This window comes from Mycolicibacterium phocaicum, assembly GCF_010731115.1.
Classification (GTDB): Bacteria; Actinomycetota; Actinomycetes; order Mycobacteriales; family Mycobacteriaceae; genus Mycobacterium; species Mycobacterium phocaicum.
Map to the genome: position 1 here is coordinate 5640956 of NZ_AP022616.1, position 56329 is coordinate 5697284.

The 56329-nt window shown below is 67.9% G+C and carries 55 protein-coding genes and 1 tRNA gene (2 of these 56 cut by a window edge); 30 read left to right on the plus strand and 26 right to left on the minus strand.

Annotated elements, in window-relative coordinates:
• Window positions 1-133, plus strand: partial view of a hypothetical protein gene (locus G6N46_RS27160; RefSeq protein ID WP_162563280.1) — the 3' portion only. The gene continues 74 nt to the left of window position 1, outside the view; the window shows 133 of its 207 coding nt (coding positions 75-207); its start codon lies beyond the left edge, outside the window; its stop codon occupies window positions 131-133.
• On the opposite strand, the gene G6N46_RS27165 is transcribed toward G6N46_RS27160, so the two are convergent.
• On the minus strand, window positions 130-978 hold the full coding sequence (locus G6N46_RS27165) for an SDR family oxidoreductase (protein WP_064858404.1): 849 nt from the start codon (window positions 976-978) through the stop codon (window positions 130-132). The two genes, G6N46_RS27160 and G6N46_RS27165, sit on opposite strands and share 4 nt — an antisense overlap.
• A 23-nt stretch (window positions 979-1001) precedes the next feature.
• Window positions 1002-1493 carry an aminoacyl-tRNA deacylase gene (locus tag G6N46_RS27170; protein ID WP_138250048.1) on the minus strand — a complete coding sequence of 164 codons (492 nt, stop codon included), beginning with the start codon at window positions 1491-1493 and terminating at the stop codon, window positions 1002-1004.
• A 210-nt stretch (window positions 1494-1703) separates the two neighbouring features.
• Between G6N46_RS27170 and G6N46_RS27175 the strand changes: the two genes are divergently transcribed.
• Window positions 1704-2330, plus strand: coding sequence for a sigma-70 family RNA polymerase sigma factor (locus G6N46_RS27175; protein ID WP_174814157.1), 627 nt, complete (start codon window positions 1704-1706; stop codon window positions 2328-2330).
• Window positions 2330-2641 (plus strand): mycothiol system anti-sigma-R factor, encoded by a 312-nt coding sequence (gene rsrA, locus G6N46_RS27180; RefSeq protein WP_060999089.1) that lies wholly within the window; start codon window positions 2330-2332, stop codon window positions 2639-2641. Before G6N46_RS27175 ends, rsrA begins: the two co-directional genes overlap by 1 nt.
• 54 nt (window positions 2642-2695) lie before the next feature.
• Here rsrA and G6N46_RS29155 read toward each other — a convergent pair whose 3' ends face one another.
• The gene (locus G6N46_RS29155; RefSeq protein ID WP_085976028.1) at window positions 2696-2770 is read right to left on the minus strand and encodes a 50S ribosomal protein bL37; all 75 of its coding nucleotides are present in this window, start codon (window positions 2768-2770) and stop codon (window positions 2696-2698) included.
• A 137-nt stretch (window positions 2771-2907) separates the two neighbouring features.
• On the opposite strand from G6N46_RS29155, the gene G6N46_RS27185 reads away from it, so the two are divergent.
• Together G6N46_RS27185 and G6N46_RS27190 are read left to right on the plus strand one after the other, a co-directional pair.
• Window positions 2908-3123, plus strand: a complete 216-nt coding sequence (locus G6N46_RS27185; protein WP_036421130.1) for a biotin/lipoyl-binding carrier protein — start codon at window positions 2908-2910, stop codon at window positions 3121-3123.
• A gap of 26 nt (window positions 3124-3149) precedes the next feature.
• A complete protein-coding gene (locus G6N46_RS27190) occupies window positions 3150-4643 on the plus strand; it encodes a two-component system sensor histidine kinase PdtaS (protein ID WP_060999092.1) in 1494 nt (497 codons plus the stop codon).
• Between the two features lie 216 nt (window positions 4644-4859).
• Here the strand turns inward: G6N46_RS27190 and whiB1 are convergent, their stop codons facing one another.
• The 3 genes from whiB1 to G6N46_RS27205 form a co-directional block, all read right to left on the minus strand.
• A complete protein-coding gene (gene whiB1 / locus G6N46_RS27195; protein WP_133426888.1) occupies window positions 4860-5114 on the minus strand; it encodes a transcriptional regulator WhiB1 in 255 nt (84 codons plus the stop codon).
• Between the two features lie 251 nt (window positions 5115-5365).
• The gene (locus G6N46_RS27200) at window positions 5366-6325 is read right to left on the minus strand and encodes a diacylglycerol/lipid kinase family protein (protein WP_138250047.1); all 960 of its coding nucleotides are present in this window, start codon (window positions 6323-6325) and stop codon (window positions 5366-5368) included.
• Window positions 6326-6377: 52 nt separating this feature from the next.
• A complete protein-coding gene (locus tag G6N46_RS27205) occupies window positions 6378-6734 on the minus strand; it encodes a YchJ family protein (RefSeq protein WP_138250130.1) in 357 nt (118 codons plus the stop codon).
• A 78-nt stretch (window positions 6735-6812) separates the two neighbouring features.
• Between G6N46_RS27205 and aroQ the strand changes: the two genes are divergently transcribed.
• Both aroQ and G6N46_RS27215 read left to right on the plus strand, forming a co-directional pair.
• Complete coding sequence (gene aroQ / locus G6N46_RS27210; RefSeq protein WP_043392452.1) at window positions 6813-7256, plus strand: type II 3-dehydroquinate dehydratase; 444 nt, start codon at window positions 6813-6815, stop codon at window positions 7254-7256.
• Window positions 7253-7642: a hypothetical protein gene (locus tag G6N46_RS27215; protein ID WP_138250046.1), complete on the plus strand. Its 390-nt coding sequence runs from the start codon at window positions 7253-7255 to the stop codon at window positions 7640-7642. The genes aroQ and G6N46_RS27215 overlap by 4 nt, the downstream gene beginning before the upstream one ends.
• A gap of 5 nt (window positions 7643-7647) precedes the next feature.
• Here the strand turns inward: G6N46_RS27215 and G6N46_RS27220 are convergent, their stop codons facing one another.
• The 5 genes from G6N46_RS27220 to G6N46_RS27240 form a co-directional block, all read right to left on the minus strand.
• A complete protein-coding gene (locus tag G6N46_RS27220) occupies window positions 7648-9045 on the minus strand; it encodes a mechanosensitive ion channel family protein (RefSeq protein WP_406783846.1) in 1398 nt (465 codons plus the stop codon).
• Window positions 9045-11171, minus strand: a complete 2127-nt coding sequence (locus G6N46_RS27225) for an adenylate/guanylate cyclase domain-containing protein (protein ID WP_138250044.1) — start codon at window positions 11169-11171, stop codon at window positions 9045-9047. Before G6N46_RS27225 ends, G6N46_RS27220 begins: the two co-directional genes overlap by 1 nt.
• A gap of 126 nt (window positions 11172-11297) precedes the next feature.
• Window positions 11298-11789, minus strand: coding sequence for a GNAT family N-acetyltransferase (locus tag G6N46_RS27230; protein ID WP_138250043.1), 492 nt, complete (start codon window positions 11787-11789; stop codon window positions 11298-11300).
• Window positions 11786-12832: an isochorismate synthase gene (locus tag G6N46_RS27235; protein WP_138250129.1), complete on the minus strand. Its 1047-nt coding sequence runs from the start codon at window positions 12830-12832 to the stop codon at window positions 11786-11788. The genes G6N46_RS27230 and G6N46_RS27235 overlap by 4 nt, the downstream gene beginning before the upstream one ends.
• 35 nt (window positions 12833-12867) lie before the next feature.
• Window positions 12868-13503 (minus strand): acid phosphatase, encoded by a 636-nt coding sequence (locus G6N46_RS27240; protein ID WP_174814096.1) that lies wholly within the window; start codon window positions 13501-13503, stop codon window positions 12868-12870.
• A 50-nt stretch (window positions 13504-13553) separates the two neighbouring features.
• Between G6N46_RS27240 and G6N46_RS27245 the strand changes: the two genes are divergently transcribed.
• Window positions 13554-14357, plus strand: coding sequence for a ParA family protein (locus tag G6N46_RS27245; RefSeq protein WP_064860829.1), 804 nt, complete (start codon window positions 13554-13556; stop codon window positions 14355-14357).
• Window positions 14358-14366: 9 nt separating this feature from the next.
• Here the strand turns inward: G6N46_RS27245 and G6N46_RS27250 are convergent, their stop codons facing one another.
• Together G6N46_RS27250 and G6N46_RS27255 are read right to left on the minus strand one after the other, a co-directional pair.
• Window positions 14367-15581 carry an Rv3212 family protein gene (locus tag G6N46_RS27250; RefSeq protein WP_138250042.1) on the minus strand — a complete coding sequence of 405 codons (1215 nt, stop codon included), beginning with the start codon at window positions 15579-15581 and terminating at the stop codon, window positions 14367-14369.
• 20 nt (window positions 15582-15601) lie between these two features.
• Window positions 15602-17155 carry a DEAD/DEAH box helicase gene (locus G6N46_RS27255; RefSeq protein WP_138250041.1) on the minus strand — a complete coding sequence of 518 codons (1554 nt, stop codon included), beginning with the start codon at window positions 17153-17155 and terminating at the stop codon, window positions 15602-15604.
• Window positions 17156-17491: 336 nt separating this feature from the next.
• On the opposite strand from G6N46_RS27255, the gene G6N46_RS27260 reads away from it, so the two are divergent.
• Window positions 17492-18193: a ferritin-like fold-containing protein gene (locus tag G6N46_RS27260; protein ID WP_133426878.1), complete on the plus strand. Its 702-nt coding sequence runs from the start codon at window positions 17492-17494 to the stop codon at window positions 18191-18193.
• Between the two features lie 33 nt (window positions 18194-18226).
• Here the strand turns inward: G6N46_RS27260 and G6N46_RS27265 are convergent, their stop codons facing one another.
• Window positions 18227-19165 (minus strand): hypothetical protein, encoded by a 939-nt coding sequence (locus G6N46_RS27265; RefSeq protein WP_138250040.1) that lies wholly within the window; start codon window positions 19163-19165, stop codon window positions 18227-18229.
• 348 nt (window positions 19166-19513) lie between these two features.
• On the opposite strand from G6N46_RS27265, the gene G6N46_RS27270 reads away from it, so the two are divergent.
• Window positions 19514-19750 carry a DUF3107 domain-containing protein gene (locus G6N46_RS27270; protein WP_135355331.1) on the plus strand — a complete coding sequence of 79 codons (237 nt, stop codon included), beginning with the start codon at window positions 19514-19516 and terminating at the stop codon, window positions 19748-19750.
• A gap of 67 nt (window positions 19751-19817) precedes the next feature.
• Here G6N46_RS27270 and G6N46_RS27275 read toward each other — a convergent pair whose 3' ends face one another.
• Entirely contained in the window at window positions 19818-20495 is a 678-nt protein-coding gene (locus tag G6N46_RS27275) for an HTH-type transcriptional activator FasR (RefSeq protein ID WP_064860825.1), read from the minus strand.
• Between the two features lie 257 nt (window positions 20496-20752).
• Between G6N46_RS27275 and G6N46_RS27280 the strand changes: the two genes are divergently transcribed.
• The 6 genes from G6N46_RS27280 (at window position 20753) to G6N46_RS27305 (ending at window position 26867) form a co-directional block, all read left to right on the plus strand.
• Window positions 20753-21799, plus strand: a complete 1047-nt coding sequence (locus G6N46_RS27280; RefSeq protein ID WP_138250039.1) for a DUF3152 domain-containing protein — start codon at window positions 20753-20755, stop codon at window positions 21797-21799.
• A 126-nt stretch (window positions 21800-21925) separates the two neighbouring features.
• Window positions 21926-23131, plus strand: a complete 1206-nt coding sequence (gene moeZ / locus G6N46_RS27285) for an adenylyltransferase/sulfurtransferase MoeZ (RefSeq protein WP_138250038.1) — start codon at window positions 21926-21928, stop codon at window positions 23129-23131.
• 36 nt (window positions 23132-23167) lie between these two features.
• A complete protein-coding gene (locus G6N46_RS27290) occupies window positions 23168-24022 on the plus strand; it encodes a TIGR02569 family protein (protein WP_138250037.1) in 855 nt (284 codons plus the stop codon).
• Window positions 24023-24079: 57 nt separating this feature from the next.
• On the plus strand, window positions 24080-25474 hold the full coding sequence (locus G6N46_RS27295; protein ID WP_138250036.1) for a purine-cytosine permease family protein: 1395 nt from the start codon (window positions 24080-24082) through the stop codon (window positions 25472-25474).
• Window positions 25471-25911, plus strand: a complete 441-nt coding sequence (locus G6N46_RS27300) for a nucleoside deaminase (protein ID WP_138250035.1) — start codon at window positions 25471-25473, stop codon at window positions 25909-25911. The genes G6N46_RS27295 and G6N46_RS27300 overlap by 4 nt, the downstream gene beginning before the upstream one ends.
• On the plus strand, window positions 25908-26867 hold the full coding sequence (locus G6N46_RS27305) for an isopenicillin N synthase family dioxygenase (protein ID WP_138250034.1): 960 nt from the start codon (window positions 25908-25910) through the stop codon (window positions 26865-26867). The genes G6N46_RS27300 and G6N46_RS27305 overlap by 4 nt, the downstream gene beginning before the upstream one ends.
• Before the next feature lie 8 nt (window positions 26868-26875).
• On the opposite strand, the gene G6N46_RS27310 is transcribed toward G6N46_RS27305, so the two are convergent.
• A complete protein-coding gene (locus G6N46_RS27310; RefSeq protein WP_138250033.1) occupies window positions 26876-27172 on the minus strand; it encodes an MGMT family protein in 297 nt (98 codons plus the stop codon).
• Window positions 27173-27188: 16 nt separating this feature from the next.
• Window positions 27189-27974 (minus strand): alpha/beta fold hydrolase, encoded by a 786-nt coding sequence (locus tag G6N46_RS27315; protein ID WP_138250032.1) that lies wholly within the window; start codon window positions 27972-27974, stop codon window positions 27189-27191.
• Window positions 27975-28064: 90 nt separating this feature from the next.
• Here G6N46_RS27315 and G6N46_RS27320 point away from each other — a divergent pair, with 90 nt between their 5' ends.
• The gene (locus G6N46_RS27320) at window positions 28065-31202 is read left to right on the plus strand and encodes an ATP-dependent helicase (protein WP_138250031.1); all 3138 of its coding nucleotides are present in this window, start codon (window positions 28065-28067) and stop codon (window positions 31200-31202) included.
• On the plus strand, window positions 31193-34450 hold the full coding sequence (locus G6N46_RS27325; protein ID WP_138250030.1) for an ATP-dependent helicase: 3258 nt from the start codon (window positions 31193-31195) through the stop codon (window positions 34448-34450). The genes G6N46_RS27320 and G6N46_RS27325 overlap by 10 nt, the downstream gene beginning before the upstream one ends.
• On the opposite strand, the gene G6N46_RS27330 is transcribed toward G6N46_RS27325, so the two are convergent.
• Complete coding sequence (locus G6N46_RS27330; protein WP_138250029.1) at window positions 34433-34840, minus strand: DoxX family protein; 408 nt, start codon at window positions 34838-34840, stop codon at window positions 34433-34435. The two genes, G6N46_RS27325 and G6N46_RS27330, sit on opposite strands and share 18 nt — an antisense overlap.
• A 60-nt stretch (window positions 34841-34900) precedes the next feature.
• Between G6N46_RS27330 and G6N46_RS27335 the strand changes: the two genes are divergently transcribed.
• Complete coding sequence (locus G6N46_RS27335) at window positions 34901-35980, plus strand: potassium channel family protein (RefSeq protein WP_138250028.1); 1080 nt, start codon at window positions 34901-34903, stop codon at window positions 35978-35980.
• Between the two features lie 8 nt (window positions 35981-35988).
• Window positions 35989-36915: an NAD(+) diphosphatase gene (gene nudC, locus G6N46_RS27340; RefSeq protein ID WP_138250027.1), complete on the plus strand. Its 927-nt coding sequence runs from the start codon at window positions 35989-35991 to the stop codon at window positions 36913-36915.
• A 48-nt stretch (window positions 36916-36963) separates the two neighbouring features.
• On the opposite strand, the gene mrx1 is transcribed toward nudC, so the two are convergent.
• A complete protein-coding gene (mrx1, locus tag G6N46_RS27345; RefSeq protein WP_138250026.1) occupies window positions 36964-37200 on the minus strand; it encodes a mycoredoxin Mrx1 in 237 nt (78 codons plus the stop codon).
• A gap of 122 nt (window positions 37201-37322) precedes the next feature.
• Between mrx1 and G6N46_RS27350 the strand changes: the two genes are divergently transcribed.
• From G6N46_RS27350 to G6N46_RS27360, 3 genes are all read left to right on the plus strand, one after another.
• On the plus strand, window positions 37323-39443 hold the full coding sequence (locus G6N46_RS27350; RefSeq protein ID WP_163693054.1) for an ATP-dependent DNA helicase UvrD2: 2121 nt from the start codon (window positions 37323-37325) through the stop codon (window positions 39441-39443).
• Between the two features lie 201 nt (window positions 39444-39644).
• Window positions 39645-39866: a hypothetical protein gene (locus G6N46_RS27355; RefSeq protein WP_138250024.1), complete on the plus strand. Its 222-nt coding sequence runs from the start codon at window positions 39645-39647 to the stop codon at window positions 39864-39866.
• 149 nt (window positions 39867-40015) lie between these two features.
• Window positions 40016-40279, plus strand: a complete 264-nt coding sequence (locus G6N46_RS27360; RefSeq protein ID WP_138250023.1) for a WhiB family transcriptional regulator — start codon at window positions 40016-40018, stop codon at window positions 40277-40279.
• A gap of 125 nt (window positions 40280-40404) precedes the next feature.
• On the opposite strand, the gene G6N46_RS27365 is transcribed toward G6N46_RS27360, so the two are convergent.
• The 3 genes from G6N46_RS27365 to G6N46_RS27375 are packed head-to-tail and all read right to left on the minus strand — an operon-like array spanning window position 40405 to window position 44069.
• Window positions 40405-41730, minus strand: coding sequence for a macrolide-binding ATPase MABP-1 (locus G6N46_RS27365; protein WP_163693057.1), 1326 nt, complete (start codon window positions 41728-41730; stop codon window positions 40405-40407).
• A gap of 42 nt (window positions 41731-41772) precedes the next feature.
• Window positions 41773-42630, minus strand: coding sequence for a TOMM precursor leader peptide-binding protein (locus tag G6N46_RS27370; protein WP_135355315.1), 858 nt, complete (start codon window positions 42628-42630; stop codon window positions 41773-41775).
• Window positions 42631-42686: 56 nt separating this feature from the next.
• On the minus strand, window positions 42687-44069 hold the full coding sequence (locus G6N46_RS27375; RefSeq protein ID WP_138250021.1) for a zinc-dependent metalloprotease: 1383 nt from the start codon (window positions 44067-44069) through the stop codon (window positions 42687-42689).
• Between the two features lie 89 nt (window positions 44070-44158).
• Here G6N46_RS27375 and G6N46_RS27380 point away from each other — a divergent pair, with 89 nt between their 5' ends.
• The 3 genes from G6N46_RS27380 (at window position 44159) to G6N46_RS27390 (ending at window position 48453) form a co-directional block, all read left to right on the plus strand.
• Window positions 44159-45184 carry a YlbL family protein gene (locus G6N46_RS27380; RefSeq protein ID WP_163693059.1) on the plus strand — a complete coding sequence of 342 codons (1026 nt, stop codon included), beginning with the start codon at window positions 44159-44161 and terminating at the stop codon, window positions 45182-45184.
• A 67-nt stretch (window positions 45185-45251) separates the two neighbouring features.
• Window positions 45252-48239 carry a UPF0182 family protein gene (locus tag G6N46_RS27385; RefSeq protein ID WP_138250019.1) on the plus strand — a complete coding sequence of 996 codons (2988 nt, stop codon included), beginning with the start codon at window positions 45252-45254 and terminating at the stop codon, window positions 48237-48239.
• Between the two features lie 140 nt (window positions 48240-48379).
• Window positions 48380-48453: transfer RNA gene (locus G6N46_RS27390), tRNA-Met, on the plus strand.
• Window positions 48454-48593: 140 nt separating this feature from the next.
• On the opposite strand, the gene G6N46_RS27395 is transcribed toward G6N46_RS27390, so the two are convergent.
• Genes G6N46_RS27395 through G6N46_RS27410 form a run of 4 tightly spaced genes read right to left on the minus strand, consistent with a single transcriptional unit; the run spans window position 48594 to window position 53780 of the window.
• Window positions 48594-50282: a dipeptide ABC transporter ATP-binding protein gene (locus G6N46_RS27395; protein WP_138250018.1), complete on the minus strand. Its 1689-nt coding sequence runs from the start codon at window positions 50280-50282 to the stop codon at window positions 48594-48596.
• Window positions 50282-51238 (minus strand): ABC transporter permease, encoded by a 957-nt coding sequence (locus tag G6N46_RS27400; protein WP_138250017.1) that lies wholly within the window; start codon window positions 51236-51238, stop codon window positions 50282-50284. Before G6N46_RS27400 ends, G6N46_RS27395 begins: the two co-directional genes overlap by 1 nt.
• Complete coding sequence (locus tag G6N46_RS27405) at window positions 51231-52157, minus strand: ABC transporter permease (protein ID WP_138250016.1); 927 nt, start codon at window positions 52155-52157, stop codon at window positions 51231-51233. The genes G6N46_RS27400 and G6N46_RS27405 overlap by 8 nt, the downstream gene beginning before the upstream one ends.
• 3 nt (window positions 52158-52160) lie before the next feature.
• The gene (locus G6N46_RS27410; protein ID WP_167526443.1) at window positions 52161-53780 is read right to left on the minus strand and encodes a peptide ABC transporter substrate-binding protein; all 1620 of its coding nucleotides are present in this window, start codon (window positions 53778-53780) and stop codon (window positions 52161-52163) included.
• 325 nt (window positions 53781-54105) lie between these two features.
• Between G6N46_RS27410 and G6N46_RS27415 the strand changes: the two genes are divergently transcribed.
• The 4 genes from G6N46_RS27415 to G6N46_RS27430 all read left to right on the plus strand — a co-directional run.
• Window positions 54106-54873 (plus strand): hypothetical protein, encoded by a 768-nt coding sequence (locus G6N46_RS27415; protein WP_138250015.1) that lies wholly within the window; start codon window positions 54106-54108, stop codon window positions 54871-54873.
• Between the two features lie 12 nt (window positions 54874-54885).
• Window positions 54886-55257, plus strand: a complete 372-nt coding sequence (locus G6N46_RS27420; RefSeq protein WP_234880731.1) for a GGDEF domain-containing protein — start codon at window positions 54886-54888, stop codon at window positions 55255-55257.
• Window positions 55258-55341: 84 nt separating this feature from the next.
• Window positions 55342-56310 (plus strand): DUF4129 domain-containing protein, encoded by a 969-nt coding sequence (locus tag G6N46_RS27425; protein WP_138250013.1) that lies wholly within the window; start codon window positions 55342-55344, stop codon window positions 56308-56310.
• A protein-coding gene (locus G6N46_RS27430; RefSeq protein ID WP_138250012.1) for a hypothetical protein crosses the window boundary here: on the plus strand, window positions 56307-56329 show its 5' portion. Its footprint extends 460 nt past the window's final position; the window shows 23 of its 483 coding nt (coding positions 1-23); its start codon is at window positions 56307-56309; its stop codon lies beyond the right edge, outside the window. The genes G6N46_RS27425 and G6N46_RS27430 overlap by 4 nt, the downstream gene beginning before the upstream one ends.

Sequence of the window (56329 nt, forward strand, 5' to 3'; positions counted from 1 at the left end):
TGCGGTGCAGCAGGTACAGAAACAGTGGGACCGGGCATTTCCCGCGGTCGCGCCGCTGGCCGCACTCGTCGAGGTGACGGTGGCGTGGCCGCCGATGGTCACGGGTGTCGAGATCTGCCCGGCCACTGATTAGGGGCCGGTGTATCCGGGCGGGTTGGGGGTGTCCACCCACAGGTCGACGCCGAGCTCGGCGTTCGGGGTGCAGTTGTACACCGACAGGTCGGTGACGCCGGAGTCGAGCAGCACGTCCTCGCACAGCAGGCTCTGCCCGGTGTATTCGCGGGCCGGCTTGTTGAAGATGGCGTATGCGGCGTCGGAGTACACCTCGGGCTTGCGGGCCTTGGCCATCGCCTCGTCACCACCGAGCAGGTTCTGCACCGCGGCGGTGGCGACGAGGGTGCGTGGCCACAGCGTGTTCGAGGCGATGCCGGCCTCGCGCATCTCTTCGGCGATACCCAACGCGCACAACGTCATTCCATACTTCGCCATCATGTAGGCGGTCGGCTTCAGCCACTCCGATTCCATCCGGATCGGCGGCGACAGCGTCAGGATGTGCGGGTTCTCGCGGCCCTTCATGTGGGGGATACAGGCCTGTGAGACGGCGTACGTGCCGCGGATCTGGATGCCGTTCATCAGGTCGAAGCGCTTCATCGGCACTTCTTCGATGGAGCCGAGGTTGATGGCGGAAGCGTTGTTGACGCAGACGTCGATGGCGCCGAACTGCTCGACCGCCTGGGCCACCGCGGCGGTGACGGAGTCGGGGTCGCGGACGTCGCCGACGATCGGCAGCGCCTGGCCACCGACCTCTTCGATCTCCTTTGCCGCGGTGTAGACGGTGCCGTCGAGCTTGGGATGGGGCTCGGCGGTCTTGGCGAGCAGCGCGACATTCGCGCCGTCGGCCGCGAACTTCTTGGCGATGGCCAAGCCGATGCCACGGCTGGCACCGGAGATGAACATGGTCTTCCCGGACAGTGTCATGCGCACACCCTATGCCGCGGGAGTTACCGCGGAGTACATATCTCGGCAGTCACCGCCGAGGTGGCGGCGACCAGGTCCGCGGGGGCCAGCACGATGTCCAGTCCGCGCTTGCCCGCGCTGCACAGCACCCGGTCCCAACCGAGTGCCGACTTGTCCACGACGGTCGGCAACGCCTTGCGTTGCCCCAGCGGCGAGATGCCGCCGACGACGTAGCCCGTGGCGCGCTGCGCGGCGGCCTGCTCGGCCATCTCGGCCTTGGGCACGCCGAGCGCCGCCGCCGCGGCCTTGAACGACAGCTTGTCGGGCACGGGCAGCACCGCGACGGCCAGTCCGCCGGGGATCGTGAGTACCAGCGTCTTGAAGATCTGCGCCGCGACGAACCCTTCCGCGGCGAGTTCGGTGACGGCCTCGTCGCCGAACGACGTGGCCCGCGGATCGTGCCGGAACTGCCGAATCTCGTAGCCGATTCCCGCGGCCTGCAGGGCCTTGATCGCCGGGGTAGCCGCACTCGCCATGGCTGGCAAGCGTAGAGGCCGGGAACAACTGCGTGGTCCGGCGCTGTTACTCCCGTCAGCATGGTCAATTAATGGCTCGCGAAGTTGTCGGTCGCAGCCTCTAGGATCGGACGGAAGGGGACACAGGTGCCAACGGCATGTCTGGAACGTCCGGTCGAGTTGCCGGACCTGTTGCGTGGTGCCGCGACAGAAGGGACGGTCACGATCACGATGACCGACATCGACGGGCTGGGTTCCGCGGTCGAGAGCGACGCGGAGCTGACGGCGCGGTTCGAGCGCGACGCTATTCCGCTGCTCGATCAGCTCTACGGCGGTGCGCTGCGCATGACGCGCAACCCGGCAGACGCCGAGGACCTGGTGCAGGAAACCATGGTGAAGGCCTATTCGGCCTTCCATTCGTTCCGTGAGGGCACCAACCTCAAGGCGTGGCTGTACCGCATCATGACCAACACGTACATCAACAGCTACCGCAAGAAGCAGCGGCAGCCTGCCGAATACCCGACTGACGAGATCACCGACTGGCAGCTGGCGTCCAACGCCGAGCACTCGTCGACCGGTCTGCGGTCAGCTGAGGTTGAGGCGCTGGAGGCGCTGCCGGACACTGAAATCAAGGCGGCGCTGCAAGCGTTGCCGGAAGAGTTCCGGATGGCGGTGTACTACGCCGACGTCGAGGGCTTCCCGTATAAGGAGATCGCCGAAATCATGGATACCCCGATCGGGACGGTGATGTCCCGTCTGCACCGTGGCCGCAAGCAGCTGCGCGAACTGTTGTCGGGCGTCGCGCGGGACCGGGGCTTCCTCCGCGGCGAGAGCCTCGACACCCAGGAGGTGTCCTGATGGGCGACGAGTACACCCGGCCCGAGGGGCACGACTTCCAGCCGCCGATCGGCCCCGTCGACCCGGAGCATCCCGAATGCGCCGCGGTGATCGCCGAGGTATGGACGCTGCTGGACGGGGAGTGCACCACGGAGACCCGCGACAAGCTGCGGTTCCACCTGGAGGAATGCCCCACCTGCCTGCGGCAGTACGGCATCGAGGAGCGGGTGAAGGCGCTCATCGCCACCAAGTGCAGCGGCGAGAAGGCTCCTGAGGGCCTGCGTGCGCGCCTGAAGCTCGAGATCAGCCGCACCACCATCGTCCGAGGCTGAAAACGAAAACCGCCCGGTTCCGTGAGGAGCCGGGCGGTTTTTTGAAGGCGTAGGTCAGGCGTTGGGACGCCGGCCGTGGTTGGCCTTCGAGTGCTTGCGGTCACGCTTCTTGCGGCCACGCTTGGCCATGATGGTCCTCCAAAGGTTCGGTTGCTCGCCCTACAGTGTCGCACGGCCACGCCACCCAATTGCAAACCGTGGTGCTGTGGTGCAATAGAGGCCGCAGGCACCGCCTGCGTACAAACGCATAGACGAGTGGGGTGAAGATGGCCGAGGACGTTCGCGCTGAAATCGTGGCCAGTGTGCTCGAGGTCGTGGTTCGCGAGGGCGACCAGATCGGCGAGGGCGACACGGTGGTGCTCCTCGAGTCGATGAAGATGGAGATTCCGGTGCTGGCCGAGGTCGCCGGCACGGTGACGTCCGTCAACGTGGCTGTCGGCGACGTGATCCAGGCCGGCGACCTGATCGCCGTCATCGGCTAGGCAACCCCAGAACGGGATAACGCGACGTGTCCACCCTCGGTGATCTGCTCGCCGAGCACACTGTCCTGCCCGGCAATGCGGTCGACCACCTGCATGCCGTGGTCGGTGAATGGCAGCTGCTTGCCGACCTGTCGTTCGCCGATTACCTCATGTGGGTCCGGCGCGACGACGGTGCGCTGGTGTGCGTGGCCCAGATTCGGCCCAACACCGCGCTGACGGTGCTGTTCGCCGATGCGGTCGGGACCATCAACTCTGCTGCGGACATGCCCGCCGTCACGGCGGCCTTCGAGACCGGGCTCATCGGCCGGGGAGCGGAAAGCTCTGCGGTGCAAGGTGATTCGCGCCTCAATCTGGAGGCCGTCCCGGTCCGGTACGGCAATGATGTGGTAGCGGTGCTCACTCACCAGACCGCGCTCGCCGACCGACGCAAGGTGGCGCCGCTCGAGCGCGCCTACCTGGACTGCGCGCGCGATCTGCTGCGCATGCTGGCCGAGGGGACGTTCCCGAACGTCGGCGACGTGCCGATGTCGCGATCGAGCCCCCGCGTCGGTGACGGCCTGATCCGGCTGGACGTCGACGGGGTCGTGGTCTTCGCCAGCCCCAACGCCATCTCGGCCTATCACCGCATGGGGCTGGCCACCGAGCTGGACGGTCAGAACCTGATCAGCGTCACCCGCCCCCTGATCTCCGACCCCTTCGACGCGCAGGAGCTCGCGAACCACGTCCGGGATCTCCTGGCGGGCGGCTCCAGCATGCGCATGGAGATCGACGCCGGCGGCGCCGCGGTGCTGCTGCGCACCATCCCGTTGTCCGTGGGCGGACAGGCCGTCGGCGCGGCGGTTCTGGTCCGCGACGTCACGGAGATCAAGCGGCGTGACCGCGCGCTGTTGTCCAAGGACGCCACGATCCGTGAGATTCACCACCGGGTGAAGAACAACCTGCAGACGGTGGCCGCGCTGCTGCGGCTGCAGTCCCGCCGCATGAACAACGCCGAGGCGCGCGAGGCGCTGCTGGATTCGGTGCGCCGGGTGTCGTCGATCGCGCTGGTGCACGACGCCCTGTCGCTGTCGGTGGACGAGGAAGTCAACCTCGATGAGGTCATCGACCGCATCCTGCCGATGATGAACGACCTGGCCTCGCTGGGCGCGCCCATCCGGGTGCGGCGGGAGGGTGATCTGGGCGTCCTCGATGCCGACCGCGCGCACGCGCTGATCATGGTCATCACCGAGCTGGTGCAGAACGCCATCGAGCACGCTTTTGATCCGACGACCGAGCAGGGCAGCGTGACCATCAGGTCGGACCGGTCGGCGCGCTGGCTCGACGTCGTGATCCACGATGACGGGCACGGGTTGCCCGACGGCTTCACCCTCGAGAACTCGGACCGGCTGGGGCTGCAGATCGTGCAGACCCAGGTGTCGTCGGTTCTCGACGGCACGCTCAGCATGGATGCGGCGCCGGGAGGCGGCACGGATGTGGTGCTGCGCGTCCCGATCGGTCGCCGCGGCCGAGCCGCGCAGTAGGCACCGCGGCCGAGCCGCGCAGTAGGTACGGCGCAATAACCCAGGCGCGCAAGTTCTTTCGCGTCTACGCCGCGCAGTGTGAGCGTGCACACAGATCGTGGAAATCGCGGTTTCGACGATCTGACGGCACACTCGCGGTCCTGCGCCCGCCATCTACCCGACCCACAAAAATGACCCCGGCGGATTCGCCGGGGTCATTTTCGGATGCCGTGGTGGCTAGACGCCGGTGCGAGCCTTGTTGCGGGCGTTGCGGCGCTTCAGCGCGCGACGCTCGTCTTCGCTCATGCCGCCCCATACGCCCGCGTCCTGGCCGGACTCGAGTGCCCAGCTCAGGCACTCGGTGGTCACCGGGCAGCGGTTGCACACGAGCTTCGCGTCAGCGATCTGAGCGATGGCCGGGCCGCTGTTTCCCACGGGGAAGAACAGTTCCGGATCCTCGTCGCGACAGACCGCCTTGTGGCGCCAATCCATGGTCAACACTCCTCACTGGGCGCGCAGCAAAGCGCGCAATGTTTTTTTCACTTCGGCTGTTAACGGGTGCACACGAAATGTTTCTGCACTGTTGCATCTGATGTTTTCACAGGCTGGACAGATGTCAATAGCGGCGCGTTAACTCGTGGGCAATGTCACTGCGGACCCGCGTTGGCAGGCCCCTGAACCAGTTGTACTACACTTGGCCCACCTGCGCCCTAAATATTGCAAAGTGTTATCAAGATCGCTGGTCACTGTGGTTTTGCTGGGGGCGCGACCACATTGAGGGCCGCCGGAACCGACGTGAACGTCATGCTTTCGCGCAGGCCAACGAAATCTCCGTCGATCTGACACGCGATAGGTGTGTCACTTGTCACGCGCAGCCACGGCAGGTCGTCGTCGCGGATGAGGTGCGGGCCCTCGATCTGTGGTGTACGCGACAGCATCCGTCGCAGCAATCGCAGGTTGGCCCAGATGCCCATGCTCGTGGTTGCGAACACGCCCAGCCCCGTTTCGAACGTCGTCGTCGGGTTGGTCCAGACCGGTCGGCTGTTGGCGTAGGTCCACGGACTCGCGTTCGACACGAACGCGAAGTGCACGCCGGGGACCGGCTCCCGGTTCGGCAGGTGCAGCGTCAGGCGCGGGGGCTTGCGGGCGCTGCCGACGGCCTCGCGGATCGCCACCCGGATGTAGCGCGACGCGGTCACCTTGCGGCCTTTGGCCCGCTGGGCCTCGACGGCCTCGACGACCTCGCCGTCGACGCCCATGCCGGCGGTGAACACCGACCAGCGGTCGCCGCAGTCCATCAGCCCGATGCGCCGCCAGGGCACCCCACGTCGAAACTCGCTGAGCTGGTCGACGAGCTGGTTGGTTGCCTGCAGGGGATCGGGGCTGATACCGAGCGCCCGGGCGAAGACGTTCGCCGAACCGCCGGGCACGACGCCGACAGCGGTGTTGGACGCCCCTGGTACGCCGCCCGCGTGCCCCAGAATGCCGTTGACCACTTCGTTCACCGTGCCGTCGCCGCCGTGCACGATCACCACGTCGATGCCGTCAGCGGCGGCCTGATGGCCGATCTCGATGGCATGGCCGCGGTGGTCGGTGTGTGCGACGGTCAGGTCGACGCGGCTCTCCAGCGCGTGGGCCAGGAGGTCCCGGCCTGCCGGGGTCGTCGAGGTTGCGTTCGGATTCACGATCAGCACGGCACGCACGGGTGACGAGCCTATCCGCGCCGCGACCGTCGGCAACTCGGTCGCCCGGCCGCTAGTCCACGAAGTCGCCGTCGACGTACAGCCAGTGGCCGTCGCCGCCCCGGGTGAAGCGGCTGCGCTCGTGCAGGATGTGCCGGCTGCCGTCGCGCACGTACTGGGCGCGGAACTGCACGACGCCGGCCGGGTCGTCCGCGCCGCCGGCCTCGGTGTCGACGATCTGCAGCCGGCGCCACACCACGGCGTCATCGAGGTCGAGATCGGCCGGGCGGGTGTTCGGATGCCATGTCGCCAACAGGTAGTCGACATCGCCGAGGGCGAACGCTGTGAAGCGGGAACGCATCAGCGCCACCGCGGTGGCAGCGGGACGTTCGCCGCGGTGCAGCGGGCCGCAGCAGGCGTCGTACTCCATCCCGGTATCGCAGCGACACGGTGGATTGTTGGTCGGCACCGGCCAATTCTGCCTGTTCGCTGCCGGTACCGTGGATGGGTGACCGATCGCCGCCTGCTCCTCGTCAACGGGCCCAACTTGAACCTGTTGGGCACTCGCCAGCCCGAAATCTACGGCTCGACCACGCTGGCGCAGATCGAGCAGGCCGTCACCGATCTCGCGGCACAACTGGGCTTCTCCGTGCGTGCGGTACAGAGCAACCACGAAGGTGAACTGGTCGACGCGATCCAGGCGGCGCGCACCGACTGCGTCGGCATCGTGATCAACCCCGCGGCCTACAGCCACACGTCGGTGGCCATCGCCGATGCCCTCACCGCGGCCGAATTGCCGGTTGCCGAAGTGCATTTGAGCAACATCCACAAGCGCGAGGCCTTCCGGCACCACTCTTACGTGTCGGCCGTCGCGGAGACCGTGATCGCCGGCGCGGGGCCCATCGGCTACGAGCTGGCGGTGCGGTACCTGGCAGATCGGTTGTCGCGGTGAGTGATCCGACGATCCACCCACCGGCCGTGCGTCGGGCCGGATTCCTGGTGGCCGCCGAAGGTGCGCTCGGCCTGATCGGGGCCGCGGTGTACGTTGTGCGCGGCCTCGCCGGTGCCGACCAGCACATCGTGAACGGCTACGGCAATGCGATCTGGCTGGCGTGCGTCGGCGGCGCGGTGCTCGCGGGCGGCTGGGCCCTGATCACCGGCCGGCGCTGGGGCCGCGGCATCGGGGTGTTCGCCAACCTGTTGCTGCTCGGAGTCGCCTGGTACGTCTTCCAATCCGGCCAGTTGCAGTACGCCATCGTGGTCGCCTTGGTCGCCATCGTCACGCTGGGCTTGTTGTTCAGCCCGTCCACGGTGGAGTGGATCTCGAAGCGGGAGTGACGGTTTCAGTCGGCGCTCAGGAGTCGTCGGGCGTGGGCCCGGCGGTCCTCGATAACCCGGCCGAATTCCTGTAGCAGCACCGGATTTCGCTGTACCACCGTCTCGATGTGGTCGCGTTCGACGTGCACCACGGTGACTTCGTCGAGGGCATGTGCGTTGCCGATCACCGGTTGGCGCGTCAGTGTGCTCTGACCGAGATAGCTGCCGTCCTCGAGGATCCCGATCAGGGTTTCCACGCCGTCGTCGCTGCTGGCGGTCAACTGAACGCGTCCGGACAGGATGAACGTCATCCGCTCCGGTACCTCGCCGACCCGCTGGATCAATTCGCCGATTCCGTAGCGTTCCAGGTTCGCGGCACCCAGCAATTCGCTTTGTTGGTCGGAGTTCAGCCGTAGTGTCGGCGCGACGACGTCGGCGACGGCCTCGGCGAGCCGTTCGGTTGTCGCGAAATCGTCCTCGGCTTCGTCCAGGTGCAGGCCGGCCCGTCGCGATGCGTACCAGACCCATTGCAGGAAGAGCTTTTTGGTTTCGCCGTCGTCGGCGGGGGAGTGCAGTGGAATGGTGGTCTGATATTCGAGTCCGCCCGCGGGGGTTGCCGACACGGCGCCGTCCGGGCGTCGCATCGGCAGGTCTGCGGCCAGTCGCGTGAGCAGCGCGCACACCTGGTTCGGCGGATCGTCGAGCGAGAAGATGGTGGTCACGGTGAGCGAGTGCGCGTCGGCCGGCCGGCTCAGATTGGTGAACGACGCCCCGGCAAGGACCGAGTTCGGGGTGATCTGGGTTCCGGCGCCGGTCTCCAGATGCACTGCCCGCCAATTGACTTCGACCACGCGGCCGCGTGCGGCAGCCGTGTCCAGCCAGTCGCCGATCTGGAACGGCTGCTCGAACAACATGAGCAGGCCGGAGATGATCTGGCCCACTGAATTCTGCAGTGTCAGGCCGATGACGATCGAGGTGATGCCCAGCGCGGTGAACAGGCCGCGGACGTTCGCTCCCCAGATGTACGAGAAGATCACCGCCAGACCGACCGCGATGAGGACGAACCGGGCGACGTCGACGAAGATCGTCGGCACGCGCTTGCGCCACGTCCCCGCGGGCGCCCCCTGGAACAGGGTGGCGTTGACGCCGGACAGCAGCAGGATCAGCACGACGAACGCGAAAAGTGTTGCGACGGTGCGGACCGAGGTGGCTCCGGCCGGTACCTGCCGGGCCTCGGTCAACAACAGCAGCAGGGCACCGAGGGGCAGCAGGTAGTTGCGTAGTACGGTCACCGGCCGCACCAGGTAGCTCTCCCTGCGTCGCAGCGCGTGCTGCCATTCGGTGAGGACCACCATTCCGATCGGCAATCCGACCGCGATGGCCACGGCCCAGTAGAACCAGGCCGAGGTGAACACGTCGGCGATCATTGCGGCGCCACCAGCCGCCAGATCGGCTCATCCTGCCCGTCCACGGACATGGTGCCGGCAGAAGTGAAGGTCATGGTGGCCTGCAGCGCCTGATAAACGCGGTCCGTGACATCGATTCCGGGTTGTGGTGAGCCGCTCTTGACCTGGTAGGCGACGTTGACCGCGGCACCCCACATGTCGTAGACCACGGAGTACTCGCCGCCGAGACCACTGCTGACGGTGCCGGTGTCGATGCCGGCCCGCAGACCCAGGTGGTTACCGGTTTCATTGTTGAACCGGTCGATGATGCGCTGGCACTCCAAGGCGAAGTCGACGGTCCGCCGGACGTTGTCCAGTCGCGGGGTGTTGAGTCCGCAGCTGCCGAGGTAGCCGTTACGGATCGCGCGAACACGTTCGATACCGAGACTGTCTGCGGCCGCGTCGAATTGGCGCTCGAGCTCGGTGACGACAGCCAGCGACCCCTGCGACGTCAACTGCGCCTGGAGCCGGTCCAGCCCGATGACCTCGGTGAAGATCACCGTGACGTTCTGGTGCTCCTCGGGGACGATCTCCTCACCCTGCTGGTAGCGCTCGACGACTGGTTCGGGCATCAACAGCGCCAACAGCTTGGCGTTCTCCTTGCGCTGCTCGACGAGCAGCTCTTCCTTGACGGTCAGGCTCCGGCTCATCTCGTTGAAAGCCTCTGTCAGTTCACCGATCTCGTCGCGCGTCTCGACGGGCACGTTGATGTTGTAGTCGCCGGCGCTGATGCGTTGCGCACCCGCCTCCAGCCGCCGGATGGGCCGCACGAAGAGTTGGGCGAGGAACATCGCGGCGATGCACACGACGAAAATGATGCCGACGGTCGTCAGCACGATGGTCCGGGTGAATGCGGTCTCCCGCTCGAACGCCTCGGCGGTGTCGATCTTGCCGATGATGGTCCAGTGCAGTTCGGCGTCGGGAATCGTGATGGGGGCGTAGGCCAACAGCACCTCATGGCCGAGATAGTCGGTGGCCAGCCGGGTTCCGGACTCGCCCCGCAAGGCCTGCTTGTTGGTGGTCGGTGGCACCGGTTGCACCAGGGTGGTGCCGCCCAGCTGGATGGCCCGGTCGGCGACGTCGGCCGGCGTGCCGGCCGCGACGACGTCGGTCTTGTAGGTCTGCCGATCCTGCAGGAACATCCGCGAATCCGAGCGCATCAGGTCGTCGGGACCGACCAGGAAGACTTCGCCGGTGTTGCCGAGGCCCGATTCCTTCCAGCGCTGGTCGAACGTCATCAGGCGGTTGATCTTCGAGATCGGGAACTGGAGGGCGAGCACCCCCATCGCGCGTCCCGCGGTCACGATCGGGGTGACCATCCAGGCGGTGGGTTGGTTCTCCGCCGGTTGGTATATCTCGAAATCGGTGATGTCCACGTAGTCGACGGAGTTCGCGGACATCGCTTTCTCGTATGCGCCACGGAGTTTGGAGCCGCTGTAGGGACCGGTCAGGATGTTGGTGCCGAGGTCGACGTCTTTGTACGCGCTGTAGACCATGTTGCCGCGGTTGTCGAGCAGGATCGCGTCCTGGAATTCGAACCGGTTGACGATCTGGCGGAAGAAATCCTGATATCGCGCGTTCGCCGCCGACCAGCTGCTGCCGTCATGGGCGTCGTCGACCTTGACCGCCGTGTCGTCGTCCTTCCGTACGGCGGTGTAATTCGCCTGCAGGTAGCGCTGGGCGTTGTCCCTCGGGAGGAGCTGATCGACATTCAGTTTGGCGCCGCTGGACTGCTCGACCTCTTTGAGAAAGGTGTTGGTGTAGTAGTCCGTGATCGACTGCGACTGCGCCGGACTGATGGGTTTGTCCGCCAGCGCGTCGAATCCGGCGGTGAACTCCGCCAGCGCACCCTGGGTGTGCGCGCCGCGCGCATAGATGATCATCGAGTTCTTCAGATCCGACAGCTGGTCCTTCAGCTCGCGCGACTGCGATTGCCGAAGTTCGGTGAGCCGGTTCAGGACCGAGTCGCGCAGCGAGGCGCGACCGGCCCGGAACCCGATGACACCCACGACGGTCGCCGCGACGATGGTGCACAGCACCAGCATCACCACCAGCTTCGACTGGATACTCACCCTGGACAGCAGTTGGCGACGCTGGAATCGCATTGCCGTCCCTTCTCCGGCCCGGCCTCATCGGTCGGGCCGCGGATCACCACCGATGGTGGCAGCTGAGGCCCACGTGCAGAAGGGAATTCGGGAAGAAATTTGCGTGGAACGTCAACGGTGGCCGAATCAGCCCTCGGCCAGGGCCGTCAACTCCGGTCCGGACACCCGGTAGGTGGTCCACTCGGACTGCGGTTTGCCGCCGACCTCGTCGTACAGGGCGATGGCATTGACGTTCCAGTTCAGCACCGCCCACTGCAGCCGCGTGTAACCGCGCTCGACGCATTCCTGCGCCAGTGTCGACAGCAGCTTGCGGGCCAGGCCGCGGCGCCGGAAGTCGGGGCGCACGAACAGGTCTTCGAGGTAGATGCCGGAGACGCCGTCCCATGTCGAGAAGTTCAGGAACCACAGCGCGAACGCGGCCGGCCGGCCGTCGACCTCGACGAAATGACCCGAAACGGCGGCCTGGCCCGATTCGGCGCCGCCGAACAGCGCGGTCCGAATCTGGGCTTCGGTCACGGTGCACTGGTCGGCGGCCTTCTCGAATGCGGCCAGTTCGTGGATCATCGCGGTGATCTCGACTTCGTCGCCGGGCTGCACCGGGCGGATGGTCACGGTCATACGGCTACTCCCAACGCGGTCAGCATCGTCCTGAATTTTGTTGTGGTCTCGGTGACTTCGTCATCGGGGTCGGATTCGGCGACGATACCGCCGCCGGCGCGGGCGTCGACGGATCTCCGGTCGGCGGCCAGTTGTCCGCACCGGATCGACACCACCCACCGGCCGTCGCCGGCGCCGTCGCACCAGCCGACCGCACCGGCGTAGAACCCGCGGTCGCCTTCGAGTTCGTTGATCAGCTGCGCCGCCGCCTCTGTCGGGACCCCGCCGACGGCCGGCGTCGGATGCAGTGCGATGGCCAAATCGAGTGCGGTGGTGGATGTTTCGCGCAGTCGTCCGACGATCGGGGTGCTCAGATGCCAGACGGCCGTGGTGGCGCTCACCTGGGGCTCGGCGGCGATGTCGAGTTCACTGCACAGGGGTTCGAGTGCCTCACGCATGATGTCGACCACCAGCTGGTGCTCGTGCCGATTCTTGGCCGACGCCGCCAGCGCGGCGCCGTTGGCAGCGTCCGTCTCGGGGTCGGCGGACCGCGGCGCCGAGCCGGCGAACGGCTTGCACGTCACCACGTCGCCGCGACGGGCGACCAGCAGTTCGGGACTCGCGCCGAGCAGCGCGGTGCCGGAGTACGGCGCGCCCGCCGCGCTGAGATCGGTGAAAAACGCTGTGGCGCTGTGGTCGTCGGCGAGACGGCTCAGCACCGCGTACGGGTCCAGCGCGTCGTCGGCGACGAGCTCCAGCGCCCGGGCGAGAACCACCTTGTGCAGGCCGGCCGCCGGATCGCGCAGGGCCCGCACCGCCGCCGCCACCCGGGCCCGGTGTTCGTCGGGCGAGGGCAGGCTGGCCGCGATCCGGACCGCCGGCAGCCGGTCGGCGGTGAACGGCAGCGCGTCGGCGTAGGTGACCGAGTCCGGCGCCATCAGCGCGGCGGGAGAGTCGAGATCAAAAGGCAAGGCGCCCAACAGAATCGGCACCTCACCGGCGGCCAGCGCCCGACGCGCCTCGTCCAGGTCGGGGAACGGTCGGGCCGGGCCGTCTGCCAGCATCACCCCGTCGGGACCCGCCAGCACGAAAACTGGGGTCACTCGGGCAGGCACGGGTTGGGGTGGCCGGTGAGACCGAGCGCGACCAACTGGCGCACGCCGTGCTCGAAGCCGCACACCGAGATCGAGGCCGCCGCCATGGAGATGCGGATGCCGTCGGTCACCGGAAGTTCCATCCACCGCGTCATCACGGCGCGGGAGAAGTGGCCGTGCCCGACGAACACCACGTCGCGCGTCGCCATGTGCTCCAGGGCCAGCGCGACGGCGCGGTCGGCGCGGGCACTGACGTCGGCCAGGCTCTCGCCGCCGGGGCAGCCGTGCGTCCACACCAGCCAGTCGGGGACCTGCTCGCGAATCTGCGGCGTCGTCAGGCCCTCGTAGTCGCCGTAGTCCCACTCGGCCAGCAGTTCGGTGGTCTCGGCGACGTCCAGCCCGGCGAGTTCTGCTGTCACCACGGCCCGCCGCCGCGGGCTGCTGATCACCAAGGGGTCGTCGAGCTTCAGTTCGGCCAGCGCTGATGCGGCGCTGCGGGCCTGCTGCAGGCCTTCCTCGGTCAGTTCGAGGTCGGTGCGTCCGGTGTGCCGGCCGCAGCGCGACCATTCGGTCTGGCCGTGGCGAAGCAATAGCAGCCGGTGTGTCAGCAGTTCGCCTGCCGGGTCGACGCCAATACTCACGCCCGAGATTCTGCCCCACGGTGAGCGGTGCCACATGGCCGCGTGTCAGGATGGGCACCGTGACACGGGTACTTGCGGTCGCCAACCAAAAAGGTGGGGTCGCAAAAACGACGACAGTGGCGTCGCTGGGTGCAGCGCTGACCGAGGAAGGGCAGCGCGTTCTGCTCGTGGACCTCGATCCGCAGGGCTGCCTGACCTTCTCTCTCGGCCAGGATCCCGACAAGCTGCCGGTCTCGGTGCACGAGGTGCTGCTCGGCGACGTGGAACCCGACGTCGCGCTGGTCTCGACCGCCGAGGGCATGACCCTGCTGCCGGCCAACATCGACCTGGCCGGAGCCGAAGCGATGCTGTTGATGCGGGCCGGCCGCGAGTACGCGCTCAAGCGCGCGCTGGCGAAGGTCGCCGACCAGTTTGATGTGGTCATCATCGACTGCCCGCCGTCACTCGGCGTGCTGACGCTCAACGGCCTGACCGCCGCGGGCGACGTCGTCGTACCGCTGCAATGCGAGACGTTGGCCCACCGCGGTGTCGGCCAGTTCCTGCGGACCGTCAACGACGTGCAGCAGATCACCAACCCGGACCTGCGGCTGCTGGGCGCGCTGCCCACGCTGTACGACGCCCGCACCACCCACAGCCGTGACGTCCTGCTCGATGTGGCAGACCGCTACAGCCTCGTGGTGCTCGCCCCGCCGATCCCGCGCACGGTGCGGTTCGCCGAGGCCAGCGCCTCGGGTTCGTCGGTGCTCGCAGGCCGAAAGAACAAGGGCGCCATCGCTTATCGCGAACTGGCGCAGTCGCTGCTGAAGCACTGGAAGAAGAACAAGGCGCTGCCGGTCTTCACTCCTGAGGTGTGACCCCGCGGGTCACTGACCCAACGCCACCAACTGGCTGCCGCGCTGTTCCAGCAGCACGGAACCGGCCAGGGCCGGGATCACCGCGGTGTTGACCGGTTGCCTGGCCAGCGCGATGTGCGTCTGGCCGGCGCCGCTCTGGGCGTCGAACGTGTCGTAGCCGCTGGTCACCGGAACCAGCAGATGGCCGGCCAGCATGGTCGCCGGGCCGATCGGCGCCTGTCCGCCCTGTGCGCTGACGGTGTACTTGTAGCGCAGCCCGTTGGCGTCGAAAACCAGCACCGAGTCGCCGGTGTACCAGGTGACGACGTCACCGACGCGGGTCGTCGCGGTCACCGGTGTCGGCGCATGCGGCAGCAGCGTGCTGGCGATGGTGTTGCCGGTTTCGTCGACGATGTTCACGCACGGCTGCGGCGTCGGCACGTAGATGGCCGCCTTGGTCTCGGACACCGCGATCACCTGGGCGTCGGAGTCCACACTCACACCGGGCAACGCCACCCGCTTGACGTCCGGCTGGTCTTCTTCCTTGGCGGCCTTGAGCAGCGTCAACCGCAGGTCGTTCTGCTTGGGGCAGGCCTCCATGACGGCCACCGACGCCGGGCTAGCCGCGGCGGAGGTCAACCGGCACAGGGGAGAGGCCGGCACACCGGGTTTCACGATGGCGTCGAGGTAGCCGTAGCTGATCATGCGCACCAGGTCCGAGCGCCACTGCTCGAGGCGGCTGTCTCCGTACGACAGGATCGTCGTCCCGTCGGTGGACAGCTTCACTTCGGCGTCGGCCAGGCTGCTGCGGGCGGGTCCGCGTCGACCGGTGCTCGCGTCGACCGCGCTCGCCTGCCCACAGCCGCGGTCGTCGGGGTACACCGCCACCGCGTACTGGTACACGGTGGTGACGCCGCACAGTTCGCGGCCGCGGGAGTAGCTCCAGACGGTGCTGCCGGTGGCCGGGTCCCGGCCCAGCATCTCGTCGCCGTCGCCGGTCACCACGACGCCGCCGACGACCGCCGGCTGGGTGGTCTTGCCGCTGGCCGCGGTCCACAGTTCGCGCAGCGTCGTGGGCACTGTCTTCGCGGCGTGCAACGCCGGGACGGGACGCTCGGCGGGCCGGCTGACGGTGGCCCGCGCGTCGCTGTTCCACCAGATCAGCGCGGCGCCGACCGCGACCACCACAACGATGGCCGCGGCGGCGATCAGATCAGCTTTGGTACGTCGTTCCGGTTTGACCATAGGGCGCCGACGACCTGCGGCTATTCGGCTGCAGGTGCGGCGACGGCCGCGGCCTCTGCGCCGGCCTTGCTCGGACGACGACGCCGGCGGCGACGACCCGAATGGGTCGACTCGGCGGGCGTGTCGCCGGTGGGCGCACCGGCTTCGGCGGGGGTGTCGCCCTCGGCGGCACCGGACGCCTCGACATGACCGGTGGCCGTTTCCCCGGCGCGGGTGCGGCGGCGCGACCGGCTGCGGCTGCGGGCCGGGCGGTCCTTGTCGGCGCTCGACTCGCGCTTGAGCTCGGGGTCAGAGGCCGACTTCTTGGCGGGCTTGGCGCGCGAGGCGCCGATCGAGCCGGTGACATCGGTCGGGATGTCCAGCTCTTCGTACAGGTGCGGCGAGCGCGAGTAGGTCTCGGCCGGGTCCGGGCAGTCCAGGTTCAGGGCCTTGTCGATGAGCGCCCAGCGGGTCAGCTCGTCCCAGTCGACCAGCGTGACGGCGATACCGGTCTTGCCGGCGCGGCCGGTACGGCCGATCCGGTGCACGTAGGACTGCTCGTCCTCGGGGATCTGGTAGTTGATGACGTGCGTGATGTCGTCGATGTCGATGCCGCGGGCGGCGACGTCGGTCGCGACCAGCACGTCGATGTCGCTGTTGCGGAAGGACTTGAGCGCCTTCTCGCGGGCGATCTGGCCCAGGTCACCGTGGACGGCGCCGACCTTGAAGCCGCGCTCGGCGAGCTCGTCGGACACCTTCTGCGCGGTGCGCTTGGTGCGGGTGAAGATCATGGTGGCGCCGCGGCCGTTGGCCTGCAGGATGCGGCTGACCATCTCGACCTTGTCCAGCGCGTGGGCGCGGTAGACGTACTGCTTGGTGGTGTCGTGGGTGGCCGCCGAGTGCGGGGCCTCGGCCCGGATGTGCGTCGGCTGGTTCATGAAGGTGCGCGCCAGCGTGATGATCGGGTCCGGCATGGTCGCCGAGAAGAGCATGGCCTGGCGGGAGTCCGGGGTCAGCCGCAGGATGCGCTCGATGTCGGGCAGGAAGCCCAGGTCCAGCATCTCGTCGGCCTCGTCGAGGACCAGGACGCTCAGGCCACCGAGCTGCAGGTGACCCTGCTGAGCCAGGTCAAGGAGCCGGCCCGGGGTGCCGACGATGACGTCGACGCCCTGCTGCAGGGCCTCGATCTGCGGCTCGTAGGGTCGGCCGCCGTAGATGGCCTCGACGCGGAGTTTGCGTTCCCCGTTCTCGCCGGCCTTGAGGTGTTTGCTGGCCATAGTGAGGTCGCCGTAGACCTGGATGCAGAGCTCGCGGGTGGGGACGACGACGAGCGCGCGGGGGGTGCCGGTCAGCGGCAGCGCGGCGTCAGAGGCGACGCGGTGCAGCAGCGGCACGCCGAACGCCAGGGTCTTGCCCATGCCGGTGCGGGCCTGGCCGATCAGGTCGTCGCCCGCCAGCGCCAGGGGCATGGTCAGTTCCTGGATGGCGAACGGGTGGGCCTTGCCGTCTTCGGCGAGCGCCCGGACGATCTCGTCCCGAACGCCGAGGTCAGCGAATGTTTTTTCTTCGGTTGTCTTTGCAGTCAATGCGGTCATGAGGTGGCGTGGATGCCTTCCAGTGTCATCGGAGTCAGTGCTCGCTGTTTGTCCACGCGCGCACGAGTCTGACGATCAACACTTGGGCCCTCGGGGCGATTCTGCCGATTCAGCCGGATGTTCCGGCGAGCTGGAGAACCGCCTACCGCGTCGGTCGCGGATGGAGGCGGGCCAACACGTGCACGCACATTTCCTTGGTCGTGGCCGGTTGCGCGTTGCCCGCGCCGGACCCTTCTCGGATCCGGAACTTGCTCGGAACTGGCTACAGCCGAGACCATTGTAGCTGGTCGCATCGCCGGTCGGCTGTGACGCGAGTCGCGGTCTACAGTTGGGGCCATGCCTTCGACGTCCCAGGCGCGGCCCGAGCAGACGGCAACTCCGGTGCAGCCGGCGGTGTCCGGCGACCATCCCGGTGTCAACGAGTTGTTCGCCTTGTTGGCCTACGGAGAGGTCGCCGCGTTCTACCGGCTGACCGAGGAGGCGCGCATGGCGCCGAATCTGGCCGGCCGCATCAACCTGGCGCGCATGGCCGCCGCTGAGATGGGGCACTTCGACGTATTGCGCGACGCGCTGCTGCGCCGCGGCGTCGACGTCGTCCCGGCGATGACGAAATACGCTCCGGCACTGGAGAACTACCACCGACTGACCACGCCGAGCACGTGGCTCGAAGCGCTCGTCAAGACGTACGTCGGCGACGCCCTCGCGGCGGATTTCTACCTCGAGATCGCCGGTTCGCTGCCCGCCGAGGCCGCCGACGTGGTGCGCGCGGTGCTGTCGGAAACCGGGCACTCCCAGTTCGTGGTGGCCGAGGTGCGGGCCGCGGTCGGCGCGAGCGACCGGCAGCGGCACCGGCTGGCGTTGTGGTCGCGGCGGCTGCTGGGAGAGGCGATCACCCAGGCGCAGTTCGTGATGGCCGAGCATGACGAGCTCGTCGACCTGGTGCTGTCCAGCGGCGAGGGCCTGACCCAGATGACCGAGTTCTTCGAGCGCCTGCAGGAGACACACAAGAACCGGGTGCGCGAACTCGGCCTCGGCTGAGCTCACACACCCGGTTCTGTCGTGCCGCGGTGATTACTTCGTGCAGGTCGTGATCATCGTGTTGTTGGTCTGCATGGCGACCGCCTGGCCGGAACCGTCGCTGATCGAGCAGTTCAGCTGACCGGTGACGCTGGTTGCGGTCACCGAACTCAGCGTGACGCCCGGGTTCAGCGTGACCGTCTTGGCCCACGGCAGCGCCACGTTCACATCCGTCTGCAGCGCACCCTGCCCGTCGGTGTAGATCACCGTCACGAGGTCCAGGAGCGACTTGTTGCCCGTGATGCGGTACGTGACCGTGTTCGGCAGCGGTGCCGCGGGCACCGCCGCGGGGTCGGCCGGCGGGACGGCCTCGGCGGGTGTGGGCGCCGCCGCGGTCGGGGTGACGGTCGTGACGGTCTCGGGTGCCAGTGACGCGGTGGGCGGCGCCGCCGTCACTCGGGGGCGCGGAGCCGCCGACGGCGCGGCGGAGGCGGTCGGCGTCGCCGACTGGCTGGTGCTGGGCGGGGTGATCGGCGCGGTGACAGGTCCGCTGTCGCCGCCGCCGAGGATCACGACGGTGCAGATGACGGCGACGAGCAGGATGGCACCGGCGACGCCGGCCACCCACACCCAGCGCCGGTCGATGCCTTCGTCGTACTCGTAGATCTCGTCGTCGTAGTCGTCATATGCCGCGTCGGCGTCCGCGTCGGTGTAGCCCGCATCGGACGCGGTGAACCGATCGGTGTCGCCGTAGGTGCTGGTGTACTCGCGCGCCGGTCGGTCGGCCAGATCGGTGGCCGAACCGTACGAGCTGTACGAACCGTACGAGTGGCTGCGGTCGCTGCTGTAGTCGGTGCTGCCGTACCCACTGCCGTACGCGGTGCTGGAGCCGTAGCTGTAACCGCGGTCGTAGCCCTCGTAGCTCGGGGTGTCCCCGTAGCTGCCGGTGGACGCCCCCGACGGTGTTGAATATCGCGAATATGTCCTGCTCATGGCGACTTTCCCCGGTCGAGTATCACTTACCTCGTCGATGCTAATGGTGCAGAAGTTACGGATGAGCTCGGCTCGCTGGCCGCCTGATAACGGTCGGGACTCGGTTCGGTCGACCCCGCCGCGACGACCCGTCGCGACCTCGAAAAGCAGTGCCGTCCGGCGGCGTTTCCGGGCCGGCAACTGTGACGACGTCGTGACCTCGCCGGCGGCGTCCAACGGTCCCGCGCGCTGATTCGCCTACAGGCGAACGTGCCCCCGGGTACCCCGGCCGTCGTCGTCCACTAGCCTCCTGGGGAGAGTTCGATAGCAGCTCGACTGAAGTCTTGAAAACGAATGAAAGGGGTCAGCGTGGAGGTCAAGATCGGTGTCACCGACAGCCCGCGCGAACTGTTCCTCAACAGCGCGCAGACTCCCGAGGAAGTGGAGAAGTTGGTGACCGACGCGCTCGGTCAGGATTCGGGCGTGCTCGCGCTGACCGACGAGAAGGGCCGCCGGTTCCTGGTGCAGACCGCCAAGATCGCCTACGTCGAGATCGGTGCGGCCGACGTCCGCCGGGTCGGCTTCGGCGTCACCGGCAAGGACTGATTTCCGCCCGTACGCAAAAAGCTGCCTCCTTCCACGCGGAAGGGGGCAGTTTTTTGTGCCGGCCGTGTCAGCGGGTGAGTGGAACGTGTGACAGTCCGCCCCACGCGAACTGCACCGTGCCGTCGACGGCCGCGTCCTTCGAGATCGGCCGGTCGTTGTTGATCCAGTAGCGGGCACAGTCGACGCTGATGGCGACCAGGCCGACGGCGATCATCCGGGCCCGATGGGGTTCCAGCCCGGAATCGCTGCTCACCAGGTCGAACACCGCGTCGGTGCACGAATCGGTGGCCACCTTGACCTGTGCCGACACCTGCGGCTCGGTGACGTAGTCGTTCTCGAAGATCAGCCGGTAGCCCTGGCTGTCGTGTTCGATGAAGTCGAAGAAGGCCTCGACGGCCGCCCGCAGGCGCAGCCGGTTGTCGGTGGTGGCGCTGAGCGCTCCGCGCACGCCCTGCAGCAGGTTGTCCACATGCCGCTGCAGCACCGCCAGGTACAGCTCCAGCTTCGACGAAAAGTGTTGGTACAGGACGGGTTTGCTGACGCCGGCGCGCTCGGCGATCTCATCCATGCCGGCGGCGTGATAGCCGCGGTCCACGAAGACGTCGCTTGCCGCGATCAGCAGCTGGCCGCGCCGTTCGTCGCGAGGCAGCCGGTTGCCCCGTCGATTCGTGGTCGGGCCGCCCTGCGCACCGTCGGTTCCGGCTTGCGTGCCTTTGGCGTCTGAGGTGTTGGCAACCTCGCTCATCACGTCCTCAATCTGGCATTGTCCGGCACACATGTCCGTGACCAACTGTTCAGGGACCGGTCCGGACCCTGCTGTTCATGGCCGCCCGACTTGTTGTTCAGGTTGACCGACCCGGCAGTTTATCGCCACGACACTACTACCGTTAGTTCGCGGCATTCGCGTGCTACCAGCGGTTCGGCGATTGTGTCCGGTCCCACTTGAACACCCGGTGGCGTGCCATTACCGGCGTACGCGCAGCTCTATGCCATCCTGGTTCGGTGACCTACGACCCGGGCCGAGGCACCGGTCGCGTCCCTGTGGTGCGCAATGAGTGGCGTGAGCCCTTGCGTGCGCAGCGGGATCCGGTGGCCGAGGACTCCGGACGGCTGCGGTCCAACCGGGACGACCGGCAGCAGTGGCGCAAGCAGTCCTGGCTGGGTCGCTTCGTATCCACCTACGGGTGGCGCGCGTACGCCCTGCCTGCCCTTGCCGTCGTCACCGGAATCGTGGTCTACCAGAGCATCTCCGGTCCGACACCGGTCACACCCGCGCACCCGCACGTACCGATGGTCGGCCAACCCACCATCAACTCGGCCAGCACCGCGATCGTCGGCGCACCGCCCAAGGGCCTGACCCAGTTCGACGTCAACCTGCCCACCGGCATCCTCCCCGACGGCGGGCCGTTCACCGAGGCCGGCGCCAAGGCCTGGCACATCGTGCCGGGCACCACCGGCAAGATCGGTCAGGGCACCACCAAGGCGGTGACCTACACCGTCGAGGTGGAGGACGGCGTCGACACCACCAGCTTCGGCGGCGACGAAGCGTTTGCCCGGATGGTCGCCGAAACCCTCGCCAACCCGAAGAGCTGGACGCACGACGGGAAGTTCGCCTTCACGCGGCTCGACGCGTCGTCGCCGGAGCAGCCTGATTTCCGGGTGTCGCTGACCTCGCCGATGACGGTGCGCGAGGGCTGCGGCTACGACATCCAGCTGGAGTCGTCGTGCTTCAACCCGGCGTACTTCCCGGCCGACGGCGGCAAGGCCCAGTCCCGCGTGTTCATCAACGAGGCGCGCTGGGTGCGCGGCGCCGTGCCGTTCCAGGGTGACATCGGCTCGTACCGCCAGTACCTGATCAACCACGAGGTCGGGCACGCCCTCGGCTTCCGGATGCACGAGCCCTGCGGCGACAACGGCGGCCTGGCGCCGATCATGATGCAGCAGACCTTCTCTACCAACAACAACGACGACGCCAAGTTCGACCCGGAGTCGGTCAAGCCCGACGGCAAGACCTGCCACGTCAACTCCTGGCCGTACCCGATCCCCTGACCGCCTTTGGCGCGAGCGGCCGTGTCTGTTCGGCAACACGCCGCATTTCGCGTACACGTAGCGCACCCTCGCGGTCCGCGAGCGGCCCCGAAATGTCATGCGGAGTCGCTGATTACTGTTGAGGGCATGGCATCCCCGTCCGCACGCGAGGAGGAAGACAGCTCCTTGCCGCCGCTGGTGCAGCCGGCGGCCGAACTCACCCGCGACGAGGTGGCGCGGTACAGCCGCCACCTGATCATCCCCGACTTCGGCGTCGACGGGCAGAAGCGGCTCAAGAACGCGCGGGTGCTCGTCATCGGCGCCGGGGGACTGGGGTCCCCGACCCTGCTGTACCTCGCGGCGGCCGGCGTCGGCACCATCGGCATCGTCGAGTTCGACGTCGTCGATGAATCCAACCTGCAGCGCCAGATCATCCACGGCCAGTCCGACGTCGGCCGGTCCAAGGCCCTCAGCGCCCGCGATTCGATCCTGGAGATCAATCCACTGGTCACCGTCAATCTGCACGAGTTCCGGCTCGACACCGACAATGCGGTGCCGCTTTTCGAGCAGTACGACCTGATCCTGGACGGCACTGACAACTTCGCGACCCGCTACCTCGTCAACGACGCCGCGGTGCTCGCGCACAAGCCGTACGTGTGGGGCTCGATCTACCGGTTCTCCGGCCAGGTGTCGGTGTTCTGGGAGGACGCCCCCGACGGGCGCGGACTGAACTACCGCGACCTCTACCCGGAACCGCCGGCCCCGGGCACGGTGCCGTCGTGCGCCGAGGGCGGCGTGCTGGGAATTCTCTGCGCCTCGGTCGCCTCGGTGATGGGCACCGAGGCCATCAAGCTCATCACCGGCATCGGCACACCGCTGCTGGGCCGCCTGATGATCTACGACGCCCTCGACATGACCTACCGCACCATCGCGATTCGCAAGGACCCGGCGACGCCGAAGATCACCGAACTCATCGACTACGACGCGTTCTGCGGCGTGGTCTCCGATGCGGCGGCCGAGGCGGCAGCCGATTCGACGGTGACGCCGCTGGAGCTGCGGGACATGATCGACGCCGGCAAGCCCGTCGCGCTCATCGACGTGCGCGAACCCGCGGAGTGGGCCATCAACCACATCGAGGGCGCCGAACTGATCCCCAAGTCGACGCTCGACTCCGGGGCCGGGCTGGCCCGTGTGCCGCAGGACCGAATCGCGGTGCTGTACTGCAAGACCGGCATCCGCTCGGCCGAGGCCCTGCTCGCGCTCAAACAGGCCGGATTCGCCGACGCGCTGCACCTGCAGGGCGGCATCGTGGCCTGGGCGCGGCAACTCGAGCCCGACATGGTCATGTACTGACGTCAGGTCTGGCCGGGCACACCTTAGTCTGATCGGGTGACCGTCGACCGTCCTCCCGAACATGTGCTCACGGCGTTCGGCCTGACCGGTCTCCGGCCGGTGCCGCTCGGCTCGAGCTGGGAGGGCGGCTGGCGCTGCGGCGAGGTGGTGCTGTCCATGGTCGCCGACAACGCGCGGGCCTCCTGGTCGGCCAAGGTGCGCGAGACGCTGTTCGTGGACGGTGTCCGGCTGGCCCGTCCGGTGCGCGCCACCGATGGCCGCTACGTCGTGGCCGGCTGGCGCGCCGACACGTTCGTCACCGGGACCCCGGAACCGCGGCACGACGAGATCGTCTCGGCGGCGGTGCGTCTGCACGAGGCGACGGCCAAGCTCGAGCGTCCGCGCTTCCTGACGCAGCCGCCCGCGGTGCCGTGGAGCGACGTCGACGTTTTCATCGCCGCCGACCGTGCCGCCTGGGAAGACCGGCCACTGCAGTCGTTGCCGCCCGGTTCGCGGGTGGCGCCCGCCACCACCGACGGCCGCCGTTCGGTCGAACTGATCAATCAGCTTGCGTCCCTGCGCAAGCCGACCCGCAACCCGAGCCAGCTGGTGCACGGCGACCTCTACGGCACCGTGCTGTTCGCTGGTACCGCCGCGCCGGGCATCACCGACATCACGCCGTACTGGCGCCCGGCGTCGTGGGCCGCGGGTGTGGTCGTCGTCGACGCGCTGTCGTGGGGCGAGGCCGACGACGGTCTCATCGAACGTTGGGCGTCGCTGCCGGAATGGCCGCAGATGTTGTTGCGCGCCTTGATCTTCCGGCTCGCGGTGCATGCGCTGCACCCGCGGTCGACGGCGGCGGCCTTCCCGGGTTTGGCGCGCACCGCAGCCCTGGTCCGCCTGGTGCTGTAGCCGGCGCGCCGGCTTTCGAATGGCAGCATGCGCCGTTCGGTGGGAAAGTTACCTCGCATGACGGCTGTCGAACCCACCACCGACGGAACCTACAAAGACCGGATCGCTGCGGTCGAGCCCGGTGGCAACGAGTTCATCGCGGAGGCGGACCGGCACGGCAAGCCGAGTCAGCTGTTCTGGACGTGGACGTCGCCCAACATGGAATTCGCGACGGTGTTCGTCGGCATGCTGGCCGTCCTGGCGTTCGGTATGAGCTTCTGGCAGGCGGTCGTCGGAATCATCATCGGTACCGGGCTGGGTGCGATCGCGCACTATTTCCTGTCCGCGCGCGGACCGCTGCACGGCGTGCCGCAGATGGTGCTGGGCCGAATGGCGTTCGGGTTCAAGGGTAATGCTCTGCCCGCGACATTGATGTCGATCACCGCGGGGGTCGGTTGGTTCGCCACCAACAGTGTCAGCGGTGCGTTCGCGTTGTCCACCCTGTTCGGCTTCGGACCGCTGGTCGGCCTGATCATCATCGTGGTGGTGCAGACCGCGTTCGCGTTCTTCGGCCACAACCTGGTGCAGGCGTTCGAGCGGTGGTCGTTCCCGGCGCTCGCCATCGTTTTCGGCGCGGCAGCGGTGGGAATTTTCGCGCACGCGGATCTGGGTGCGCCGGCGCCGTCGGGTGGGGTCGGCGGGCTCGGGGGCTTCCTGCTCACCGTCGGCACCGCGTTCGGGTACGCGGCCGGCTGGACACCGTACGCCGCGGACTACACCCGCTATCTGCCCTCGGCAGTGTCCCCATTCGCGACGGGCTTCTTCGCCTCCACCGGGTTGTTCGTCTCGTGTGTGGTCCTGGAGATCGTCGGGGCGGCGTCGACGACGTTCGGCGCGGCGAGCCTGGGCAACCCGACGGCGTCGTTCACCGCCGAGCTGGCGCCGTGGCTGGCCAAGGCGACGCTGTTGGCCATCGCGGTCGGTGCGATCGCCGCCAATGCCCTCAATATCTATTCCGGGGCAATGGCTTTCGTGACCACCGGGATCACGTTGCCGCCACACATCGCGCGGGCGCTGGTGACCGTCTTCTTCGGCGTGGCGGGTTTCCTGATCGCGTGGTGGGCGTTGCCCGATGCCGCGCACAGCTATGAAGCGTTTCTACTGGTGATCGCCTACTGGATCGGACCCTGGCTGGGTGTGGTCTTCGCCGATCAGTACCTCCGCCGCGGGCAGCAGATCGCCGGATATCTGTACGACCGCTCGTATTCGAACTGGCCGGGGCTGCTGTCCTTCGCACTGGGACTGAGCCTCTCGGTGCTGTTGTTCTCCAACCAGGAGAAGTTCGTCGGCTTTGTCGCCCGGGTGGTGCCGAAGCTCGGTGACATCACCTTCTTCGTCGGCTTCGTCATCGCCGGTGCCGCGTACCTGGTGCTGTGTCGAAAGAAGATCGCCGCGGAATGTGCCGCCGCATGACCCCCGAGGAGATGCTCGACGTCGCGGTCGCCGAAGCACGAAATGGGTTGGCCGAAGGCGGTATTCCGATCGGTGCGGCGCTGTTCCGGGCCGATGGTGAACTCCTGGGTGCGGGCCACAACCGCCGGGTGCAGGACGGTGACCCCTCGGTGCACGCCGAGACCGACGCGTTCCGTGCGGCCGGGCGTCAGCGCGGCTACGGCTCGACCGTCATGGTGACGACGCTCTCGCCGTGCTGGTATTGCAGCGGCCTGGTGCGGCAGTTCGGCATCGGCGCGGTGGTGATAGGGGAGGCCCGCACGTTCCACGGTGGTCACGATTGGCTGGCCGAACATGGTGTGGCGGTTACGGTTCTGGACGACGAGCGGTGCGTGGCGATGATGGCGGAGTTCATCAGCGCCCGTCCCGAATTGTGGGCGGAGGACATCGGCGAATGAGTGCCATTGCGACGGTGGACCTCTCCCGCTGGTATGCCGGTGGATCCGAGGCCGACGCGTTGGCCGCCGAAGTCGATGAGGGTCTGCAGCGGGCCGGTTTCATCGTGGTCACCGGTCACGGGGTGGACCAGGGTCTGGCGGCTGCGGTCCGGGCGGCCAGTCGGGAGTTCTTCGCGTTGTCCGCCGAGGTGAAGCGGCGGTATGCGGTGCCGGTCGGCGGTCACGGGTGGATCGGCCCGGGCGCCGAGGCCAACGGTTACGCCGAGGGCACCGAGACGCCACCCGATCTCAAGGAGAGTTTCAGTCTGGGCGCGGAAACCGCGACGGGGGATCCGGAGGTGGATCGAATCTGGTTCGCCCCCAACGTCTGGCCCGCCGAGGTGCCCGCGTTGCAGACGCTGGTGGATGACTACACCGCCCAGATGCGCCGGCTGTCCGACGATCTGCTGGCCCTGTTCGCGCACGCGCTGGGGTTGCCGGCGAATCCTTTTGCCGCGCTGGCGGATCGGCCGACCTGGACGATGAACATCAACCACTACCCACCGGTGAGCGTGGTGGGTGAACCCGAGCCCGGTCAGTTCCGCATCGGGCCGCACACCGATTTCGGCACCGTCACCGTGCTCGACCGCGAGCCGGGCGCCGGCGGGCTGCAGGTGTATTCCGACGCCGAGGGCTGGCAGGACGCGCCGTGGGAACCCGGCGCGCTGACGGTGAACATCGGTGACCTGCTGGAGTATTGGAGCGGACGACGCTGGCCGTCCGGCCGGCATCGCGTGCTGCCGCCGCAACCGCACGCACCCGAAGAAGACCTGGTGTCGCTGATCTACTTCTACGAGGCCAACCACGATGCGCTGATCACCCCGTTGCCGCCGCCCATCGGCGCGGTGTCCGGGCTGGCGCCGGTGGTCTCCGCGGAGTTCATCAAGGAACGGTTGGACGCCATCACCGTGGGTTGAGCACAACCTCAGAACTCGTGCCGGTACTGCCGCAACCGAACCCGGCCGTCGTCCGCCAGAACCCCTTCGGCGCGAAGCCTTTCCAACTGCCGCGTCGCGAGATGCGGCGCCGGTCGGCCCGATGCGGAGATCACCCGGTGCCAGGGCAGATCCGAGGAATCCGTCCGCATGATCCAGCCGACGATCCGCGGGCTGGAAAGCTCTGCGGCGTCGGCGATGTCGCCGTAGGTCGACACCCGGCCGGACGGAATCGAGGCGACGAGGTCCCGGACCTTCTCCACCTGTTCGTCGGTGACTTTCGCCATGATCAGGAAACCATGATCAGACCAGGTGCCGCCGGATCACGTCGGCGGTTTCGGCGGGCATGGCGTGCGGCACCATGTGGTCGCAGTCGAACTCGGTCAACACGAAATCGGCGCCCAGGCGCGCCTGCAAACCGGACACCAGTTCGCCGGTGACGTAGGCCGGATGGGTGCGCTTGGCGAGGACCAACGTCGTCGGTGTGCCCTGCTGTGGCAACACAATCGGGCGGGCCAGCTCACTCCAGTACGACATCATGGCCGGCAGGCTGATCCGCCAGCCGACGCGCCCACCCGGCAGTGCGACGAGGTGTTCGTCCAGATCGCGCTCGAGTTCGCCGGGGTACTTCGTGGAGACCTCACCCCACGATCCGTTCACCTTCTCGGCGTGGGCCTCCTGCCGGTCGGGGTAGTCGGGGGAGCCGAGCATGGCGTCGGCGATCTCGCTCATCCAGCTGCCGTCCAGCCCGGTCGCCGGGTCCAGCAGCACCAGGCCCGATACGAGATTCGGGTGAGCGGCAGCGAGATTGAGCGCTATCGCGCCGCCGAACGAATGCGCCACCACGACCACCGGCCCGTCGGCTTCGTCGTGAAGCAGGGCCGCCAGGGCCGCGACGTTCTCGTCGATGTTCCACGGCGCCGCCCACGACGAATGACCATGTCCCAGAAGGTCGGGGGCCAGCACGGCATATTCGGGCAGATGCTCGTCCGCCAGTGTCTGCCAGCGCTTTCCGTGGCCGGTCAGGCCGTGCAGGGCCAGGATCTGTGCCGGCCGTGCCGGTCCGTAGCGGTACACCTGCAAGCTCACCCCGTTGATGCTGCCAGACGCGGACCGTCCCGTCGCCGGACCCCGCCGGTCGCCTCGGACTTGTCGTACCCCCGTGATTGCATTCCAGTCATGGCCGCCCCGCACTCCGCACTCACCGCGCCCGGCTCGGTTAATGCCCTGACCGAGCCCGGGCAGCGTGGTGTCGTGCGGGTGCTGGGCGGCCCCGGAACCGGGAAGACCGAGCTGCTGATCCGCACGGCGGCAACGCATATCGCGGCTGGAACCGATCCGGAGTCGGTGCTGCTGCTCACGGGTTCGGCACGGCTGTGCAGCCGCGTCCGCGGGGCCATCACCTCGGCGCTGCTCGGCGATACCGGCCAGGTCACCCGCGAGCCCCTGGTGCGCACCCTGCACTCCTACGCTTTCGCGGTGCTGCGGCAGGCGGCCCAGCGTGCTGGTGACCCGCCGCCGCGGCTGATCACCAGCGCCGAGCAGGACGGCATCATCCGCGAACTCCTGGCCGGTGACCTCGAGGACGGCGACGACGCGAGCGTGGACTGGCCGCTGCACCTGCGGCCGGCATTGGGCACCGCCGGATTCGCGACCGAATTGCGCGACCTGCTGGCACGTTGCACCGAACGGGGCGTCGACCCGGCCGATCTGCGCCGGATCGGCCGCAAGGCCGGCCATCCGGAGTGGGTGGCCGCCGCCCGGTTCGCGCAGGTCTACGAGCAGGTGATGCTGCTGCGCAGCGCCGTCGGCATGGCGGCCCCGCAGGCGACGGTCCCGGCGCTGGGTGCGGCCGAGTTGGTCGGCGCCGCGCTCGAGGCCTTCGCCGTCGACCCCGCGCTGCTGGACGCCGAACGTTCCCGCATCAAGCTGTTGCTCGTCGACGATGCGCAGCATCTGGACCCGCAGGCCGCGTTGTTGGTGCGGGTGCTGGCCGCGGGTGCGCAGCTGACGGTCATCGCCGGTGACCCGAGCCAGACGGTGTTCGGCTACCGCGGTGCCGAGCCGACGCTGCTGTACGGCCCCGAGGACCAGCCGCAGGTGGTGCTGACCGAGTCCTACCGGTGCTCGCCCGCGGTGGCCGGCGCGGTCGCGGCCATCGCGCGGCGGCTGCCCGGCGTGGACGCCTCCCGGGCCCTGATACCGGCGACGACGGACGAGCTCGGCTCGCTGGCGGTGCGCGTCGCGGGTTCGCCGCACGCCGAGTCCGCACTCATCGCCGACGCACTGCGCCGCGCGCACCTGGTCGACGGCGTGCCGTGGTCGCAGATGGCCGTCATCGTACGGTCGGTGCCGCGCGCCGGGACAGCGCTGGCCCGGGCGCTGAGCGCCGCCGGAGTGCCGGTGCAGCAGCAGGCCGGCATCGCGCCGCCGGCCCAGCATCCGGCGGTGGGCGCGCTGCTCACGGTGCTGGACTGTGTCGCCGACCAGCTGACCGGCGAGCGGGCCCTGACCCTGCTCACCGGTCCCATCGGCCGGGTCGACCCGGTGTCGCTGCGCCAGTTGCGGCGCGCGCTGCGCCGGGCCGACGACAGCGGCCGCGAGTTCGGTGCGCTGCTCGTCGAGGCGCTGACCGGCGGCGGCGAACAGCCCTTGCCCGACCAGCTGGCCCGCCCGGTGCGCCGCGTCCGCGCGGTCCTCGACGCGGCCCGCCGGTCGGCGACAGCGGGCCAGGATCCACGGTTCGTGCTGTGGCAGGCCTGGCACGCCAGCGGGTTGTCGCGCCGGTGGCAGGCCGCGGCCGGGCGTCCGGGTGCGGCCGGGGTGGCGGCCAATGCCGATCTGGATGCCGTCACCGCGCTGTTCGACACCGCCGATCAGTACGTGGCCCGTACCGCGGCCGCATCCCTCGCCGGCCTGATCGACCACGTCCGCGCCTTGTCTTGGTCGGGGTCGGCCCCCGAACGCGCCGAGGCCGACGAGGTGGCGGTGCTCAGTGCACATGCCGCGCTCGGGCGGGAATGGGATTTCGTGGTCATCGCGGGACTTCAGGAAGGGTTGTGGCCCAACACCGCTCCGCGCGGAGGTGTGCTCGGGACCCAGCAGCTGCTCGACATCGTCGACGGTGTGGGTGACGTCCGCGGCATGTCGGCCACGGCGCCGCTGCTGGCCGAGGAACGGCGGCTGCTGGTCGCCGCGTTGGGACGGGCCCGCCACCGGGTGCTGGTGACGGCCGTCGACAGCGACAACGGCGACGAGGCGCTGCTGCCGTCGACCTTCTTCGAGGAGCTGGCGGCCCTGGCCGGCGGTACCGACCCCGACGCCGACGAGTCGCCGGTCCACGCGCCCGCGGTGTTGTCACCGGCGGCTCTGGTCGGCCGGTTGCGGTCGGTGGTGTGCGCCCCCGACGGCGCGGTCGAGGAAACCGATCGGCTTTGTGCGGCAGCGCAATTGGCGCGGCTGGCGCAAGTGGGCGTGCCGGGCGCCGACCCGGCGCAGTGGTACGCCAGCACGGAGCTGTCCACTGCCGAGCCGCTGTGGTCGGGCGACGACCACGTCGTCACGGTGTCGCCGTCGACGGTGCAGACCCTGACTGACTGCCCGCTGCGCTGGATGCTGGAGCGCCACGGCGGCAGCGACGGCCGCGACCTGCGGTCGGCGCTGGGCTCCCTGGTGCACGCCCTGGTCGCCGATTCCGGTCGCAGCGAGGCCCAGCTGCGGGGTGACCTCGAAAAAGTCTGGCAGCAACTGCCTTTCGACTCGAACTGGTATGCCGACAACGAGCTGGAGCGGTACCGCGCCATGCTGGCGACGTTCACGACGTGGCGGCAGGAGAGCCGCGGCGAGCTCACCGAGGTCGGCACCGAACTCGAGGTCGCCGGCACCATCGCCGATTCGCCGGACGGCCCGCAGGTACAGGTGAAGGGACGCATCGACCGGCTGGAACGTGACCGCGACGGCCGCCTGGTCGTGGTCGACGTCAAGACCGGCAAGAGTCCGGCCACCAAGGCCGACGCCCAGCAGCACGCCCAGCTCGCGCTGTATCAGCTGGCCATCGCCGAAGGCGTTGTGCCGCATGGTGATCAGCCCGGTGGCGGCCGGCTGGTGTATCCGGCCAAACCCGCCAAGAGCGGCGCCACCGAACGTGAGCAGGATCCGATGGGGGAGTCGGCGCAAGCGCAGTGGCGGCAGCGGGTCACCGATGCCGCCGCGGCGACGGCCGGACCGCATTTCGTCGCGCGCGCCGGTTCCGGGTGTGCGACGTGCCCGGTGCGGGCCATGTGCCCGGCACAGGGTACGAAGGGGGCATGCCCGTGACCTACAGCCCCGCCGACCTCGCCGAGGCGCTCGGGCTGTTCACCCCGACCGATGAGCAGGCCGCGGTCATCGCCGCACCGCCCGGACCGCTGGTGGTGATCGCCGGTGCCGGCGCCGGGAAGACCGAGACCATGGCCGCCCGCGTGGTGTGGCTGGTGGCCAACGGCTACGCCACCCCGTCACAGGTCCTCGGCCTGACCTTCACCCGCAAGGCCGCCGGGCAGTTGTTGCGCCGCGTGCGCACCCGGCTGGCCCGCTTGGCGGGTTCGGGTCTGCTGCCCGGTGTCTCGCTCGCCGACGAGCACGCCACCGTCAGCACCTATCACGCCTTCGCGGGTACCTTGCTGCGCGAGTACGGGCTGCTGCTGCCCATCGAGCCCGCCACCCGGCTGGTCACCGAAACCGAGATGTGGCAGTTGGCTTTTCGCGTGGTGTCCGACTTCCCGGGCCGCCTGGACACCGACAAGTCGCCGGCCGCCATCACCCAGATGGTGCTGCGCCTGGCGGGCCAACTGTCCGAGCATCTCGTCGACACCGACGCCGTACGCGACACCCATCACGAGCTCGAACGGCTCATCCACACCCTTCCGGCGGGACCCGGCCAGCGCGGTGGACCAACCCAGTGGCTGCTGAATCTGCTGGCCACCCAGACCGAGCGGGCCGAACTCGTGCCGCTGATCGATGCGGTGCACCAGCGGATGCGCGATGCACAGGTGATGGACTTCGGCACCCAGATGTCCGCCGCGGCCCGTCTGGCCGAGCAGTTTCCACAGGTCGGTGCGCAACTGCGGGAGCGGTACCGCGTGGTCCTGCTCGACGAGTACCAGGACACCGGACACGCCCAGCGGGTCGCGCTCTCGTCGTTGTTCGGCGGTGGCGTCGACGACGCCCTGGCACTGACAGCGGTGGGTGACCCCATCCAGTCGATCTACGGCTGGCGCGGCGCGTCGGCCACGAACCTGCCCCGGTTCACCACCGACTTCCGGCTGTCGGACGGCTCACCGGCCCCGACCCTGGAACTGCGGACCAGTTGGCGCAACCCGCCGCGCGCGCTCAGGCTGGCCAACGAGGTCTCCGCCGAGGCCCGGCGCCGCAGCGTCAGCGTGCGCGAACTGCTGCCGCGGCCGGGCGCCGAGCCGGGAACCATCCAGTGCGCCTTGCTGGATGATGTTGTCGCCGAACGCGATTGGGTGGCCGACCACCTGGCCCGCCGGTACCACGGTGCCGTGGCCGCAGGGGAGCCGGTGCCGACGGCCGCGGTCCTGGTGCGCCGCAACGCCGACGCCGCGCCGATCGCCGAGGCGCTGACCGCCCGCGGCGTGCCGGTCGAGGTGGTCGGTCTGGCCGGGCTGCTGGCCATTCCCGAGGTCGCCGACGTGGTCGCGATGCTGCGCCTCGTGGCCGAGCCGACCGCCGGCGTCGCCGCGATGCGGGTGCTCACCAGCCCGCGATGGCGGTTCGGCGCCGCGGATCTGGCCGCACTCTGGCGCCGCGCCGCCGAACTCGACGTGCCCGACGCCGCGCGGACGTCCGGGTCGCCCGCCGAGCAGGCCGTCGCACAGGTCGCCCCCGACGCCGACCACGCCTGCCTGGCCGACGCGATCAGCGATCCCGGCCCGGCCGACCGCTACTCACCCGAAGGGCATCGCCGGCTGCTGGCCCTGGCCGCCGAACTGAGCCAGCTGCGCGCACACCTGCATCAGCCGCTCCCGGATCTCGTCGCCGAGGTGCGTCGAGTCCTCGGGATCGACGCCGAAACCCGCGCGGCCAGTGGCGTTTCCGAGGGTTGGCGCGGCACCGAGCATCTCGATGCCTTCGCCGATGTGGTCGCGGGATACGCCGCGCGGCCGGCCGGTGACGCCGAGACGTCCGCGCCCATCGCCGGATTGCTGGCGTATCTGACGGCGGCCGCCGAGGTGGAGAACGGGCTGGCCCCGGCGCAGGTGACGGTGGCCTCGGACCGGGTACAGATCCTGACGGTGCACGCGGCCAAGGGACTGGAATGGCAGATCGTCGCGGTTCCGCACCTGGTGGCCCGGGTGTTCCCGTCCACCGCGTCGCAGCGCACCTGGCTGACCGATGCGGGGGACCTGCCGCCGTTGCTGCGCGGCGACCGCGCCGAGCTGTCCGAACATGGGGTGCCGGTGCTCGACACCTCTGACGTCTACGACCGGAAGATGTTGGCGGACAAGATCGCCGCGCACAAAGACCTGCTCGCGCAGCGGCGCACCGATGAGGAACGCCGCCTGCTCTACGTGGCCCTCACTCGCGCCGAGGACACGCTGCTGCTGTCCGGGTACCACTGGGGGACGACGGCCGCGAAACCCGCGGGGCCCTCCGACTTCCTCATCGAGATGCGCGACATCATCGACCGGGCAGCGCAGGAGGGCGACCCCTGCGGCGAGATCGAACAGTGGGCGCCCGCACCCGCCGAGAATGCCGTCAACCCGTTGCGGGACAACGTCGTCGAATGCTCATGGCCCGTCGACCCGGCGGGCTCCCGTCGCGGTGACGTCGACCGGGGTGCGGCCCTGGTGGCTGCCGCGCTCACCGCAGAAGCCGAGGAGCACGACGACCGGCACGGTTGGGCCGCCGACGTGGACGCGCTGCTGGCCGAGCGGGAACGGGCACAGGAGCGCGGTCCGCTCGAGCTGCCGCCGCAGTTGTCGGTGAGCACATTGGTCGACCTGGGTAGTGACCGGTCCGGCGCACTGCAGCGGCTGCAGCGACGGCTGCCCGCCCGGCCCGACCCGCAGGCGCTGCTGGGCACTGCGTTCCACGACTGGGTGCAGCGGTACTTCTCCGCCGAGCGGCTGTTCGACCTCGACGATCTGCCCGGTGCGGTCGACGCCGAGCTGGGGCAGGCCGTCGCCGAGGAGCTGGCAGACCTGCAGGCCGCGTTCGCCCTCTCGGAGTGGGCGGTCCGCACCCCGACCGACATCGAGGTGCCGTTCGACATGGTGATCGGCGACCGGGTGATCCGCGGCCGTATCGACGCGGTGTTCGCCGACGCCGACGGTGGTTACACCGTGCTGGACTGGAAGACCGGAGATCCGCCGTCGACCCAGGAAACCCTGCGCAACAAGGCCATTCAGCTCGCGGTGTACCGCCTGGCCTGGTCGTCCATCCAGGGGGTGCCCGTCGATTCGGTGCGGGCGGTCTTCCACTACGTGCGCGCCGGGCAGACGGTGGCACCCACCGACCTGCCCGGCGCCGACGAGCTGGCGGGCCTAGTTCGTCTGGGGTGAGTTGCGGTAGACCTTGAGCGCCTGGGTCACCATCGGCACCTGCAACGGCAGCCGGGCCAGTGCCACGATGCGGGCCGGCCAGCCCTTGGGCCACCACAGCCGGACCATGTTGACGTTCGCCGGGAACACGCTGAGGAAAAGTGCGACAGCGGCCAGCGCGCCCAGTTTCCGGGTACGCGGCAGCAGGAGCGCGGCGCCGGTCGCGACCTCGGCGACGCCGGACGCATAGGTGTAGAACCGGGCCGTGCCGGGCAGTTCCTCCGGGACGATGCCGTCGAAAGGCTTGGGCGCGGCGAAATGCAGGGCGCCCATGCCGACGAGCAGCGCGCCCATCCGGTACGCGGGAGCCTGGCTGGCGGTGGTGTTGTCAGTGCTGTTGGCGGCGGTCATGGTTACATAGTGCTGTGCCGAGCCGTCTTGTGGTGAGTCTCCGCCAGATAATGGAGTCGCATGGCTCGCGTTAGGTTGTCGCGGCGCATGGCCGCGATGGAACAGAACCTCACGAGCCGCCAGAACGCGGATCTGGTTGACGTGCTGCAGATTCCGGAAGCGTTCGTCAGTCCGATCCGCCGAATCGTGCGCCGGGTCATCTACGCGCTGCTGGTACTCGCCGCCGCGGTGCTCGTCGTGTACCTCGATCGCGACGGCTACCGCGACGCCCAGGAGAACGAGATGTCGCTCCTGGACTGCATCTACTACGCGACGGTGTCGCTGTCGACCACCGGGTATGGCGACATCACGCCGCTCACCCCGAGCGCGCGCCTGGTGAACGTCCTGGTGATCACGCCCATGCGGATCGCGTTCCTGATCGTGCTCATCGGTACGACCGTCGAGACGCTGACCACGCAGTCTCGTCAAGCCTTGAAGATTCAGCGATGGAGGAGCACCGTGCGCAACCACACCATCGTCGTCGGTTATGGGACCAAGGGCCGCACCGCGGTTCAGGCCATGGTCGGTGACGAGGTCGCACCCGGAGACATCGTCGTCGTCGACGAGAACCCGGCGGCACTGGACCGGGCGCGCGCCGCGGGCCTGGTCACCGTGGTCGGCGACGCCACCAAGTCGGAGGTGCTGCGCCTGGCCGGGGCCCAGCACGCCAAGTCGATCGTGGTCGCGACAGACAAGGACGCCACCGCCGTCCTGGTCACGCTGACCGCCCGCGAGGTGGCACCCAAGGCCAAGATCGTCGCTTCGGCCCGGGAGGCCGAGAACCAGCACCTGCTGCGGCAGTCCGGTGCCGACTCGACGGTCGTGTCCTCGGAGACCGCCGGCCGGCTGCTGGGCATCGCGACCCAGACCCCGAGCGTCGTCGAGATGGTCGAGGACCTGCTCACCCCGGACGCCGGCTTCGCGATCTCCGAGCGCGAGGTCGAGGTCAAGGAACTCGGCGGCTCGCCCCGGCACCTGGCCGACATCGTGCTCGGGGTGGTCCGGGACGGACAGCTGCTGCGGGTCGACGCCCCTGAGGTCGACGCCCTGGCGGCCGGGGACCGGCTGCTCTACATCCGCAACGCCGAAGTCGAACGGTAACCGCCGCAATGAGCGATTTCACCCTGCGTAATGTCCCGCTGCTGTCCCGGGTCGGTGCCGACCGGGCAGACACGCTGCGCACCGACGTCGACGCCGCGATCGCCGGCTGGAAGGACGCGTTGCTGTTGCGCGTCGACCGCCGCAACCAGGTGCTGATCTCTGGCGGCCAGGTGGTGCTCGGTCGCGCGGCGGAACTCGGGGACAAGCCCGACGAGCACGCGGTGTTCCTGGGCCGGATGCCCGACGGCCGGCACGTGTGGGGCGTCCGCGCCGCATTAGAAGACCCAGTGGACCCGTCGGACAGTCCCGTCGAGGTCCTCGACCTGCGCCGCGCCGGAACCATCTTCGACGACATCAGCGCCCAGCTCGTCTCGACGGCGACGGCACTGCTGAACTGGCATGACAGCGCCCGCTTCAGCGCCATCGACGGCGCGCCGACCAAGCCGGTCAAAGGCGGCTGGGCGCGGGTCAACAGCATCGGCGGCCACGAGGAATTCCCGCGCATCGACCCGGCGATCATCTGCCTGGTGCACGACGGGCACGACCGCGCGGTGCTGGCCCGGCAGACGAACTGGCCCGAGCGGCTGTTCTCCCTGCTGGCCGGGTTCGTCGAAGCCGGCGAGTCGTTCGAGTCCTGCGTGGTCCGCGAGATCGCCGAGGAGATCGGGCTGACCGTCACCGACGTCAAGTACCTGGGCAGTCAGCCCTGGCCGTTCCCGCGCTCACTGATGGTCGGTTTCCACGCCATCGGCGATCCCGAGCAACCGTTCTCGTTCAACGACGGCGAGATCGCCGAGGCCGACTGGTTCACCCGCGCCGAGGTGCGCGAGGCCCTCGAGCACGGCGACTGGAACAGCACTGCCGATACCCGGCTGCTGCTGCCCGGCTCGATCTCGATCGCCCGGGAGATCATCGAATCCTGGGCAGCCCAGTGATTTGTGCACGAAAATCCGCGCCCAGCGCGGAAAATCGTGCACAAATCGCTAAGCCAGCTTGGCTTTGACGTCCTTGATGCTGGGGTTGGTCAGCGTCGAGCCGTCGGCGAACTTCACCGTCGGAACCACGTGGTTGCCGTTGTTGACCGAACCGACGAACTCGGCGGCCGCCGGGTCCTGCTCGATGTCGATCTCGGTGTAGGAGATGCCTTCGGCCTTCAGCGCGGTCTTGAGCCGCTTGCAGTAGCCGCACCAGGTCGTGCTGTACATGATGAGTGCACTCATAACGCGACTCAACGTATCCGATGCCCGCAGAATGCCAACTGCCGGTGCCTACTGCGTCACATGGTCGGCTCGCCACGGTGTCATATAGTCGGCTCGCCGACGTGTCACACCAGCCTGCCATGATGGGGACCATGCCAGCCGAGGCCCCGCCGTCCACGCTCCTCGAGGACCTCGACGACGAACAGCGTGAGGCCGTCCTCGCGCCCCGCGGCCCGGTATGTGTGCTGGCCGGCGCCGGTACGGGCAAGACCCGCACCATCACCCGACGCATCGCGTATCTCGTCGCCGCCGGCCACGTTGCGCCGAGTCAGGTGCTGGCCGTGACGTTCACCCAGCGTGCCGCGGGCGAGATGCGCGGCCGGCTCCGCAGCCTGGAAAACGAGATCGAGGGAGCACAAGGCACCGGCGCCGTCCAGGCCATGACGTTCCACGCCGCGGCGCTGCGGCAACTGCGGTACTTCTGGCCGCGGGTGGTCGGCGACACCGGCTGGGAGCTGCTCGACAGCAAGTTCGCTGTGGTCGCGCAGGCGGCCAATCGGGCGGGCATCCAGGCCAGTACCGATGACGTGCGTGACCTGGCCGGTGAGATCGAATGGGCCAAGTCGTCGCTGATCAGTCCCGAGCTGTATCCGGAGCAGGTCGCCAAGATCGAGCGGGACATCCCGTTCGACGCCGCCAAGGTCGCCGCGGTGTACGCCGGGTACGAGGGTCTCAAGGCCCGTCGCGACGGATCGGCGCTGCTGGACTTCGACGATCTGCTGTTGCACACCGCCGCCGCCATCGAGAACGACGCCGCCGTCGCCGGCGAGTTCCGCGACCGTTACCGCTGTTTCGTCGTCGACGAGTATCAGGACGTCACCCCGCTGCAGCAGCGCGTGCTCAACGCCTGGGTGGGAGAGCGCGACGACCTGACCGTGGTCGGTGACGCCAACCAGACCATCTACTCGTTCACCGGCGCCACCCCGCAGTACCTCCTGGATTTCTCCAGAAGGTTCCCCGATGCGGCGCTGATCCGGCTGGAGCGCGACTATCGCAGTACGCCACAGGTGGTGTCGCTGGCCAATCAGGTGATCTCGGCGGCGTCCGGCCGGATGGCGGCCAGCCGGTTGCAGCTCATCGGTCAGCGTGATCCCGGTCCCAAGCCGGTGTTCCGGGAGCATCCCGACGAGGTCGCCGAGGCCAACGCGGTCGCCGCCGCCATCAAAAAGCTCATCCAATCCGGTACGGCCCCTTCGGAAATCGCGGTGCTGTACCGCATCAACGCGCAGTCCGAGGTGTATGAGGAAGCGCTCACCGCGGCCGGCGTGGCGTTCCAGGTGCGCGGTGGCGAGGGCTTCTTCAGCCGCCAGGAGATTCGGCAGGCGTTGTTGGCGCTGCAGCGCGCCGCCGGCCACCAGGGTGACGTCGCCGGTGTCGAGCTGCCGCAGCTGGTCCGGGATCTGCTCGAACCGCTGGGTCTGACGGCCGAGCCGCCGGCGGGTACCAAAGCCCGGGAACGCTGGGATGCGTTGTTGGCCTTGGTCGAACTGGTCGAGCAGGAAGTCGCGGTACGTCCCAACCTGGACCTGCAGGGGCTGCTCGTCGAGTTGCGCCAGCGTGCCGATTCGCGGCACCCACCGGTCGTGCAGGGGGTGACGCTCGCGTCGCTGCACGCGGCCAAGGGTCTCGAGTGGGATGCGGTGTTCCTGGTCGGCCTCGTCGACGGCACGCTGCCCATCTCGCACGCGCTGTCACACGGCGCGGACAGCGAACCCGTCGAGGAGGAGCGTCGCCTCTTCTACGTCGGAATCACCAGGGCCAGAGTGCATTTGACCATCTCGTGGGCACTGGCCCGGGCCGCCGGCGGACGGCAGAGTCGCAAGCCCTCGCGGTTCCTCAACGGGCTGACACCGCAGAGCCGCCGCGAACCCCAACAGCCGCAACGTAAACGGGGTCCGGCGCCGCGCTGCCGCGTCTGCAACGCGGCGTTGACATCGTCGACCGCGATCTTGTTGCGGCGCTGCGAATCGTGCCCGTCGAACCTCGACGAGGAGCTGCTCGGTCGGCTCAAGGAGTGGCGCCTGCGTACCGCGCAGGAGATGAAGGTGCCCGCCTACGTGGTGTTCACCGACAACACGTTGATCGCCATTGCCGAGGCGCTGCCGGCCGACAATGCCGCGCTCGTGGCCATTCCTGGGATCGGTGCGCGCAAGCTGGAGCAATACGGCCCGGATGTGCTGGCTTTGGTGAACGGCTCCCGTTAGCGCACCTAAATTGCGCCAAACATGACGCAAATTGCGCCAAAACCGCTGGTCAAAAAATCGCTTGCCTGATTTTGGTGGTAACGTCTAGCCTCGAAGCCGCAACGAAATCCCGCGAATTCGCACTCTGTGAATCCGCTGTCGACCGCTGAGGAGGTGGCCCCGATGATCAGTTTTGATGCGTCCCGAGGCGCTGTCCTCGCTGTGTCTGGATCCCGTGCGCCGTTGACCGCTGCCGCCTATGAGGCGGTATCGCGCGTCGGCGCCGGTTGGCATCACATCGTTGACGTCCCCGTCGTTCCCGCTGCCGCTGCAGCCGCCGCTATGCCGGCGGCACGTCTCGCGACGGCCGGACATGTCGCCGACATCCCGCAGCTCAAGCGCAACGCCAAGACCTTCGCGTCCGTGAAGCGGGGCACTACTTAGGTAGCGCCCACATCAGCCACCTGGCCACGGACCCGAAACCACCGGATCCGTGGCCAATGTTTTTGGGGCACAACCTCAAAACCACCACCTGGTCACCGATCCATCAGACAGATGAGACGCAAGATGACCAGGAAGAAGGTGATGAGGACATGACTAGCCAGACTTGCCGACAAAGGCTGGCGGTGCCATGTCATATCGGCGACCCCGATATGTGGTTCGCTGACAACCCCACTCAGCTGGAACAGGCCAAGGCGCTGTGCGCCGACTGCCCGATCCGGCGCCAGTGCCTCAGCGAGGCGCTGGAACGTGAAGAGCCGTGGGGTGTTTGGGGTGGGGAGATCCTCGAGCGCGGCGCCGTCATCGCACGCAAGCGTCCGCGCGGTCGTCCGCGTAAGGACGTCGTCGCGGCCTGACCCCGCGGCCAAACCTCGGGGGGCACCAACCGCGAGCGGCCGTGTTTGTACACCGACACACCGTGTTCGGTGTGCATTACGCGGCCGCTCGCAGGCGCCGAGCGGCCGCGTAATGCTCGCTGGCGCTACGGTGTGAAGCCCGGAACCAGTTCTGTGGCAATGGCTTTCACGGGGACGTGGGCGTCCAGCTGACAGCAGATCGCGACGGTCGACGCGATCACGCGCAGCGGGATGACCAGGTTCGGCGGCATGTCGAGCTGACGGGCCATCTTGATCTGGTTCACGCCGTTGTCCAGCTGGCCGGCAGCCATTTTCATGATCCAGCGTCGCGTGTAGTGGAAGACCTCGGTCTGGACCGGCTCGACGTACTGCCGCAGCATGTTGTCGACCTCGAAGATCGGGACCTCTTCGCTCGGCTGGATGAACCCGGCATCCTCCATCACCGGCAGCAGTTTTTCGTAGTTCTTGTCCCGCGCCAGGCTGATCATCTCGCCGATCGCCGTCGGCAGCCCACCGGGCAACGGCGCCACCGCACCGAAGTCGATGACGCCCATGCGGCCGTCGGGCAGCAGCATGAAGTTCCCGGGGTGGGTGTCCCCGTGCATGATCTCCAGGCGCGCCGGCGCGTCGAATGTCAGCTCCGACAGCCGGGTCCCCATCAGGTCGCGCTGCTCGACGGTGCCCTCGCGGATGATGACCGACATCGGGATGCCGTCCATCCACTCGGCGATGACGACCTTCGGGGCGCTCGCCACGATCGCCGGCACCTTGAAGTGCGGGTGCCCGGCGTAGGCCTTGGCGAAGGCACGCTGGTTGTCGGCTTCCAGCCGGTAGTCCAGTTCCATCTCGGTGCGGTCGATCAGTTCGTCGACGACACCCTGGACATCGGCGCCGGGCGCCAGCTGCTTGAAGACGCCGACCAGACGCTGGATGGTCTTCAGGTCGGCCCGCAGCGCTTCGTCGGCACCCGGGTACTGGATCTTGACCGCGACTTCACGGCCGTCGGACCAGACGGCCTTGTGGACCTGCCCGATGCTGGCTGACGCCACCGGGGTGTCGTCGAAGGACTGGAAGCGGTCGCGCCACTTGGTACCCAGCTGCGCATCGAGCACGCGGTGCACCTTGGCCGCAGGCAGGGGCGGGGCTTCGCGCTGCAACTTGGTCAGCGCCTCGCGGTACGGCTTGCCGTACTGCTCGGGAATGGCGGCCTCCATCACCGACAGGGCCTGCCCGACCTTCATCGCGCCGCCCTTGAGCTCGCCCAGTACGGTGAACAGCTGGTTGGCCGCCTTGTCCATCAGTTCGGCGGTCACCTCGTCCTTGGACTTGCCCGCCAGGCGCTTGCCGAAGCCGAGCGCCGCCCGTCCCGCCATGCCGCCGGCCAGACCGGCGAGCTTCGCGTTGCGTGCCACACTGCCCCGTTTGATATCAGCCACGTTCACATCATCCATGACGTTGCTGAGTGCACGGCAGCGACATGGCAACGTGCGTTGTCACGAAAGCCGATCGCACCAGTCGCACAGCGGATGACGGGACCATCGGCGCACCACGGTGGTTCGGGTGCCGATGTCGAATTCGAGGGTGGCGTCGAGCGTCGGCGGTGGTTCCGCGCGGCCCCCGCCGCCGCGGATCGCGTCGATCACCTGGTCCACCTGGTTGAGCGCCACCGCCGCGGTGGCGAGCACCGTCGCGCGGTCGCCGCTGCCGACGGTGCCCTCCAATTGGGCGGCCAGCACCGGCCACGACGCGTCGCGGTCACTGCGGTGGAGGTCGGCGCAATTGAGGCAACTCGTCGCGCCGGGCAGGACGAGGGGGCCGATCAACCCGGTGCCGTCCCGGATCCGCACCGGCAGGTGCGGCACGCCGGCCCGGTGCAGGTCGCGCACCAGGCGGCGGTCGGCGACCAGGAAGTCGGACAGCACCACCAGATCGGCGGCGTCGCGGGTGACGGCCACGTGGCCGAATCGGCTGGTGCGCACCCGGGTTCCGGAACAGCTCAAGGCGCCCGCCAACAGGTCCGACAGGGGACCGCTGCCGTGGATGCGTACCGAAACCGGTCGCCGGCCGGCATCCGGCACCGTCTGCAACAGCCCTGCCGAGCTCAGGGCGCCGACCAGCCCGGCCCAGCCGTCGACGTCTGTCAGTCCGGCCGCCAGCGCGAGCGACCGGCTGCTCTCGGGATCGACGCCGCTCTGCATGCCGCGCAGCAGCTCCGCCAGGGCACCGACCGACAATCCGTCCGGTGGCCGGATGCCGATGGCGCGGCGCGGGTCCCAGCCGACCTGCACGGTTCCGTCGGGCCGTTGCAGCACCGGCAGGGCCGGGTTCAGGGTCTGACGGTCCGCGATCATGGCCCAACTGTGCCAACGGCACGCCGATTCGGCGAATCAGTTATCCACAGGCAGGTTCAGCCCTCGGCTTGGTCGTCTCCGGAGTCCCGCTTCAGGTCCTTCTCCAGATCGGCGAGCGCCTGGTCGAGGTCGGTGGTGTCGCCGCCGAGCGCCCGGTCGATGAAGGCCGCCGGCTCGTCCAGATCGGCTGCGCCGGGCAGCAGGTCGGGGTGCTGCCAGACGGCGTCGCGCTTGTCGGCGCCGACGGCGTCGGTCAGCTTCTCCCACAGCGTCGCGGCCTCGCGCATCTTGCGCGGCCGCAGTTCCAGGCCGACGAGGGTCGCGAAGGTCTGCTCGGCCGGCCCGCCGGTGGCGCGACGACGGCGCAGCGTCTCGCTCAGTGCCGACGTGCCGGGCAGCCGGTCGCCGAGTGCGGCGGTGACGACGGTCTGCACCCAGCCCTCGATGAGCGCCAGCAGCGTCTCCAGCCGTTCGAGCGCCGCGGCCTGCTCGGGGGTGGCCTTGGGCTCGAACATGCCCTGGCTCAGCAGCTTCTCCATGGCGCCGGGATCGCCCATGAGCGAGGCTGGGTCCAGGCCGGAGGCCATCTCCTCGAAACCGCTCATGTCGATCTTCATGCCCTTGGCGAAGGCTTCGACGGCGTTGAGCAGCTGGCTGGCCAGCCACGGCACGTGGCTGAACAGCCGGTGGTGGGCGGCCTCACGTGCGGCGAGGAACGTCAGCACCTCGCTGCGCGGCTGTTCGAGGCCCTCGCCGAACGCCTCGACGGCCTCCGGCATCAGCGCGGCGACGCCCGACGGTCCCAGCGGCAGGCCGATGTCGGTGGAGGTCAGCACCTCTTTGGACAGCGTCCCGAGGGCCTGACCCAGTTGCGAGCCGAACGCCATGCCGCCCATCTGCGACATCATCGCCATCAGTGGGCCGGCCATGGCCTTGGCCTCCTCGGGCAGCGCCGATACCCACACGGTCGACAACTGCTCGGCGACCGGGTCGCACAGTCGCTTCCAGGTGTTCAGCGTGTTGTCGAGCCAGTCGCTGGGCGTCCACGCGACAGCGCGGGTGGTGCCGGCCGGCAGGGGAGTGACGCCATCGAGCCAGGTCTCGGCGAGTCGCACGGCGTCGGAGATGGCTGTCGCGGTCTGCTCGGGGACCGGCTTGACGAAGCCGATCGAGTTGGACGCCAGCTTGCGGGCCAGGTCGTAGTTGACCGGGCCGGCCTGCGGGTTGTTCATCGACGCGCCCGCGCCGCTGAACATCGCGCCGAGCTGCGTGAAAATCTGGCCCAGGTCGGGCATGCCGGCGCCGCCGGGGCCGCCGAACGCGTTGCCGAACCCGAACGGGTCCGACGAGCCACCGGAAGAGCCTGGTCCAGGCTCTTTCTTGGATTTGTCGCGGTCGGGGTCTTCGCCGCTGGAGAAGCCGAAAGGCAGGTCAGCCATACCGTCAACGGTACTGCCAGCCCGGGCCGCGGGTGGCTTCGCGGGTCATGCTGTCAGCGAACCGAGGCGCGAGCTTTACTGTTGGCGGCGTGAACAGGCGGATTTCTACGCTCGTGGTCGCTCTGGTGCCGATCATCGTGTTCGTCGTGCTGGTGTCGGTGGTGACCGTGCCGTTCGTCTCGTTGGGTCCCGGCCCGACGTTCGACACGCTCGGTGAGGTCGACGGCAAGAAGGTCGTCGACATCAAGGGTGACGTCAAGGTGCATCCGACGTCGGGGCACCTCAACATGACGACGGTGTCGCAGAGCGACGGGCTGACGCTGGGCCAGGCGCTGGCGCTGTGGATGTCGGGCCGCGAGCAGCTGGTGCCGCGCGACCTGGTCTATCCACCGGACAAGTCCAAGGAGCAGGTCGACAAGGCCAACAACGCCGACTTCAAGAACTCCGAGGAAGACGCCGAGTACGCGGCGCTGAGCTACCTGAAGTACCCGAAGGCGGTGACGGTCCAGGCCGTCGCCGATCCCGGGCCGTCGGCCGGTCAGTTGCGCCCGGGCGACGCCATCGACATGGTCAACGGCATCCCGGTGGCCAACGTCGAGGAGTTCACCTCGCTGCTGAAGAAGACCAAGCCAGGGGACCACGTCGTGCTCGACTACCGGCGCAAGAACGCCGGGATCGGCGTCACGACCATCACTTTGGGTTCCAACAAGGACCGGGACTACGGCTACCTCGGCACGACGGTGCTCAACGCGCCGTGGGCGCCGTTCGCCATCGACTTCAACCTGGCCAACATCGGTGGCCCGTCGGCCGGCCTGATGTTCAGCCTGGCCGTGGTGGACAAGCTGACCGACGGAAACCTCAACGGCGGCAAGTTCGTTGCCGGTACCGGCACCATCGGCGACGACGGCAAGGTGGGCCCGATCGGCGGCATCACGCACAAGATGCTGGCCGCGCGCGAGGCCGGCGCGACGGTGTTCATGGTGCCCGCCGAGAACTGCGCCGAAGCGGTGTCGGCCCACCTCGACGGGCTCAGCTTGATCAAGGTCGAGAACCTCACCGGCGCGGTCGACGCGCTGCACGCCGTGTCCGCTGGTGGCGAACCTCCCCGCTGCTGAGCGTGCGATCACCGCTGGTTGCGTAGAGTTCATATCGCAAGCTGGTTCAACAGACTGGAGCTGACGAGTGGGGATGCGGCCTGCGGCGAGGATGCCGAAGCTGACGCGACGAAGCCGGATCCTGGTCGGGATCGCGTTGCTGATCGTCGGTTTGTTGATGGTCGGCCCGCGACTGGTCGACGCCTACGTGGACTGGCTGTGGTTCGGTGAGGTCGGTTTCCGTTCGGTATTCAGCACCGTCCTGGTGACGCGACTGGTGGTCTTCCTGGTGGCCGGCGTCTTCATCGGCGCCGTGGCGTTCGGTGGAATGGCACTTGCGTACCGGTCGCGACCGGTGTTCGTGCCGGCGTCCGGGCCCAACGATCCGGTGGCCCGCTACCGCGCCACCGTCCTGTCGCGGTTGCGACTGTTCGCCATCGGGGTCCCGGCCTTCATCGGGCTGCTGGCCGGATTCGTGGCGCAGACCTACTGGGTGCGGGTGCAGCTGTTCCTGCACGGCGGCTCGTTCGGCATCACCGATCCCGAATTCGGCAAGGACCTGGGCTTCTACGCCTTCGACCTGCCATTCTACCGGCTCGTGCTCGGCTATCTGTTCGTCGGCGTCTTCCTGATGCTGGTCGGGAACCTGTTGGGCCACTACGTGTTCGGTGGCATCCGCCTGTCGGGCCGCCAGGGCGCACTCAGCCGCGCGGCGCGCATGCAACTGGTGTCGCTGGTGGGAATCCTGGTGCTGCTCAAGGCCGTTGCCTACTGGTTCGACCGCTACGAGCTGCTCAGCCACACCCGTGCCGGCAAGCCGTTCACCGGCGCCGGCTACACCGACATCAACGCGGTGCTGCCGGCGAAGCTGATCCTGCTGGCGATCGCGGTGATCTGCGCGGTGGCCGTGTTCTCGGCGCTGGTACTGCGCGACTTGCGGATTCCGGCGATCGGCTTGGTGCTGCTGCTGCTCAGCTCGGTGATCGTCGGGGCCGGCTGGCCCATGCTGGTCGAGCAGTTCAGCGTCAAACCCAATGCGGCGCAGAAGGAACGCGACTACATCAGTCGCAGCATCACGGCGACGCGCGATGCGTACGGGTTGACCGGTGATGCGGTGACCTACCGTGACTACAGCGGCAACGCGCCCGCCACGGCCGAGCAGGTGGCGGCCGACCGGGCGACGACGTCGAACATCCGGCTGCTCGACCCGACCATCGTCGGGCCGGCCTTCACGCAGTTCCAGCAGGGCAAGAACTTCTACAGCTTCCCGGACCAGCTGTCCATCGACCGCTACAACGGACCCGACGGCAAGCTGCGTGACTTCGTCGTGGCGGCACGGGAATTGAACCCCGACCGGTTGATCGACAACCAGCGCGACTGGATCAACAAGCACTCGGTCTACACCCACGGCAACGGTTTCATCGCCTCGCCCGCCAACACCGTGCGCGGGATCGCCAACGATCCCAACCAGAACGGCGGTTACCCGGAGTTCCTGGCCAGCGTGGTCGGCGCCAACGGCGCGGCCGTCTCACCCGGTCCGGCGCCGCTGGATCAGCCTCGGGTGTACTTCGGCCCGGTGATCGCCAGCGCGCCCTCGGATTACGCGATCGTCGGCAAGAACGGCGCCGACCGCGAGTACGACTACGAGACCAACACCGAGACCAAGAACTACACCTACGGCGGTACCGGCGGTGTGGACATCGGCAACTGGCTGGCCCGGTCGGTCTTCGCCGCGAAGTTCGCCGAGCGGAACTTCTTGTTCTCCAGCGTGATCGGGCCGAACAGCAAGATCCTGTTCAACCGCGATCCGGCCCATCGGGTTGAGGCGGTGGCGCCGTGGCTGACCACCGATTCGACGGTCTACCCGGCCATCGTCAACAAGCGCATGGTGTGGATCGTCGACGGCTACACCACCCTGGACAACTACCCGTACTCGGAGCTGACGTCGCTGTCGAGCGCGACCGCCGACTCGAATGAGGTTGCGGTCAACCGGATGTTGCCGGACAAGCAGGTGTCCTACATCCGAAACTCGGTGAAGGCCACCGTCGACGCTTACGACGGCACCGTCACCCTGTACGAGCAGGACGAGCACGACCCGGTGCTGCAGGCGTGGATGAAGGTGTTCCCGGACACCGTGAAGCCGAAGTCCGACATCTCCAAGGAACTCGCCGAACACCTGCGCTACCCCGAGGACCTGTTCAAGGTCCAGCGCATGCTGCTGGCCAAGTACCACGTCAACGACCCGGTGACGTTCTTCTCGACGTCGGACTTCTGGGACGTGCCGCTCGATCCGAACCCGACGGCCAGCAGCTTCCAGCCGCCGTACTACATCGTCGCGAAAGACCTTGCCACGGGCGGTGATTCGTCGTCGTTCCAGCTGACCTCGGCGATGAACCGGTTCCGCCGGGACTTCCTGGCCGCGTACATCAGCGCCAGTTCCGATCCGGCCACGTACGGCAAGATCACGGTGCTGACCATCCCGGGCCAGGTGAACGGCCCCAAGCTGGCGTTCAACGCGATCAGTACCGACACCGCCGTCAGTCAGGACCTGGGCGTCATCGGCCGGGACAACCAGAACCGGATCCGGTGGGGCAACCTCTTGACGCTGCCGGTCGGGCAGGGTGGGTTGCTCTATGTCGCACCGGTTTACGCCTCGCCGGGCGCCAGCGACGCGGCCTCGTCGTACCCGCGACTGATCCGCGTGGCGATGATGTACAACGACAAGGTCGGCTACGGCCCGACGGTCCGTGACGCCCTCAACGGCATCTTCGGCCCCGGTGCCGGCGCCACCGCGACCGGTCCGGCCCCGACCGATGTGCCGGCCGGTACGCCGCCTCCTGCGGCCGTTCCGGGGGCCGTCCAGCCGCCGGCCGCGGGACCGCAGCCCCCGCCGGTGGCAGTGCAGTCTCCTGGCGTGCCGCTCACGCTGTCGCCCGCGAAAGCTGCTGCCCTGCAAGATGTCAACGCGGCCCTCGACGGCATGCGTGCGGCCCAGCAGAGCGGCAATTTCGCCCAGTACGGCGCGGCGCTGCAGAAGCTCGACGACGCCATGGCCAAGTACCGCGACGCCAAGTAATCCAGTTCACAAAACTGCCCAACTCCTCCGGGAGCTGGGCAGTTTTGTGTTCGGCGGCGTTCGGCATCCGGTCCCAAAAACCCTGTCTGACCACACGATTTGGTTCATTCGGCAGCGTTGGGTAACGTTGTATTCACCGACGCGGGGTGGAGCAGCTCGGTAGCTCGCTGGGCTCATAACCCAGAGGTCGCAGGTTCGAATCCTGTCCCCGCTACTAGCGAGAAGGCCCCCGGAGATTTCTCCGGGGGCCTTCTTCATATACGGGTGAATGCGGTTCGCAGAGCGCGCATGTGGGGTCCAAGTCCTGAGAGTGGCTGTGCCGCAGCGGTGCAGCCCGCAAAGATGGCCAGTGGATCAGCCGGCTAGCTCGATCGTCCCTCCCGGGATCGCGTCGATCAACATTCGGGTGTAGTCGGACGTCGGGTTCTGGTACACCGCGTCGGTAGGCCCGGAGTCCACCACTTCGCCGCGGGACATCACGATCACGTCGTGGGCGATCTCCTTGACCACCGCCAGATCGTGGGTGATGAACAGATAGCTCAGGCCGAGCTCGTTCTGTAGGTCGCGCAGTAGCGTGAGGATCTGCGCCTGTACCAGGACGTCCAGCGCCGACACTGCTTCGTCGCACACCACCACCTCCGGATTGAGGGCGAGCGCGCGGGCGATCGCGACGCGCTGCCGCTGACCGCCGGACAGCTCGTTGGGGAAGCGCTGCATGACCGACTGCGGTAACGCGACCAGGTCCAGTAGCTCCTTCACCCGGGCGGTGCGGGACGACTTGTCTCCGATGCCGTGGATGTTCAGCGGCTCGGCGATCGCCCGATAGATCGAGTACATGGGATCCATTGACCCGTAAGGGTTTTGGAACACCGGCTGCACTCGACGGCGGAACTCCTTCGCCGCGGCGCCGCGCAGCGAAGTGACGTCCTTGCCGTCGAAGTGCACCGTGCCCGAGGTCGCCTCCAACAGCCCGAGCACCATCCGCGCCACCGTCGACTTTCCCGAGCCGGACTCGCCGACCACCGCGGTGGTCGTCCCGCGCCGCAGGGTGAAACTGACATCGTTCACGGCGCGGAAAGTCGAGCCGCCGCGGAAGGGGACGGCACCGCGGATCGGGAAGTCCTTGACCAGGTTCGTCGCGACCACCACGTCCTGAGGACCGGACGAAGCGTGCTGGGAGGTGCCAACCTTGAGCGGCAGAGCCTGGTCGCCGATGAGCTCACCGCCTGTACGCCGGGAGGCCAACGAGGGCGCCGCGCGCACCAGCCGCTTGGTGTACTCGTGGTGCGGGTCCTGCAGGATCTGCAGGGCGGGTCCCGACTCGACCACCCGCCCCTTGTACATGACGACCAGGTGGCTGGCGCGTTCCGCGGCCAGACCGAGATCGTGCGTGATGAGCAGGACCGCCGTGCCGAGCTCGGTGGTCAATCCCTCGAGATGGTCGAGGATCTGCCGCTGCACGGTGACGTCAAGGGCCGAGGTCGGCTCGTCGGCGATCAGCAGCTTCGGCCGGCACGCCAGTCCGATCGCGATCAGTGCCCGCTGGCGCATGCCGCCCGAGTACTCGTGCGGGAACTGATTGACCCGCTTGTCGGCGTCGCGCATGCCGGCCTCGCTGAGCAGCGCGATGGCGCGTGTGCGCGCGTCGCCACGCTTCGCCGCACCATTGGCCTGCAGGGTTTCGCGGATCTGGAATCCGACGCGCCACACCGGGTTGAGGTTGGTGTTGGGGTCCTGCGGGACCAGCCCGATGCCGCTGCCGCGGATCTTCTCGAAGTCGCGGCGGGACGCGGCGGCCAGGTCCTGGCCGTCGAAAAGGATCTGACCACCGGTCACCGTGCCGGTCCCGGGCAGCAGGCCGAGCACCGCCGCGGCCGTGGTCGATTTGCCGGACCCGGACTCTCCGACGATGGCCACCGTTTGTCCCGGGTAGACGGTGAGGCTCGCGCCGCGCACCGCGGGCACCGACTTGCCCTGTACCCGGAACGCGACCTGCAGGTCTCGGATGTCCAGCAGCGGTGCCGCTCCGTCATTCACCGTCATCAGCGGGTCCTCGCCTTCGGGTCCAGCGCGTCGCGCAGTACGTCTCCGAGCATCATGAAGGTGAGCACGGTGATCGCCAGCGCCGCCGCGGGGTAGAACAGGATCGGCGTGCCCTCGCGGAGCAGCTGCTGGCCGGCCGCGATGTCGATGCCCCACGACACGGCCGTGGACGGTAGGCCGATGCCGAGATACGACAGGGTCGCCTCGGTGACGATGAAGATGCCGAGTGAGATGGTGCCGACGACGATCACCGGACCCAGCGCGTTGGGGATGACGTGAGTGAACAGCGTGCGAACCCGGGACGCCCCCAGCGACCGCGCCGCCGTGATGAACTCCTCGCCTCGGACCGCGATCGCGGCCGATCGGGCGATGCGCGCAATTTGCGGCCAGCTGAAGATCGCCAGCACGATCACCACAGTGAAGACGGTGCGGGAGGTGATCATCTGCATCGTGACCACCGCCGCCAGGATCAGCGGGATGCCGAAGAAGATGTCCGCCAGCCGTGCGATCACCGAGTCGATCCAGCCACCGAAAAATCCGGCCACGGTGCCGAGCAGCCCGCCGATCACGACCACGACCATCGTCGTCAGCACGCCCACCGCCACCGAAGCCCGGGCGCCGTAGATCGTTCGGGTGTAGATGTCGTATCCCTGCCGATCGGTCCCGAGCCAGTGCTCGGAGCTGGGCGGCAGCAGTGACTGCTCGAGTGAGCCGTAATGCGGGTCCTGACTGGTGAGCAGTCCGGGGAAGAGCACGACAACCACGATCAGCGCCAGCAGCACCATCGAAACGATGAACTGCGGCTTGGTGCGCAGCTCCAGCCACGCCGACTTCCAGAAGCCGGCGGGGTCCACATTGACGGCGACTGCGTCGACTGCGGCGACGCTGACCTCGTCGGGACCCGCGACGAAACGCTCCTGACCGGGGTACACGGTGGGTGCCGGGTTCTCAGGCATAGCGGATCCTCGGGTCGAGGGCGGCGTAGAGCAAGTCGACCACCACGTTGGACGCCAGGTAGATGAGCACGAGCACGGTGACGAATGACACGACGGTCGACGACTCGCCCCGGATCACCGCTTGATAGATGGTTCCGCCGACGCCTGGAATGTTGAAGATTCCCTCAGTGACGATCGCGCCGCCCATCAGCACCCCGAGGTCGGCGCCGAGAAACGTCACCACCGGGATCAGCGAGTTGCGGAGCACGTGCACGAGGATCACCCGCGGTCGGGACAAGCCCTTCGCCGTGGCGGTCCGCACGTAGTCCGCCGAGAGGTTCTCCGCGATCGACGAACGCGTCAGCCGGACGACATAGGCGAATGACACTGCACCGAGCACGAATCCGGGCAGCAGCAGGTGATAGACGTCGAGATGGCCGCCGACGGTGACGGGGACGAGCTGCCACCGCACCCCGAACAGGTACTGAGCCGCAAAGCCGATCACGAAAATCGGGACGGCGACGATGAGGAGCGTCACGATCAGGATCGTGCTGTCGAACCACCTGCCCTTGTTCAGACCCGCGAGTACGCCGAACGTCACACCGAACACCGCCTCGACGGCGATCGCGATGAGTGTGAGGTCGACCGTGACCGGGAAGGCGCGTTTCATCACGTCGAACACCGGCTGGCCCGAGAAGGACGTGCCGAAGTCCAACCGGAACACGCCGCTGATGTAGTGCCAGTACTGCAGGTAGAAGGGCTGATCCAGGTGATATTGCGCGCGCAGCGTTGCGATCAGCGCGGGCGACATGGGCTTGCCGCCGCCCAGCGCGGAGATCGGGTCGGCGGGCAGCAGGAAGACGAGCGCATAGATCAGGAACGTGGCGCCGAAGAACACGATCACCAGCTGTCCGACCCGGCTCAATCCGTATCTCAGCATCGGTTATCCCTTGGTGTTCTCGGTGACGTCGCCCTTGGTGATCTGGGTGAAATCGGCCAGACCGTTCCAGGTCAGCTGGGCCGTCACACCCGGCCCGACGCCGCCGGCCGCCGTGTAGTCCCACAGCGGGATCACCGGGAGATCGTGCAGCAGGATCGCCTGGGCCTGATTGACCAGCGCATACGACCGGTTCGGATCGAGCGCCCGTTCGGCCTCGACCAGTTTCGCGTCGAACGCCGGTGAGCTGTAGACGGGATCATTGGAGCCCGCGCCGGTCACGAACTGGGGCTGCAGGAACTCGATCATCGACGGATAGTCGCCCTGCCACCCGCTGCGGAATGCGGTGCGAATGGTCCGCTTGGTGATTTCGTCCCGGACCTGCTTGAACGTCGGCTGCGGAGCGCCGTGCGCGTCGATGCCGAGCGCGTTCTTCAACTGGTTCGACAACGCGTCCACCCACACCTGGTGATCGCCGTCGGAGTTGTACGCGATCTCGAACGATCCCGACCACGGCGCCATCGCGTCAGCCTGCGCCCACAGTTGCTTGGCTTTGACCGGGTCGAACTTCAGCACATCGTTGCCCGGGATGTTCGCGTCCCAGCCCGGTAATGACCGAGCGGTGAAGTCCTGCGCCGCGCCGCGGGCGCCGCGGAAGATCGCCTTGATGATCTCGGGCCGGTTGATCGCCATCGAAATCGCCGCGCGTCGCAGGCGACCTTCCTCGCCGCTGAAATGCGGCAGGTAGTAGGGGATTCCGAGCTGCAAGTTCTGGGCGGTCGGTTTGGTCAACGCCCGTTTCCCGAGCACCTTCTGATACGTGCCCAACGCACTCACCGGCACCGTGTCGAGCACGTCGAGGTTGCCGGACTCGAGGTCGGTGTACGCGGTGTCGAAGCTGCTGTAGAAGATGAAGCTCAGGCCACCGTTCTTCGGCTTGTCCGGACCCTGGTAATTCGGGTTGCGCACCACGTCGAGCTTCACGTTGTGCAGCCACGCGTCCGGGCCCTTCAGCATGTACGGGCCGTTCCCGACGGGATGCTCGCCGAATTCGGCCGCGCCCTCGGTGAAGAACACATCGGGCAACGGCTTGAAGGGCGTGAACCCGAGCCCCAGCTTGAAGTCGATGTTGGGGCTCGTGAGGCGCACCGTGAACGTGTAGTCGTCCACGACCTTCACGCCCGACATCTCGGTCAGCCGGGAGCCCTCGGCGGCGACGGCGTCGTATCCCTCGATCGGCGAGAAGAAACTCTGCTGCAGCTGTCCATTGACGGTCGCCGCACCGAAATTCCATGCGCGGACGTAGTTTTCGGCGCGCACCGGGGTGCCGTCGGTGAAGGTCCAGCCACGTCTGAGATGAACGGTGTAGTGCTGATTGTCGGCGGTGTCCACGGACTCCGCGTTCGCCAACACCGGCGTGCCGTCCGCGGTGTAGCTGTACAGCCCCGTGAACAACGAATCGACGATGCGACCGCCCATGTTCTCGTTGGTGTTGGTGGGCACCAGACCGTTCTGCGGTTCACCGCCGTTGACGGTGATGATCGCGTCCGGGCCGGTGCCGTAGTTGCCGCGCGCGCCTTCCAAGCTGCATGCCGACGCCGCGAGCAGCACGGCCGTCGCCACCATGCACAGTGACCTTGCTGCCCATCTCACTTCGGACCTCCGATCGCGGGCCTTCACATTCCCACAGCTCGATCCCGTCGGCCAGGCAGGAACGCCGGGTGTGAGCCTTCGTGCGCGAAGAGTTTTCGGAGCGGGCATTGAGCTCTCGTCCGGTAGCGGGCACTGGGCCGCGCTCCTGAAAGTTCATCTGCAACGACGCCACTTTCCGGCAGCACACCGATCCGCTATGGGCAAGCTGCGGTTCGCAGAGCTGACATGCAACCCTGCATCTAGTCTTGCGAGAACGTCTGCTTGATCGTTGCTGGCGTTACCGGCTAGGAGGGCGGTCGTGTCGCAGGACTGGTTGCTGGCGGTGAACCTGGGTTCATTCGCGATGGCCGGCATCGGGCTGCTCTTCGTCGTTCTCTGGAGTATTGACCGCGACCGAATCAGCGCTGTGGTGTTTGCCGGGTCCATCGGCTGCTATATCGCAGGGACAGTTGCGTTGTCGTTGGGTCTTGCGGCCGCACCGGCCTCCACCATCCATGGAGTCACGTTCCCTGTCGCGATGCTCCTGCTGGCAGATGGTCTGCTGCGGCGGGTCGGGGATCGGCTGCCTCGCGCGGTAGCTCTCGCCTATCTGGTCCCGATGGTCGTGATCGTCTGGTTCTTTGCCTACGTCTCACCGCTCTTGGTCGGGCGGGTTGTCAGTCAGAACTTCTTGACCGCGCTGTTGATGTTCGCGGTCGTCCGTCGGCTCTGGGAACGACTGCCGAGAACGGGACCGAACTGGGCCGCACTCGCCGCGACAGCGGTGTTCGGTGTCGCTCTGGCTATTGCCGTGATCGTGGCGCCGTTCTCGCCGATTCCGCGTGAGCTCGTGACACAGGCCGACCTCGACATCTATATGAGGACCGGTCTCGAGTTGTGCCTCATCGTCTCCAGCACGATTGTCCTGCCGAGTCTCATGGTCACGATGCTCGCGGTGACGGTCATCGACATCGCGCGGGAGTTGCGGTCCCAGCGCGACTGCGACGAGCTGACCGGTCTGCTCAACCGCCGCGGCTTCAATCGCCGCGCGGAGGCACTGCTCAGAACTGTCGACTGCGCCACGTAGATCGTCGCGGACATCGACCATTTCAAGGCAGTCAACGACACCGCGGGTCATTCCGGCGGCGACAAGGTATTGATCGCATTCGCGCGGGTCCTGATCGATGCGGTGGGAGACGGGCAGCCCGTCGGCCGCATCGGTGGTGAAGAATTCGCCGTCCTTCTCGCGGGCACCGGATTGGATGCGGCGGTTGCCTGTGCAGAGAATATTCGGACCAGGGTATCCGCGCAGACTGTCGACCTCAGTGGCGGTATCGCCAGTTTTACGGCCAGTTTCGGGATAGCGTCCGGCGCCGCGCAGTCGCAGCTGACGCACTTGGTGGAGTCGGCGGACAAAGCGCTCTATAAGGCGAAAGCCGCGGGCCGAAACCAGGTATCTGTCGGCTACTGACATCGTCCGCCGCGAAGTATTGCCCCGAGACCGGGCCACCGCGTGCCACGATGGAGACAGGGCAAACGATCGAGCGGTGTACCGATGAACGGTGGCGACAGGGCGTTGGGGCGTGTGGTCGCGCTGATCGTGCTGCTGTTCGTAATGTCCCTGGCGCTGCGCGGGTACTTGCCCGGCAGCGGTCACCCACACTCCGACAAGCCGGTAAGCAGCACCGCGAGCCAGGTGGGCATCGACACCCTGCTGGTCGTCTCGGTGCTCATCGTCGCGATCGCCTTCATCGCGTCGCTCCGGCGTCCCAGGACGGCCGCCGCGTCGGCGGCCTTCCAGCTGCCGGGATCGTTCGACGGCAAGCTTGAATGGCAGTCCGTCCGCCGCCTGCTGCTGATCGGCGGCGGCGCATTTCTGGCGTGGCTGGCAATCCTCCTCATGTTGTCACATCTGCAGCTGTTGCAACTCCCCGTTCTGCCCTTCTCGGAACCGCCGCAGAACAGCGCGCCGATCAGCGCGGTGCCATCGCCGCCGCCGTCGCCGGCACCGACACAGCCGCCGACAGCGCCGCGGCAGCAGGAGTCCAGCGTCTTCGGTTACCTGCTCGCCGCCACCGTGGTGATGCTGCTGCTGTGGGCTGTCGGTGGTGCCATGGTGCGCAGGAGCCGGCGCGGTCCCGAACCGCTGCTGCCGGTCGCTGACGGCCCGGAATCGATGGTCGGGGAGTCGACCCCGGAATCCCTCACGCGCGCGGCGGAATTCGGTCTTGCCGAAATCGGTGACCGCAGCCGTGGTCCACGCGAGTCGATCATCGCCTGCTACGCCGCAATGGAGCGGGCTCTCGCGGACGCACCCGGCGCCGCGCCGCAGGACTCGGACACGCCGTCTGAAGTACTCGCCCGGGCCGTCGAACACCACGCACTGCACGCGGGCAGCGCGACCGAGCTGGTCGCCTTGTTCGCCGAGGCGCGTTTCAGCCCGCACGTCATGACCGAGCACCATCGAGAGATCGCCGCCGGGGCGCTGCTCCGGGTGCTCGACGAGTTGCGCAGTCTGACATGAAAAGGCTTGTGATCGTTGG

What these genes read in the sequence shown, in the direction of transcription:
- G6N46_RS27165 (WP_064858404.1), bottom strand. Translation starts at nt 978, where the DNA reads ATGACACTGTCCGGGAAGACCATGTTCATCTCCGGTGCCAGCCGTGGC.
- G6N46_RS27170 (WP_138250048.1), bottom strand. Translation starts at nt 1,493, where the DNA reads ATGGCGAGTGCGGCTACCCCGGCGATCAAGGCCCTGCAGGCCGCGGGA.
- G6N46_RS27175 (WP_174814157.1), top strand. Translation starts at nt 1,704, where the DNA reads ATGACCGACATCGACGGGCTGGGTTCCGCGGTCGAGAGCGACGCGGAG.
- rsrA (WP_060999089.1), top strand. Translation starts at nt 2,330, where the DNA reads ATGGGCGACGAGTACACCCGGCCCGAGGGGCACGACTTCCAGCCGCCG.
- G6N46_RS27185 (WP_036421130.1), top strand. Translation starts at nt 2,908, where the DNA reads ATGGCCGAGGACGTTCGCGCTGAAATCGTGGCCAGTGTGCTCGAGGTC.
- whiB1 (WP_133426888.1), bottom strand. Translation starts at nt 5,114, where the DNA reads ATGGATTGGCGCCACAAGGCGGTCTGTCGCGACGAGGATCCGGAACTG.
- G6N46_RS27205 (WP_138250130.1), bottom strand. Translation starts at nt 6,734, where the DNA reads ATGGAGTACGACGCCTGCTGCGGCCCGCTGCACCGCGGCGAACGTCCC.
- G6N46_RS27225 (WP_138250044.1), bottom strand. Translation starts at nt 11,171, where the DNA reads ATGCGATTCCAGCGTCGCCAACTGCTGTCCAGGGTGAGTATCCAGTCG.
- G6N46_RS27230 (WP_138250043.1), bottom strand. Translation starts at nt 11,789, where the DNA reads ATGACCGTGACCATCCGCCCGGTGCAGCCCGGCGACGAAGTCGAGATC.
- G6N46_RS27235 (WP_138250129.1), bottom strand. Translation starts at nt 12,832, where the DNA reads ATGCTGGCAGACGGCCCGGCCCGACCGTTCCCCGACCTGGACGAGGCG.
- G6N46_RS27245 (WP_064860829.1), top strand. Translation starts at nt 13,554, where the DNA reads ATGGGCACCGTGACACGGGTACTTGCGGTCGCCAACCAAAAAGGTGGG.
- G6N46_RS27250 (WP_138250042.1), bottom strand. Translation starts at nt 15,581, where the DNA reads ATGGTCAAACCGGAACGACGTACCAAAGCTGATCTGATCGCCGCCGCG.
- G6N46_RS27255 (WP_138250041.1), bottom strand. Translation starts at nt 17,155, where the DNA reads ATGACCGCATTGACTGCAAAGACAACCGAAGAAAAAACATTCGCTGAC.
- G6N46_RS27260 (WP_133426878.1), top strand. Translation starts at nt 17,492, where the DNA reads ATGCCTTCGACGTCCCAGGCGCGGCCCGAGCAGACGGCAACTCCGGTG.
- G6N46_RS27265 (WP_138250040.1), bottom strand. Translation starts at nt 19,165, where the DNA reads ATGAGCAGGACATATTCGCGATATTCAACACCGTCGGGGGCGTCCACC.
- G6N46_RS27275 (WP_064860825.1), bottom strand. Translation starts at nt 20,495, where the DNA reads ATGAGCGAGGTTGCCAACACCTCAGACGCCAAAGGCACGCAAGCCGGA.
- moeZ (WP_138250038.1), top strand. Translation starts at nt 21,926, where the DNA reads ATGGCATCCCCGTCCGCACGCGAGGAGGAAGACAGCTCCTTGCCGCCG.
- G6N46_RS27295 (WP_138250036.1), top strand. Translation starts at nt 24,080, where the DNA reads ATGACGGCTGTCGAACCCACCACCGACGGAACCTACAAAGACCGGATC.
- G6N46_RS27300 (WP_138250035.1), top strand. Translation starts at nt 25,471, where the DNA reads ATGACCCCCGAGGAGATGCTCGACGTCGCGGTCGCCGAAGCACGAAAT.
- G6N46_RS27305 (WP_138250034.1), top strand. Translation starts at nt 25,908, where the DNA reads ATGAGTGCCATTGCGACGGTGGACCTCTCCCGCTGGTATGCCGGTGGA.
- G6N46_RS27310 (WP_138250033.1), bottom strand. Translation starts at nt 27,172, where the DNA reads ATGGCGAAAGTCACCGACGAACAGGTGGAGAAGGTCCGGGACCTCGTC.
- G6N46_RS27320 (WP_138250031.1), top strand. Translation starts at nt 28,065, where the DNA reads ATGGCCGCCCCGCACTCCGCACTCACCGCGCCCGGCTCGGTTAATGCC.
- G6N46_RS27325 (WP_138250030.1), top strand. Translation starts at nt 31,193, where the DNA reads ATGCCCGTGACCTACAGCCCCGCCGACCTCGCCGAGGCGCTCGGGCTG.
- G6N46_RS27330 (WP_138250029.1), bottom strand. Translation starts at nt 34,840, where the DNA reads ATGACCGCCGCCAACAGCACTGACAACACCACCGCCAGCCAGGCTCCC.
- G6N46_RS27335 (WP_138250028.1), top strand. Translation starts at nt 34,901, where the DNA reads ATGGCTCGCGTTAGGTTGTCGCGGCGCATGGCCGCGATGGAACAGAAC.
- nudC (WP_138250027.1), top strand. Translation starts at nt 35,989, where the DNA reads ATGAGCGATTTCACCCTGCGTAATGTCCCGCTGCTGTCCCGGGTCGGT.
- mrx1 (WP_138250026.1), bottom strand. Translation starts at nt 37,200, where the DNA reads ATGAGTGCACTCATCATGTACAGCACGACCTGGTGCGGCTACTGCAAG.
- G6N46_RS27350 (WP_163693054.1), top strand. Translation starts at nt 37,323, where the DNA reads ATGGGGACCATGCCAGCCGAGGCCCCGCCGTCCACGCTCCTCGAGGAC.
- G6N46_RS27360 (WP_138250023.1), top strand. Translation starts at nt 40,016, where the DNA reads ATGACTAGCCAGACTTGCCGACAAAGGCTGGCGGTGCCATGTCATATC.
- G6N46_RS27365 (WP_163693057.1), bottom strand. Translation starts at nt 41,730, where the DNA reads ATGGATGATGTGAACGTGGCTGATATCAAACGGGGCAGTGTGGCACGC.
- G6N46_RS27370 (WP_135355315.1), bottom strand. Translation starts at nt 42,630, where the DNA reads ATGATCGCGGACCGTCAGACCCTGAACCCGGCCCTGCCGGTGCTGCAA.
- G6N46_RS27375 (WP_138250021.1), bottom strand. Translation starts at nt 44,069, where the DNA reads ATGGCTGACCTGCCTTTCGGCTTCTCCAGCGGCGAAGACCCCGACCGC.
- G6N46_RS27395 (WP_138250018.1), bottom strand. Translation starts at nt 50,282, where the DNA reads ATGACGGTGAATGACGGAGCGGCACCGCTGCTGGACATCCGAGACCTG.
- G6N46_RS27400 (WP_138250017.1), bottom strand. Translation starts at nt 51,238, where the DNA reads ATGCCTGAGAACCCGGCACCCACCGTGTACCCCGGTCAGGAGCGTTTC.
- G6N46_RS27405 (WP_138250016.1), bottom strand. Translation starts at nt 52,157, where the DNA reads ATGCTGAGATACGGATTGAGCCGGGTCGGACAGCTGGTGATCGTGTTC.
- G6N46_RS27410 (WP_167526443.1), bottom strand. Translation starts at nt 53,780, where the DNA reads ATGGTGGCGACGGCCGTGCTGCTCGCGGCGTCGGCATGCAGCTTGGAA.
- G6N46_RS27425 (WP_138250013.1), top strand. Translation starts at nt 55,342, where the DNA reads ATGAACGGTGGCGACAGGGCGTTGGGGCGTGTGGTCGCGCTGATCGTG.